General features: G+C 68.9%; 59 protein-coding genes, 1 tRNA gene and 3 pseudogenes (1 of these 63 cut by a window edge). 20 read left to right on the top strand and 43 right to left on the bottom strand.

Features of this window, described 5'->3' with window-relative positions; all coding sequences use genetic code 11:
* Window positions 1–133 precede the first annotated feature (133 nt).
* A complete protein-coding gene (locus RM423_RS14005) occupies window positions 134–1,114 on the top strand; it encodes an alpha-ketoacid dehydrogenase subunit beta (RefSeq protein ID WP_311423656.1) in 981 nt (326 codons plus the stop codon).
* Between the two features lie 48 nt (window positions 1,115–1,162).
* Here RM423_RS14005 and RM423_RS25655 read toward each other — a convergent pair whose 3' ends face one another.
* The 3 genes and pseudogenes from RM423_RS25655 to RM423_RS14015 form a co-directional block, all read right to left on the bottom strand.
* Window positions 1,163–1,825, bottom strand: a complete 663-nt coding sequence (locus tag RM423_RS25655) for a dihydrofolate reductase family protein (RefSeq protein ID WP_396327720.1) — start codon at window positions 1,823–1,825, stop codon at window positions 1,163–1,165.
* Between the two features lie 36 nt (window positions 1,826–1,861).
* A pseudogene (locus RM423_RS25660) lies at window positions 1,862–2,362 on the bottom strand (SRPBCC family protein); the annotation flags it as partial.
* Window positions 2,346–2,708 carry an ArsR/SmtB family transcription factor gene (locus RM423_RS14015; protein WP_311423658.1) on the bottom strand — a complete coding sequence of 121 codons (363 nt, stop codon included), beginning with the start codon at window positions 2,706–2,708 and terminating at the stop codon, window positions 2,346–2,348. The pseudogene RM423_RS25660 and the gene RM423_RS14015, both read right to left, overlap by 17 nt.
* Before the next feature lie 220 nt (window positions 2,709–2,928).
* On the opposite strand from RM423_RS14015, the pseudogene RM423_RS14025 reads away from it, so the two are divergent.
* Together RM423_RS14025 and RM423_RS14030 are read left to right on the top strand one after the other, a co-directional pair.
* Window positions 2,929–3,609 (top strand): annotated as a pseudogene (locus RM423_RS14025) (IS5 family transposase); the annotation flags it as partial.
* A gap of 416 nt (window positions 3,610–4,025) precedes the next feature.
* Window positions 4,026–4,202 carry a hypothetical protein gene (locus RM423_RS14030; protein ID WP_311423661.1) on the top strand — a complete coding sequence of 59 codons (177 nt, stop codon included), beginning with the start codon at window positions 4,026–4,028 and terminating at the stop codon, window positions 4,200–4,202.
* Between the two features lie 478 nt (window positions 4,203–4,680).
* Here RM423_RS14030 and RM423_RS14035 read toward each other — a convergent pair whose 3' ends face one another.
* Window positions 4,681–4,848 carry a hypothetical protein gene (locus RM423_RS14035; protein ID WP_311423662.1) on the bottom strand — a complete coding sequence of 56 codons (168 nt, stop codon included), beginning with the start codon at window positions 4,846–4,848 and terminating at the stop codon, window positions 4,681–4,683.
* 360 nt (window positions 4,849–5,208) lie between these two features.
* Here RM423_RS14035 and RM423_RS14040 point away from each other — a divergent pair, with 360 nt between their 5' ends.
* Both RM423_RS14040 and RM423_RS14045 read left to right on the top strand, forming a co-directional pair.
* Window positions 5,209–5,700, top strand: a complete 492-nt coding sequence (locus tag RM423_RS14040; protein ID WP_311423663.1) for a hypothetical protein — start codon at window positions 5,209–5,211, stop codon at window positions 5,698–5,700.
* Between the two features lie 45 nt (window positions 5,701–5,745).
* Window positions 5,746–5,886, top strand: a complete 141-nt coding sequence (locus RM423_RS14045; protein WP_311423664.1) for a hypothetical protein — start codon at window positions 5,746–5,748, stop codon at window positions 5,884–5,886.
* A 574-nt stretch (window positions 5,887–6,460) separates the two neighbouring features.
* Here the strand turns inward: RM423_RS14045 and RM423_RS14050 are convergent.
* A tRNA-Val gene (locus RM423_RS14050) sits at window positions 6,461–6,535 on the bottom strand.
* A 93-nt stretch (window positions 6,536–6,628) separates the two neighbouring features.
* Complete coding sequence (locus tag RM423_RS14055) at window positions 6,629–7,054, bottom strand: TIGR02611 family protein (protein ID WP_311423665.1); 426 nt, start codon at window positions 7,052–7,054, stop codon at window positions 6,629–6,631.
* A 112-nt stretch (window positions 7,055–7,166) separates the two neighbouring features.
* Here RM423_RS14055 and RM423_RS14060 point away from each other — a divergent pair, with 112 nt between their 5' ends.
* Entirely contained in the window at window positions 7,167–8,273 is a 1,107-nt protein-coding gene (locus tag RM423_RS14060; protein WP_311423666.1) for an NAD(+)/NADH kinase, read from the top strand.
* 86 nt (window positions 8,274–8,359) lie between these two features.
* Entirely contained in the window at window positions 8,360–9,202 is an 843-nt protein-coding gene (locus RM423_RS14065) for an aldo/keto reductase (RefSeq protein WP_311423667.1), read from the top strand.
* 72 nt (window positions 9,203–9,274) lie between these two features.
* Here RM423_RS14065 and RM423_RS14070 read toward each other — a convergent pair whose 3' ends face one another.
* The gene (locus RM423_RS14070) at window positions 9,275–9,694 is read right to left on the bottom strand and encodes a LapA family protein (protein ID WP_311423668.1); all 420 of its coding nucleotides are present in this window, start codon (window positions 9,692–9,694) and stop codon (window positions 9,275–9,277) included.
* A 78-nt stretch (window positions 9,695–9,772) separates the two neighbouring features.
* Here RM423_RS14070 and RM423_RS14075 point away from each other — a divergent pair, with 78 nt between their 5' ends.
* Window positions 9,773–9,937, top strand: a complete 165-nt coding sequence (locus tag RM423_RS14075; protein ID WP_311423669.1) for a hypothetical protein — start codon at window positions 9,773–9,775, stop codon at window positions 9,935–9,937.
* Between the two features lie 47 nt (window positions 9,938–9,984).
* A complete protein-coding gene (locus tag RM423_RS14080) occupies window positions 9,985–10,542 on the top strand; it encodes a GreA/GreB family elongation factor (RefSeq protein ID WP_311423670.1) in 558 nt (185 codons plus the stop codon).
* A gap of 28 nt (window positions 10,543–10,570) precedes the next feature.
* Here the strand turns inward: RM423_RS14080 and RM423_RS14085 are convergent, their stop codons facing one another.
* The 3 genes from RM423_RS14085 to RM423_RS14095 are packed head-to-tail and all read right to left on the bottom strand — an operon-like array spanning window position 10,571 to window position 12,386.
* A complete protein-coding gene (locus RM423_RS14085; RefSeq protein WP_311423671.1) occupies window positions 10,571–11,614 on the bottom strand; it encodes a YihY/virulence factor BrkB family protein in 1,044 nt (347 codons plus the stop codon).
* The gene (locus tag RM423_RS14090; protein WP_311423672.1) at window positions 11,611–11,958 is read right to left on the bottom strand and encodes a DUF3618 domain-containing protein; all 348 of its coding nucleotides are present in this window, start codon (window positions 11,956–11,958) and stop codon (window positions 11,611–11,613) included. Before RM423_RS14090 ends, RM423_RS14085 begins: the two co-directional genes overlap by 4 nt.
* Entirely contained in the window at window positions 11,955–12,386 is a 432-nt protein-coding gene (locus tag RM423_RS14095) for a phage holin family protein (protein WP_311423673.1), read from the bottom strand. The genes RM423_RS14090 and RM423_RS14095 overlap by 4 nt, the downstream gene beginning before the upstream one ends.
* Before the next feature lie 246 nt (window positions 12,387–12,632).
* Between RM423_RS14095 and RM423_RS14100 the strand changes: the two genes are divergently transcribed.
* Entirely contained in the window at window positions 12,633–13,433 is an 801-nt protein-coding gene (locus RM423_RS14100) for an MBL fold metallo-hydrolase (protein ID WP_311423674.1), read from the top strand.
* Between the two features lie 69 nt (window positions 13,434–13,502).
* Here RM423_RS14100 and RM423_RS14105 read toward each other — a convergent pair whose 3' ends face one another.
* The 3 genes from RM423_RS14105 to RM423_RS14115 all read right to left on the bottom strand — a co-directional run bounded on the left by RM423_RS14105 (window position 13,503) and on the right by RM423_RS14115 (window position 15,755).
* A complete protein-coding gene (locus tag RM423_RS14105) occupies window positions 13,503–14,411 on the bottom strand; it encodes an NAD(P)H-hydrate dehydratase (protein ID WP_311423675.1) in 909 nt (302 codons plus the stop codon).
* The gene (locus RM423_RS14110; RefSeq protein ID WP_311423676.1) at window positions 14,395–15,192 is read right to left on the bottom strand and encodes a histidine phosphatase family protein; all 798 of its coding nucleotides are present in this window, start codon (window positions 15,190–15,192) and stop codon (window positions 14,395–14,397) included. The genes RM423_RS14105 and RM423_RS14110 overlap by 17 nt, the downstream gene beginning before the upstream one ends.
* A 164-nt stretch (window positions 15,193–15,356) precedes the next feature.
* Window positions 15,357–15,755 (bottom strand): ankyrin repeat domain-containing protein, encoded by a 399-nt coding sequence (locus RM423_RS14115; RefSeq protein ID WP_311423677.1) that lies wholly within the window; start codon window positions 15,753–15,755, stop codon window positions 15,357–15,359.
* Window positions 15,756–15,888: 133 nt separating this feature from the next.
* On the opposite strand from RM423_RS14115, the gene RM423_RS14120 reads away from it, so the two are divergent.
* Complete coding sequence (locus RM423_RS14120) at window positions 15,889–17,541, top strand: catalase (RefSeq protein ID WP_311423678.1); 1,653 nt, start codon at window positions 15,889–15,891, stop codon at window positions 17,539–17,541.
* Between the two features lie 75 nt (window positions 17,542–17,616).
* On the opposite strand, the gene RM423_RS14125 is transcribed toward RM423_RS14120, so the two are convergent.
* The 10 genes from RM423_RS14125 to RM423_RS14170 form a co-directional block, all read right to left on the bottom strand.
* Window positions 17,617–18,357, bottom strand: coding sequence for an SDR family NAD(P)-dependent oxidoreductase (locus RM423_RS14125; RefSeq protein ID WP_311423679.1), 741 nt, complete (start codon window positions 18,355–18,357; stop codon window positions 17,617–17,619).
* Window positions 18,354–19,337 (bottom strand): glycosyltransferase family 9 protein, encoded by a 984-nt coding sequence (locus tag RM423_RS14130; protein ID WP_311423680.1) that lies wholly within the window; start codon window positions 19,335–19,337, stop codon window positions 18,354–18,356. The genes RM423_RS14125 and RM423_RS14130 overlap by 4 nt, the downstream gene beginning before the upstream one ends.
* A complete protein-coding gene (gene rfaE2, locus RM423_RS14135; protein ID WP_311423738.1) occupies window positions 19,334–20,743 on the bottom strand; it encodes a D-glycero-beta-D-manno-heptose 1-phosphate adenylyltransferase in 1,410 nt (469 codons plus the stop codon). The genes RM423_RS14130 and rfaE2 overlap by 4 nt, the downstream gene beginning before the upstream one ends.
* The gene (locus RM423_RS14140; protein WP_311423681.1) at window positions 20,743–21,375 is read right to left on the bottom strand and encodes a D-sedoheptulose-7-phosphate isomerase; all 633 of its coding nucleotides are present in this window, start codon (window positions 21,373–21,375) and stop codon (window positions 20,743–20,745) included. The genes rfaE2 and RM423_RS14140 overlap by 1 nt, the downstream gene beginning before the upstream one ends.
* Window positions 21,372–22,616, bottom strand: coding sequence for a glycosyltransferase (locus RM423_RS14145; RefSeq protein WP_396327721.1), 1,245 nt, complete (start codon window positions 22,614–22,616; stop codon window positions 21,372–21,374). Before RM423_RS14145 ends, RM423_RS14140 begins: the two co-directional genes overlap by 4 nt.
* A 47-nt stretch (window positions 22,617–22,663) precedes the next feature.
* Window positions 22,664–23,659 carry a glycosyltransferase gene (locus RM423_RS14150; RefSeq protein ID WP_311423683.1) on the bottom strand — a complete coding sequence of 332 codons (996 nt, stop codon included), beginning with the start codon at window positions 23,657–23,659 and terminating at the stop codon, window positions 22,664–22,666.
* The gene (locus RM423_RS14155) at window positions 23,656–24,702 is read right to left on the bottom strand and encodes a glycosyltransferase family 9 protein (protein ID WP_311423684.1); all 1,047 of its coding nucleotides are present in this window, start codon (window positions 24,700–24,702) and stop codon (window positions 23,656–23,658) included. Before RM423_RS14155 ends, RM423_RS14150 begins: the two co-directional genes overlap by 4 nt.
* Window positions 24,699–26,237: an HAD-IIIA family hydrolase gene (locus RM423_RS14160; protein ID WP_311423685.1), complete on the bottom strand. Its 1,539-nt coding sequence runs from the start codon at window positions 26,235–26,237 to the stop codon at window positions 24,699–24,701. The genes RM423_RS14155 and RM423_RS14160 overlap by 4 nt, the downstream gene beginning before the upstream one ends.
* Window positions 26,234–27,883: a carbamoyltransferase family protein gene (locus RM423_RS14165; protein ID WP_396327722.1), complete on the bottom strand. Its 1,650-nt coding sequence runs from the start codon at window positions 27,881–27,883 to the stop codon at window positions 26,234–26,236. The genes RM423_RS14160 and RM423_RS14165 overlap by 4 nt, the downstream gene beginning before the upstream one ends.
* Window positions 27,884–28,084: 201 nt before the next feature.
* Window positions 28,085–29,059 (bottom strand): NAD-dependent epimerase/dehydratase family protein, encoded by a 975-nt coding sequence (locus RM423_RS14170; protein WP_311423687.1) that lies wholly within the window; start codon window positions 29,057–29,059, stop codon window positions 28,085–28,087.
* 188 nt (window positions 29,060–29,247) lie between these two features.
* Here RM423_RS14170 and RM423_RS14175 point away from each other — a divergent pair, with 188 nt between their 5' ends.
* On the top strand, window positions 29,248–29,469 hold the full coding sequence (locus RM423_RS14175; RefSeq protein ID WP_311423688.1) for a DUF6480 family protein: 222 nt from the start codon (window positions 29,248–29,250) through the stop codon (window positions 29,467–29,469).
* 67 nt (window positions 29,470–29,536) lie between these two features.
* On the opposite strand, the gene RM423_RS14180 is transcribed toward RM423_RS14175, so the two are convergent.
* Window positions 29,537–31,237 carry a phytoene desaturase family protein gene (locus tag RM423_RS14180; protein ID WP_311423689.1) on the bottom strand — a complete coding sequence of 567 codons (1,701 nt, stop codon included), beginning with the start codon at window positions 31,235–31,237 and terminating at the stop codon, window positions 29,537–29,539.
* Window positions 31,238–31,388: 151 nt separating this feature from the next.
* Between RM423_RS14180 and RM423_RS14185 the strand changes: the two genes are divergently transcribed.
* Complete coding sequence (locus RM423_RS14185) at window positions 31,389–32,573, top strand: zinc-dependent alcohol dehydrogenase (protein ID WP_311423690.1); 1,185 nt, start codon at window positions 31,389–31,391, stop codon at window positions 32,571–32,573.
* Window positions 32,574–32,623: 50 nt separating this feature from the next.
* Here RM423_RS14185 and RM423_RS14190 read toward each other — a convergent pair whose 3' ends face one another.
* The 3 genes from RM423_RS14190 to RM423_RS14200 are packed head-to-tail and all read right to left on the bottom strand — an operon-like array spanning window position 32,624 to window position 35,256.
* Window positions 32,624–33,673: an NAD(P)/FAD-dependent oxidoreductase gene (locus RM423_RS14190; protein WP_311423691.1), complete on the bottom strand. Its 1,050-nt coding sequence runs from the start codon at window positions 33,671–33,673 to the stop codon at window positions 32,624–32,626.
* Entirely contained in the window at window positions 33,670–34,185 is a 516-nt protein-coding gene (locus RM423_RS14195; RefSeq protein WP_311423692.1) for an isoprenylcysteine carboxyl methyltransferase family protein, read from the bottom strand. Before RM423_RS14195 ends, RM423_RS14190 begins: the two co-directional genes overlap by 4 nt.
* A gap of 6 nt (window positions 34,186–34,191) precedes the next feature.
* On the bottom strand, window positions 34,192–35,256 hold the full coding sequence (locus tag RM423_RS14200) for a type III polyketide synthase (RefSeq protein WP_311423693.1): 1,065 nt from the start codon (window positions 35,254–35,256) through the stop codon (window positions 34,192–34,194).
* A gap of 47 nt (window positions 35,257–35,303) precedes the next feature.
* Here RM423_RS14200 and RM423_RS14205 point away from each other — a divergent pair, with 47 nt between their 5' ends.
* Window positions 35,304–36,131 carry a UbiA family prenyltransferase gene (locus RM423_RS14205; protein WP_311423694.1) on the top strand — a complete coding sequence of 276 codons (828 nt, stop codon included), beginning with the start codon at window positions 35,304–35,306 and terminating at the stop codon, window positions 36,129–36,131.
* Window positions 36,132–36,195: 64 nt separating this feature from the next.
* Here the strand turns inward: RM423_RS14205 and RM423_RS14210 are convergent, their stop codons facing one another.
* The gene (locus tag RM423_RS14210) at window positions 36,196–36,735 is read right to left on the bottom strand and encodes a hypothetical protein (protein WP_311423695.1); all 540 of its coding nucleotides are present in this window, start codon (window positions 36,733–36,735) and stop codon (window positions 36,196–36,198) included.
* On the bottom strand, window positions 36,732–37,766 hold the full coding sequence (locus RM423_RS14215; protein WP_311423696.1) for an NAD-dependent epimerase/dehydratase family protein: 1,035 nt from the start codon (window positions 37,764–37,766) through the stop codon (window positions 36,732–36,734). Before RM423_RS14215 ends, RM423_RS14210 begins: the two co-directional genes overlap by 4 nt.
* Window positions 37,767–37,973: 207 nt before the next feature.
* On the opposite strand from RM423_RS14215, the gene RM423_RS14220 reads away from it, so the two are divergent.
* Together RM423_RS14220 and RM423_RS14225 are read left to right on the top strand one after the other, a co-directional pair.
* Window positions 37,974–38,768, top strand: coding sequence for a hypothetical protein (locus RM423_RS14220; RefSeq protein ID WP_311423697.1), 795 nt, complete (start codon window positions 37,974–37,976; stop codon window positions 38,766–38,768).
* A gap of 157 nt (window positions 38,769–38,925) precedes the next feature.
* Window positions 38,926–40,176 carry an HNH endonuclease signature motif containing protein gene (locus tag RM423_RS14225; protein ID WP_311423698.1) on the top strand — a complete coding sequence of 417 codons (1,251 nt, stop codon included), beginning with the start codon at window positions 38,926–38,928 and terminating at the stop codon, window positions 40,174–40,176.
* 141 nt (window positions 40,177–40,317) lie between these two features.
* Here the strand turns inward: RM423_RS14225 and RM423_RS14230 are convergent, their stop codons facing one another.
* From RM423_RS14230 to RM423_RS14240, 3 genes are all read right to left on the bottom strand, one after another.
* The gene (locus RM423_RS14230; RefSeq protein ID WP_311423699.1) at window positions 40,318–41,652 is read right to left on the bottom strand and encodes an AI-2E family transporter; all 1,335 of its coding nucleotides are present in this window, start codon (window positions 41,650–41,652) and stop codon (window positions 40,318–40,320) included.
* Between the two features lie 189 nt (window positions 41,653–41,841).
* Entirely contained in the window at window positions 41,842–42,819 is a 978-nt protein-coding gene (locus RM423_RS14235) for an LLM class F420-dependent oxidoreductase (RefSeq protein ID WP_311423700.1), read from the bottom strand.
* A 166-nt stretch (window positions 42,820–42,985) separates the two neighbouring features.
* On the bottom strand, window positions 42,986–43,405 hold the full coding sequence (locus RM423_RS14240; protein ID WP_311423701.1) for a ChaB family protein: 420 nt from the start codon (window positions 43,403–43,405) through the stop codon (window positions 42,986–42,988).
* Between the two features lie 253 nt (window positions 43,406–43,658).
* On the opposite strand from RM423_RS14240, the gene RM423_RS14245 reads away from it, so the two are divergent.
* Window positions 43,659–44,624, top strand: a complete 966-nt coding sequence (locus RM423_RS14245) for a glycosyltransferase family 2 protein (RefSeq protein WP_311423702.1) — start codon at window positions 43,659–43,661, stop codon at window positions 44,622–44,624.
* On the opposite strand, the gene RM423_RS14250 is transcribed toward RM423_RS14245, so the two are convergent.
* Window positions 44,621–44,854 carry a DUF3553 domain-containing protein gene (locus RM423_RS14250; protein WP_311423703.1) on the bottom strand — a complete coding sequence of 78 codons (234 nt, stop codon included), beginning with the start codon at window positions 44,852–44,854 and terminating at the stop codon, window positions 44,621–44,623. The two genes, RM423_RS14245 and RM423_RS14250, sit on opposite strands and share 4 nt — an antisense overlap.
* Before the next feature lie 58 nt (window positions 44,855–44,912).
* Window positions 44,913–45,725 (bottom strand): annotated as a pseudogene (locus tag RM423_RS25665) (RecQ family ATP-dependent DNA helicase); the annotation flags it as partial.
* On the opposite strand from RM423_RS25665, the gene RM423_RS14265 reads away from it, so the two are divergent.
* A complete protein-coding gene (locus RM423_RS14265) occupies window positions 45,679–45,822 on the top strand; it encodes a hypothetical protein (protein ID WP_311423706.1) in 144 nt (47 codons plus the stop codon). The pseudogene RM423_RS25665 and the gene RM423_RS14265 overlap by 47 nt on opposite strands.
* An 88-nt stretch (window positions 45,823–45,910) precedes the next feature.
* Here RM423_RS14265 and RM423_RS14270 read toward each other — a convergent pair whose 3' ends face one another.
* Entirely contained in the window at window positions 45,911–46,309 is a 399-nt protein-coding gene (locus RM423_RS14270) for a hypothetical protein (protein WP_311423707.1), read from the bottom strand.
* A 437-nt stretch (window positions 46,310–46,746) separates the two neighbouring features.
* On the opposite strand from RM423_RS14270, the gene RM423_RS14275 reads away from it, so the two are divergent.
* Window positions 46,747–47,517, top strand: coding sequence for a hypothetical protein (locus RM423_RS14275; protein WP_311423708.1), 771 nt, complete (start codon window positions 46,747–46,749; stop codon window positions 47,515–47,517).
* A gap of 83 nt (window positions 47,518–47,600) precedes the next feature.
* Here RM423_RS14275 and RM423_RS14280 read toward each other — a convergent pair whose 3' ends face one another.
* The 7 genes from RM423_RS14280 to RM423_RS14310 form a co-directional block, all read right to left on the bottom strand.
* Entirely contained in the window at window positions 47,601–47,795 is a 195-nt protein-coding gene (locus RM423_RS14280; RefSeq protein WP_311423709.1) for a hypothetical protein, read from the bottom strand.
* A 47-nt stretch (window positions 47,796–47,842) separates the two neighbouring features.
* Window positions 47,843–48,613: a PRC and DUF2382 domain-containing protein gene (locus RM423_RS14285; protein ID WP_311423710.1), complete on the bottom strand. Its 771-nt coding sequence runs from the start codon at window positions 48,611–48,613 to the stop codon at window positions 47,843–47,845.
* Between the two features lie 95 nt (window positions 48,614–48,708).
* On the bottom strand, window positions 48,709–49,314 hold the full coding sequence (locus RM423_RS14290; protein WP_311423711.1) for a DUF3618 domain-containing protein: 606 nt from the start codon (window positions 49,312–49,314) through the stop codon (window positions 48,709–48,711).
* Entirely contained in the window at window positions 49,311–49,670 is a 360-nt protein-coding gene (locus RM423_RS14295) for a phage holin family protein (protein WP_311423712.1), read from the bottom strand. Before RM423_RS14295 ends, RM423_RS14290 begins: the two co-directional genes overlap by 4 nt.
* A 56-nt stretch (window positions 49,671–49,726) precedes the next feature.
* Window positions 49,727–50,443, bottom strand: coding sequence for a hypothetical protein (locus RM423_RS14300; protein ID WP_311423713.1), 717 nt, complete (start codon window positions 50,441–50,443; stop codon window positions 49,727–49,729).
* Between the two features lie 1,029 nt (window positions 50,444–51,472).
* Window positions 51,473–52,435 (bottom strand): hypothetical protein, encoded by a 963-nt coding sequence (locus RM423_RS14305; RefSeq protein ID WP_311423714.1) that lies wholly within the window; start codon window positions 52,433–52,435, stop codon window positions 51,473–51,475.
* Window positions 52,436–52,531: 96 nt separating this feature from the next.
* Complete coding sequence (locus RM423_RS14310; protein ID WP_311423715.1) at window positions 52,532–52,855, bottom strand: hypothetical protein; 324 nt, start codon at window positions 52,853–52,855, stop codon at window positions 52,532–52,534.
* A gap of 302 nt (window positions 52,856–53,157) precedes the next feature.
* On the opposite strand from RM423_RS14310, the gene RM423_RS14315 reads away from it, so the two are divergent.
* Window positions 53,158–53,478 carry an ArsR/SmtB family transcription factor gene (locus tag RM423_RS14315; protein WP_311423716.1) on the top strand — a complete coding sequence of 107 codons (321 nt, stop codon included), beginning with the start codon at window positions 53,158–53,160 and terminating at the stop codon, window positions 53,476–53,478.
* A gap of 28 nt (window positions 53,479–53,506) precedes the next feature.
* Here RM423_RS14315 and RM423_RS14320 read toward each other — a convergent pair whose 3' ends face one another.
* Window positions 53,507–54,184: the 3' portion of a fatty acid desaturase family protein gene (locus RM423_RS14320; protein ID WP_311423717.1), read on the bottom strand. 402 nt of this gene lie beyond the right edge of the window; the window shows 678 of its 1,080 coding nt (coding positions 403–1,080); the start codon falls outside the window, past its right edge; the stop codon is at window positions 53,507–53,509.

The raw sequence follows: 54,184 nt of genomic DNA on the forward strand, positions 1-54,184 counted from the left end.
GAAACACCCGGGTCAACACCCCCACCGACACCAAATCCGACAACCGACGATCCGACTCCGGCTTCACCCACCCAGCACGAGGCATACCACCAAACTACACCGCTGTAAGCTTAACTGAACGGTATTGCGCTTAGTGGAGATCAACTACCGCAAAGTAATCGCACGTGCACTCGCCGACGAACTGGACCACGACCCGAAGGTCGTCTTCCTCGGCGAGGACGTCGGCACTGCAGGGGGCGCGTTCAAAGCCACCGAGGGTCTCAAGGAGCGCTTCGGTGACCGCGTCCGCGACACCCCGATCTCCGAGCAGGCGATCATCGGGGCGGCGGTCGGAGCCGCACTGATGGGGCTTCGCCCCGTCGCCGAGATCATGTTCGCAGACTTCGCCGGCGTCTGCTTCGACCAGATCGTCAACACCCTCGCCAAGTACCGCTACACCACGGGCGGCCAGGCCAGCGTCCCTGTCACCGTCCGGATGTCCAACGGCGCCGGCGCCGGGTTCGGACCGCAGCACTCACAAGCGGCGGAAAACTGGTTCCTCAACGTCCCAGGACTGAAGATCGTCGTTCCGGGCACCGTCGAGGACCTCTACGGCCTGCTCCGTTCGGCGATCCGCGACGACGACCCGGTGCTGGTCTTCGAGCACAAGAATCTCTTCCCGCTGAAGGGTTCGGTTCCCGCAGAGCCCGACGACAACTACCTCGTGCCGATCGGTGTCGCCGACGTCGTCCGCGAGGGCGCCGACGTCACCATTGTCGCGACACAGCAGATGCGCCATCGAGCCCTCGCGGCGGCCGATGCACTGGCCAGCGAGGAGATCTCCGTCGAAGTGATCGACCCGAGGACGCTGGTGCCCTTCGACCTGGACGCGGTCACCCGGTCGCTGACCAAGACGTCGCGGCTGGTCGTCGCTCAAGAAGGGCCGCCCGACGGCGGCTGGGGCGCCACCCTCATCGCCAAGATCAGCTCGGGATTCTTCGATCTGCTGGACGCCCCGCCGACGCTCGTCGCCAGCGACCCCACGCCCGTGCCGTATTCCGCGCCCATGGAAGACGCGTGGCTGCCGGATGCCCATCGGATCGCCGAGGCCGCTCGACACGTCGTCCGGTACTGACCCAGAGGAGATCAACAAAATATGCCGGTCTCCGTGACCATGCCGCGCCTAGGCGTCGCGGCGGCGTCGCGAGAAGGTCAGGTGGAGAACTCCGCTCGGTGAGGTTACCGCTTCGATGTGGAAGCGCTGCTCGAGTCCTTCCAGTCCGTCCCAGAGTCGTTCGCCCCGGCCGAGAAGGATCGGTACAACGACGATGTGCATCTCGTCGATCAGGTCTGCCTGAAGGAACTGGCGGATCGTGGTGGCGCCACCGCCGATGCGAACGTCGAGGTCGCCCGCTAAGCCGCGGGCTTGCTCGAGCGCGTCGGCGGGCTCTGCGTCGACGAAATAGAAGGTGGTGCCGCCGTCCATCTCCAACGGCGGGCGCGAGTGATGAGTGAGGACGACCACCGGGGTGTGGAAGGGCGGGTTGTCACCCCACCAGCCTCGCCACTCCTCGTCGGCCCACGGGCCCCGCTGGGGCGCGAACTTGTTGCGCCCCATGATCTCTACTCCGACGCCGGTGGCCCACCGGCTCGCGAAAGCCTCGTCGACACCCACGGAGCGCGCTCCCTCACCAGTAAGGCCCATCTGCTTGAAAGTGCGCGTCGGCATCGCCCACTGGACCAGGCGGTGTCCGGCATGGCCGAAGGGCGCCTCAAGCCGCTGTTCCTCACCAACACCGAATCCGTCGAGCGAGACAGAGAAGTTGTGAACGCGGACGAGTGACATGCGGCCTCCTGATTGTCGGTCGGCATCCGAGATTCGGTCGGTGTCGTTCCGGGTGAGTTCGGCGACGTAGGCCGCCAGGTTGCGCAGGGTCTGCTCGCCGCCCTCGATCGCGTGGTACTTCTCCACCGCCTCGTCGCGGAGTTCCTTGGTTCCGAACACCGAGCGCATCACGATCCGGGTCTCGTCGCCGGTCGGCTCGAAGGCCAGGACCGACTCGAAGGCGTTGGGGTCGTCGCGGAACTCGCCGTGCAGCAGAGCGATCCGCTCCGGCGCGACGATTTCCCGCCAGGTGACCCACTCCTGGTAGTCGGTTCCGTCCGGCCCGTGCATCACGAAGTCCCACTCCCCGCCGGCACGGAACTCGAAGGACCGCGTGGTGGTGGAGAACCCGTCCGGTCCCCACCACCGCGACAGGTGCCAGACCTGCGTGAACGCTTCGAACACCAGCTCCCGTGGTGCGCTGATGACCCGGGACATCACGATCTCGCGGTCCGCGGTCGCGGGGTGGGGCTCGCCGCCGCTACTGGTCGTTGCCATCCGATGATTCCTTCCGCCTTGCCTGTTTCAAGTCCTGCACGTACTCGTCCAGCCGATCGAAGCTCCCGCTCCAGAACCGCTCGAAGCCGCCCAGCCACTCGTGCACCGGCCGCAGTCCTCGGGCGTCCAGGTCGTACAGCCGCTGCTTGCCCGCCCCGCGGACCTGCACCAGCCCGACCTCCCGGAGCACCCGCAGGTGCTTGGACGCCTGCGGCTGGCTCATCCCCAGATCCCGCGCCAGCTCGGTCACCGGCCGCTCGCCGCCCTGCAGCAGGACCAGGATCTCCCGCCGCTGCGGCTCGGCGATCGCGTTGAACGCGTCCGAAGTCGTCGCCGCTCGTGCCATGGCATCCATTATATTCCCATATCGGAAAATGTAAACACTCCATCGCCCGGTCGCATCACAAAAGGGCTGTGAGACGAATGACGGGCTGGAACAGTCAGGCAGGTGGAAGGCCGCTGCAACGGTCCGTCGCCCATCCTGTGCGAGCAGCCGGACGGAACGGCGCTACCTCAACCCCACCGGCCTGTTCCCAACGTCGTGCCCGGCGACGCCTAGGGCGAAGTTCTCGGATGCCAGGCTGATGGTCGAGGCGATCATCTACCGGTATCGGTGTGGGATCGCGTGGCGTGGCGTGACCTGCCCGAGGCGTTCGGCCCCTGGCAGACGGTGTGGACCTGGCATTACAGGATGGCGACCGACGGCACCTGGGATCAGGTGCACGCGACGCTCACGGCCGCTGCGGACGCGGCGGGCCTTGTTGATTGGTCGCTGTCGGCGGACTCCACGATCGCTCGCGCGCATCAGCACGCGACGAACACCACCCGCCTCACAGGGGGCTGGATCGAACTACCCGAATCCGCGGGTCGAGCCGCCTGATCATGGCATCGGCCGCTCCCGCGGCGGGCTGTCGCCGGAGATCCACCAGCTCGTTGATGGAAACGGGCTGCCGCTGGTCACGCTGATCACGCCCGGGCAGGCCGGGGACTCACCGATGTTCCTGCCGCTCATGCAGCAGTTGCGCGTCGGGCGCGATATGGAGCGGCCGCGCACTCGCCCCGACGCGGTTCGCGGCGACAAGGCCTACTCGTCCCGTGCGATCCGCTCTCACCTCCGCTCCCGTGGGATCAAAGCCGTCATCCCGGAGCCCGACGACCAGAAGGGCCACCGCAAACGGCGAGGATCACGCGGTGGACGTCCGGTCGGACTCGACGCCGTCGACTACAAGAACCGGAACGTGATCGAGCTACCTCTAGACATTTCGATCGATTCATAGCGCCATCTGGCGTCTCTACCTGCGGTGTACCCCGCCATGAGGTTCACCTTCGATCGGCGAGTACTCCGTAACGTCGGAGGCCGTACAAGCCCATCAACACCAACCAGAAGACGGCCGCGGTCTCGGCGACATGGGACCAGGGACGGCCGGTCGTTAGGTGGTCCAGTGTCGCGGCTAGTGCGTCGAAAGCGGCCAGGAAGAGTCCGTACGCAATGGTGTGAGTTGTGAAGTACTCCCTTGTCCGTCGCAGCCTCGACGACGCAACCGTCCACATGCCGAGGACGTTACCCCCGCAGTGATCTCCAGCGGCGCCGTTCAGCCCCGCGAACTGGACTAGGATTTGCCACGTGGTCCTACGTAAGGCATCGACAGTCACTCGGCTCGAATTGACCCTCGCGGTGACGTGCCTGACCGTCGCGGGCATCGGCCTGGCTCTTCAGATCGCGCACGTTGGCCGCCCGCTGAGAAGCGTCATCGGCTTCCTCGGCATAGCCGAGAACGCCTTCGTCGTCGTGCGCAACGCCAGCCGGGTGAAGCGTGAAGAAAGCGGCCCAGACCGCTGACCGGCCGCCGTTGGTGTGCGGTGGCTGAGACCATACTGCGGTTCCGGCTGCCGCATGTAAGATTGGTGTTACTTCATCACTGAGGTTTACGGGCGGACTCAGCGGTGGAGCGCGTCCTGAACATGGTGCCTGACTGGAGCAGGGCCTGGTGAGGGCGACCCCGCGCAGGAGATCTAGCGAAGTGGTGAACGCCCAATGGTCAGCTCATCGGTGCAGAAGATGATTCAGCGACGTGCGCGTCTATACCGGAAGACCGTGCGCGATTGCCGCTTCACGTCTGAAGACCTTGCGGTCATCATCGCCGCTCGTGAAGACGAGTTCCGGTCCGGGGACGGCTGGCGCAGGCGTGCAGAGCCCCGTTGCAAGCAAGAAGCTTGAGTCTTCAACTACTCCGGAGCGGCTGGGCGTGCAGCGGCAGGGTGACCAGCCGACGATGGGAGTGTTCAGCTCGATCAGGCGGTGCCCGTTGGGGGGCGGCTCAGTCCGTCAATGCCTGCCGAACCCTGCGCCGCGCACGCCGCCCGAGCCACCAGGCGGGCACACCGGCCACCAGGAAAATGAGCGGGATCACGAGGCGCACCATCTGGGTGTGCCTCACGAGGCCAAAGATTAAAACGGCCGCCCAGAACAGGACCGCGGCGATCACTAGCGTCTCGTACTTCGCCCCCCACGTGTACGGCGGTCGGCTCCTCAGCAGTTCGGCGTCTTGTCGCGTGAGTGGTCCGCGGCCGTACAAACCACTACGGATGCGCCTGGTTTGTTCGGGGTCTGCTCGCCCGTGGCTCATGGTCATGACGCCAACCCTGACACAAGCGTGGATCTCCTCCAATGGCGGATCTGAGGTGCACTGACACCCCCCGCCCGGCCGGATCGAGTCAGATTTGTCACTTCGGACCGCTCCAGAGGGTGCCAACCTGGCCGACCGAACGTGCCTAGCGGGTCGATCACGATGCCATAGACACTGTGATCGACCGCGGCGACGGAGATACAGCAGGACGCGCACGAGATGGTGCGTCGTGCGGAGTACGCGCTCGGCAAGGCCATCCGCGCCGGGCAAGAGCAAGGCGAGATTCGCCGCCGTGGCGGGACCGCAACCCACTATGACCGGTGGAGTGGAGAAACGGGGCACACCTTGAACTCCACAAAGGCAAGCCCCACTGACTTCGCTAGTTCGGATGAGTTGCACAACAAGACCGGCACGGGCATCTACGACCTGGTGGATGACGTGTCGGAGCAGCAGTTCGAGGAAGCGATCTCCGGCAGCGACCTCCTCTCTCGCGCGAACGTGGTTCGCAAGATCCAGGGCGTCAAGTCCGACAAGCTCGCCCCGGCCGAACGGTTGAACAGGATCGGGGACATGGCCGACGCCGGGCACACGTCGGATCGTGGACGCGCATTTTCTCGTCGGTCGGCCTCAGCCCGTAAGGGCCCCGTCGCATCCCGAGCCGCCCGTCCGGCCACCCGTGCTGGGTGCGATCGGGCGTTCCGCCCGTCCTAGGGCTATCGTTTGCCTATGGCCGCTAAGAGGCGAGAAGCACAAGCTATGAGCATGTTCCCAGCGCGCCGGCTCGACACCCGGCCACCGCGGGTCGGCGAGCTGTTCCAGCGCCCTGATGGGCAGTGGGAGGAAGCTCGACCCCGGCAGTCCCCAACCGGGGACACCTGGCCGACGGACGGCGACTAGCTGGGGCGGACGCGCGTCCTGGGCACCGCCGCCCGCGACACCCGCCACCGGGCGATCGGCAAGGGGCCGCATAGCGTGAACCGCGACCGCCAGGCTCCAGGTCGATGACCCCGCAAGGGTGTCCACGGCCACGGACACCCTTGCGGGGGTACGCAGCAGATGACCGCCGTCACCGAGGCTGGCGTGTACTCGCTCGATGGCGATGACCTAAGCACTACTGAGGTCATCGACTCGATGGTCAGCACCGCGAGCTGGTGTCGGTACTACCGACACCAGCGACTCGACGGGCTACGTACTGCGTACGTTACCGATTCGATGGTGTCAGCCTGATTGACGTCATCGGTTCACTCGGCGGTCGGGGGCAACCGTTGGTCAGACGCCAACGGTTGCCCCGAAGGCCACCCTCTGCTGGCGCGCGAGGACCGGGACGCGTGAACGGCCCGCCCCCATCATCGGGAAGCGGCCGTGCTCATGGGTAGGGCCTTCCTGCTCGGCCCACCATTCATGTCAGGGCACGTAGCGGGCACGCGGTCCGCCTAACGCGCGCTGGAGGTCCCGAATACGGGACCTGCGATGGTGGGCGATACTGGGATCGAACCAGTGACCCCTGCCGTGTGAAGGCAGTGCTCTCCCGCTGAGCTAATCGCCCGCAACCTCTGCGGTAACCTCGGCTAGCTTACATGCCCCCGACCGGCATGACACGCCCCCGCCGCTCTCCGAACCGCGTAACCGGAGGCCAAGATCACCGCAGGAAGTGCCAGCCCAGGTAGCCGATACCGACCAGAACCGCCAGGCCGACCACGCCCAGCAGCACGCGCACGAACACCGGCTGGCGCCTGGCCCACGCCGTCCAGTCCCTGAGCAGCTGTCGGGCCCGCCGGAGCAGCCGCTGCGCCCACCGGAATTCAGTCGCCCAGACCGCCAGGCCCAGGAACACGATGGCCCAGCCGGGCCCCGGCAGCGGGATCAGCAACAGGCCGCCGAGGAACACGACACCGCCGACCACCGCGATCAGGATTTTCCAGATCAGCGCCCCGCCCGGCAACCGGTGCATCCGGTCACGCACCGGGCGCAGCCACTTCGGCGGCCGCGCCTCGATCGACTCCCCCACCCCGTCCGTGCTTGTTGCCTCGGCGGCGACACCGCTGCTTGCCGGGTTCTGGGACACCGTCTCTCCGCTCGTTCTCTTCAAGGCACGATAAAGGCCCCAGCACACCCACGCGCCGCTGGGTCAAGGGCTCAACGGCCGCCCTACCAGCGGAGTTCCACAGGCCACGCACATGCTGTCTACCCTAGGCACCCGCCGCCAGGTGCGCGACGCACCGGCCATCCGGCGCCCGTACGGTGGTGGAATGGCCGCCAACGCTGACCCCTCCGCGAATGCCCCCAGGAAATGCGAGCGCATCGGCCTCGTGGTGCACGGCGGCCGGAACATCGCCGTCCAGACCGCGGCCCGGGTGCGCACCTGGGCCGCCGAGCATGGCATCGAGGTCAGCGAACTGGATGTCTGGCAGCACGACAGCCTGCCCAGCAAGCGCCGCAGCTCCCACGACGAGCTGGTTGCCAGCCGGCACCCGCAGCTGATCGTCACCGTCGGCGGCGACGGCACCTTTCTGCGCGGCGCCCGCATCGCGGCCCATGGCGACGTACCCGTCCTCGGCGTCAACGTCGGCCGCGTCGGGTTCCTCACCGAGGTCGAGCCCGACGAGGTCGAGACGGCCCTGAACGCCTTCGTGTCCGGAACAGCCCAGGTGGACGAGCGGATGATGCTCACCATGGGGGCGTCCCGGCCGCTGGAGATCCCCGAGGGCATGCAGTCGCTGCTCTGCTACGGGCGCGGACCGCTGTTGCCACCACCGACCCCCCGCCGGGAAGAGACCGACGATCTGGACGGTGGCGTCGCTCTGGACGTGATCGCCCTCAACGACATCGTGTTCGAGAAGCTGGCCCGCGACCGGCAGGCAAGCCTCGGCGTCTACGTCGACGGCACACTGCTGGCCAGTTACTCCGCCGACGCGCTGATCGTCTCGAGCGCGACCGGCTCGACGGCGTACAACTTCTCCGCCGGCGGACCGATCCTGTCGCCACGACTGCGCGCCCTGGTCTTCACCCCGGTGGCCGCGCACATGGTGTTCAACCGCAGCCTGGTGCTCGCCGCCGAAGAAGAGATCACCGTTAGAGTGCTTGACCAATCCGGCCAGGTCGCGGTCAGCGTCGACGGTCAGTTGCGCGGTGTCCTCGATCCCGTCGACTGGGTCACGGTGCGGCAGGCCGAGCACAGCGCGCGGCTGCTGCGCGTCCGTCCGTCGGACTTCTACTCCCGGCTGCGGAGCCGGTTCGGGCTGTCCGACGCACCAGCAGCCGTAGCCGACAGCGTGTCGCGTTAGGTCAAGACCCCCGTACCTTGGACGCTCGCAACACGCATGCAAGATGGAACAGCCATGCAGCACAACGCGATCGATGAGGAGAAGACGTGACTGAGGTTCCCAACGTACGGCTCAACAATGGTGTCGAGATCCCGCAACTAGGTTTCGGCGTATACCAGATCGAGCCCGAAGAAACCGTCGAAGCGGTGTCACACGCGCTACGCACCGGCTACCGGCACATCGACACCGCGCAGATGTATCGCAACGAGAAGGAGGTCGGCCAGGCGATCGCCGAGTCCGGCATCGACCGCGCCGACATCTTCGTGACCACCAAGCTGGCCAACGACAAGCACGACTTCGATGCTGCCCTGGCCGCCTTCGACCAGAGCCTGGCCGACCTTCGGCTCGACCGGGTGGATCTCTTCCTCATCCACTGGCCACTGCCGACCGTGGGCGACGGCAACTACGTCGAGACGTGGAAGGCGCTGGAGCGGATCTACACCGACGGACGGGCGCGCTCCATCGGGGTGTCGAACTTCCAGCCGCACCATCTCCGCAAGCTGCACGCGGACGCCGGGATACGCCCCGCGGTGAACCAGATCGAGCTGCACCCCTACCTGACCCAGGACGAGCTGCGGGCCTTCGACGCCGACCACGAGATCGCGACCGAGGCCTGGTCCCCGATCGCCCAGGGCGCCGTGCTCAGCGACCCCACGATCCTCGAACTCGCCCGGACGTATGGCAAGACGCCTGCTCAGGTGGTGCTGCGCTGGCATCTCCAGCTCGGCAACATCGTGTTCCCGAAGTCGGTGACGCCGGGGCGGGTGCGAGAGAACTTCGACATCTTCGACTTCGAGATCTCGACCGGCGACCTGGGGCTGATCTCGGCCCTGAACAAGAGCGAGCGCATCGGCCCGGATCCTGACACGTTCGACTACGTACCTGGCTAGCAACGTACCCAACCAGTTAGCAACGGTGGCGGCGCGGGTGCACACCCGCGCCGCTCCGGTCTCAGCAGCGAGTTACCGCATCCCGCCGGGGACGTTCTTGCGCAGGGCCCGTCGCAGCTGCAGGATCCGCAGCGATCCCGGGATGGCGACCAACAGGATGCCTACCACCGCGGACAGCAGCACAGTGAGCGCCAGCGAGAACAGGCCGTGCCAGCCGAAGAAGTGGATCGACACCCGGCGCGAGTTCTGGGCGATGAAGATGATCAGCAGGATGATGAAGATCGCCGTGGCGATCAGGCCCACCCACACGCCGCTGACGCGCCCGCCACTGACGTGACCCTTCTCGTTGAAGCCCGGCGCGGGATGCGAATGACCGTCCTCGCGTAGCGCAGCCGCATCCGGCATCGGCTGCCCGACGGGGTCGACACCCGGGTAGCCAGGCTCCTGCGCGGGACCGCCCGAGGAATAGGGGCCGTTCGTCGGCTCGCTCACGTCAGCATCTCCTTCGATACCGCAATCGCAAACCCCGTGGCTGAGGCCAGATCGCAGGCTTCGCTCAGGTTACCCGCTATGGCGCCCGCTGGACCGCACCACACCGAGCGCGGCTCACACCTACTCAGCCAGACCAGTGCTGACAGCAACGGCAACGACAACGACAACGTGACCACCACGGACGGCACTTGGCACTCGCTGCCGGCCACCGGTACCGTTCATGCGGGGATTGGGTCGGCCTAGACAATCGGTTTCGTCAGTTCCTGACGAGTACGTGGAGCACGCCGACAATGTCCATCAACAGCACCCCGCTCATCACCGCATCCGACACTGCCGCATTCGACACCGCGATTCCGAGCAGCACGGTCGGCCATCTGCAGGACGGCATCCGTGCCCGCCTGCACGAGTTGTACGAACTCCGCGAGCAGGCCCGCGCCGAAGCCACCCCGCCCGGCATGGGCGGTGATGCGGCCGACCGGTCCACCAACGTCGAGGCGGCGATCCTGCTCGAGAGCCTGGAAGCCCGCATCCTGGAGCTGGAACTGCGCCTGCAGGCGCCCACCTCGAGCCGCGCGCGGAAGTCCAAGAAGGCCCGCAACGCCGTGGGCGTCGGCAGCTCGGTCACCATCCGCTTCGAGGACGAGGACGACACCGAGACGCTGCTGGTCAGCCCGCTCGGCCAGGCCGCGACCGGCTCCACGGTCATCACCCCGGGAAGCCCGCTGGGCAAGGCCCTGCTGTGTGCTGAGGCAGGGGTCAAGGTCAGCTACCGCACCGCCCACGGCTCCACCCACTCGGTCGAGGTCGTGTCGGTCGACAACACGGCGCAGTTGAGCCCAGTGGTCTGATCCCAGCTGACCTAAGGCCCGCAGTTTCTCAGGACGACTGGCTTCGCTTGCGTGACAGCGCCTCGGCGCGCTGGGTGTCATCCTCGTCCAGCTTGCGGGTGTCGCGGGGAACCGCGAAGGGCTCGAGTGATTCCGGAACCCCCTGGGCGATGGCCTTCTGCCGGTCCAGCTCGGCGTTGAACTCCGCGCCGAGCAGGACCGCCAGGTTCGTGATCCACAGCCAGACCAGGAACACGATGACGCCCGCGACCGAGCCATAGGTCTTGTTGTACGAGGCGAAGTTCGCCACGTAGACGGCGAACGCGCCGGACGCGACCAGCCAGATGACCACCGCGAGGGCGGCGCCGGGGCTGAGCCAGCGGAAACCGGGCTGCTTCACGTTCGGGCACGCCCAGTACAGGATCGCCAGCGTCAGAGCCACGATGATCAGCAGCACCGGCCACTTCGCGACGTTCCACACGGTGAGGCCGGTGTCGCCGACGCCGAGCACCTTGCCGACCTGGTCGGCGACATTGCCGGAGACCAGCACGATAACGGCGCTGATCAGCAGCATCACCACGACGCTGAGCGTGACGCCCACCCGCACCGGAATCGTCTTCCACACCGGGCGGCCTTCACCGACGCCGTAGATCGCGTTGATGGCACGCATGAACGCGGCGATGTAGCCCGACGCCGACCAGAGCGCGAGCACCAGGCCGATGATCGCCGTGAAGCTGGCCGTCGTGTGCTGGCCCTGCGCGTTCGAGATGATCTGGTTGAAGAAGGTCTTGACCCCGCCCGGAGCGACCTGACCCACGTTCTCCTGGATGGTGGCGATCGCCTTCGGCCCGAGCAGGCCCAGCACCGACACCACGACCAGGATGCCCGGAAACAGCGCCAGCACCCCGTAATAGGTGAGCGCCGCGGCCCAGTCCGTCAGGTTGTCGGTCTTGAACCCCTTCAGCGAGCGGCGCAGGATGGCGAACCAGCCCGGCCCCGACACGTCTGTAGGGCTGTCAGGGTCCGCGTCCCCGCCCGTGCCGCTCAACCGCTTGCCCGCGGCGGTTGCCGACGCTTTCTTGTCGTCCGTCATCGGGCGCCTCCTGCGCGTCGGCCGATCAGCGTGATGACCACGGCGACAGAAACCGCGACCAGTGCCTGCCGCGGGTTGTCCCGAACGCGTTGGACGGCCTGGCTCAGCACCGGAAGCACCGTGTCACTCAGCTTGTCGAGCGCTTGGACCACCGGCTCCGGAGCCCTGTCCTTGGCCTGCTGGAGCCGCTGGACCGCCGTGGCCTTGGTGTCGTCCATTCGCTGCCGGGCCTGCTGCTTGACGTCCAGCTTCACCGCCAGTTGGTTCACCGTGTCAGCCAACTCGGATCGCGCCTGCGCTATCTCGGCACGCAGCACGTCCGGATCGTTAGTCGAGCCACTCATCGTTTCGCGCTTTCTTTGAGGGTGTCGAAGTCGCGTCGCACGCCGGCGACGGCCTCCCGCGGCAATGGCGATCCGACCGCCGACACCTGCCTCTTGCCCATCAGCGCGCCCATCCCGGCGAGCATCAGCAGGATCACGCCGACGATCACGGCGGCCAGCCAGGCCGGCACCGCGTTTGCCAGGCCCAGTACCGCGGCCGCGACCAGGGTCGCGACGCCCAGCCAGCCGAACAGCAGTGCCTGGCCGAAGAAGCCCGCACCTAGGCCGGCCTTCTTGCCCTTGGTGGTGAGTTCTGCCTGGGCGAGCCGTAGCTCGTCGCGGATCAGCGTAGACATCTGCTCGGCCACCCGCGACACCAGTTCACCGGCAGACGGCGCACTGGCCGGGTCCGCCTGCTTGGTGGTGTTGCCAGCCATGCTGTCGGCCATCGAACTACCTCCGCACAAGAGCACGACTTTTTTTCGCGCACCCCGATCACTCGACCGAGGGCTCGCAGGTCGTCCAGATGGCTTTTTTTAGCCGTGCTTAGACGGTACTTCACCCCCTCGGCGATCATCCAACCGCCACGCCACGCCACGCCAAGGCCGCTCGCCCGGCCCGTGGGGCGCTCTATGATGAGGCTGCAGTCCGGCGAGCAGCCGCCGAGTGGAAGTCATACCCGGAAGAGATTGCCCATGGAGCACGGTCAGATCGGCTCATTCACCTTCATCGGCACCGCCACGGCGCTGATCCGGCTCGGGCAGTTCACCGTCCTCACCGATCCGAACTTCCTGCACCGGGGCCAGCACGCCTACCTGGGGTACGGCCTGACCTCGCGCCGGCTGACCGAGCCGTCCATGACGGTGGACGAGTTGCCCGACCTGGACGCGATCGTGCTCTCGCACTTTCACGGCGACCACTGGGACCGGATCGCCACCCGGCAACTGGAGCGCGCCGTTCCGGTGATCACCACGAGGGACGCGGCCAAGCGGCTGCGGCACCGCGGCTTCGCCGCAGCCACCGGGTTGCGTACCTGGCAGACCCATACGCTCGCCCTGGGAGATGAGACCCTGACAATCTTCTCCCTGCCCGGCCGGCACGCGCCCGGGCTGGCACAGAAGCTGCTACCGCCGGTTATGGGCAGCATGCTCGAGTACGCGCTCGACGGCACCGTGCAGTCCAGGCTCTACATCACCGGCGACACCCTGCTGATTCCGGAGCTGGCCGAGATCCCGCAGCGCTTCTCCGAGATCGACTACGCGATGCTGCACCTGGGCGGCACCCGGTTGCCGGGCGGCCTGATGGTCACCATGGATGGCAGGCAGGGCACCGAGCTGGTGAAGCTGCTTCCTGAGAACACCCTGTCCATTCCGGTGCATTACGACGACTACGACGTGTTCAAGTCGCCGCTCAGCGACTTCGTCGCGGCCACCGAGGCGGCAGGCGTCGAGGCTCGGGTCCGGTACGTGGAGCGCGGCCAGACCGTGACGCTCTGACGCGCTCGGCGCCAGCAGCCGGCGCTGGGAGAGCCCGGCATCGTGACGCCAGGTCGCCCGCCGCCCGGCTCAGGCCTGGAGCTCTGACAGCACCAGCGGGATCTCGGCGACGAGTTCCCTGGCGAGAAAGCCGAGAGCACCGATCCGGGCGGCGAGCCGGTCACCTGACGCCGCGTGCAGGTAGGTGCCCCAGCAGGCAGCCTGGGCCAGGTTGCCACCGCGCGCCACCAGCCCGGTGACCGCTCCGGCGAGCACATCGCCGCTTCCCGACGTGCCCAGTCCGGAGTGCCCGGCCGGTACCGTCCAGACGGCTCCACCCGGCGCCCCGATGATGTTGTCGCTGCTCACGACGGCCCCGTAGCGCTCGGCGACCTCACTGACCAGGGCGATGTGCGCCTCCTCGGAACCGTCCTCCGCCGAACCGTCGTCGGAGCCCGATTCGTCGCGATCCAGCAGCAACAGCGCCTCGGCGCGGTTGGGTGTCACCAGCAGCCGCCCCCGCAACGCCCGCAATGTGGTGGCCGGCAGCTGCGGGATCGCGCCGAGTGCGTAGGCGTCCAGTACGAAGTTCAACTCGTCGCCGGCCGCGTCGACCAGGCCGGTGATCAGCCGCACCGTCTCGTCGATGTCGTCCAGGCCGGGACCCACCAGCAGCGCGCTGGCCCGCTCGATCCGGCGCGCGAGCGCCTCGGCGGCCGTCCCGAGCACTGAACCGGCGGCGTTCTGCGGCAGCCACTCCACACCGGCCTCGGGCACCGCCGCGCCTACCGCGGCCGCCACGGATTCCGCGACGCCCAGCGTGAGGACCCCGGCGCCCACCCGCAGCGCAGCGAGGCCGGCCAGCATCGCCGCGCCGGGAGTCGTCGCCGCGCCGCCGACGACCACCACCCGGCCCCTGCTGCCCTTGCCGCCTGACGGTTTGGGCAACGGCCACGCCCGCAGGCTGGCCGGTGAGACCGTGTCAGCGGTGGATGGCATCGACGTCTCCCGGGTGTGCGGTCGGGACCTCTCCCGGGTGCTCGGTCGGCCGGCTGCCGAACCGTTCGAGGTGGCTGTGGTCGTTGTGGACGGTGGTACGCCACGTCCCCTCCGGGCTGTCGCGGACGATGCGGGTCACCGAGGCATTGGTGATCGAGCCCTCGCGCGCCAGGTCGAACAGCTCCTTCTCGTCCAGGCGCTCGCATACGTAGCGGAACAGCAGAATCACCGCGTCGTGGGCCACGATCAGGTGCCGTCCGGAACCCGATCGGGGCGCCGGCTGAGCGTCCAGGTCGGACAGGAACGACCTGATCCGCAGCGCGACATCGGACCAGGACTCTCCGCCCGGCGGGCGGTAGTACAGCTTGCCCAGCCACTGTCTGCGCCACGCCTCCTCGGGGAACCGGGTGCGCACGCCGGTGCTGGTCAGCAGGTCCAGAATGCCGAGCTCACGGTCACGCAGCCGCTCGTCCAGCACCAGCGGGGGCGGGGTGGCCAGGTCGGCCAGCGCACCCTGTGCGGTTCTGCGGGCACGCAGGTATGGCGAGCACCAGGCGTTGTCGGGCCGCTGGGCGGCAGGCAGGGTTGCGAACCACCGTCCCAGCGCCCGCGCCTGCTCCTCGCCGACCGGCGACAGCGGCACGTCGGGATCGCGCATGGACATGGTGATCATCTCGGCGTTCGCGCTTTCAGCCTCTTCACGCGCGACGTTGCCGACACTCTCACCGTGGCGGACCAGAACCAGCTCAACGGCGGACACGCTGTCGAACATACCGCCCATCAGATGATCTTCGTGCCAACCGGCGAGCCTTTGCGTTGTCCTTTTGCTATCCCGGAGCCACGGTTAAGCTCGGGGCCGGGCTCGAAGAGAAGCCCGAGACGGTTTCACAGCATCGACTCGGAGACGGCGGTGTCTTGCATCTCGCGTTCGCTACGCCCCGCCGCTCAGCCGGTGGCCGGGTACAACAGCGCTGCCATCTCCGGCAGGTCGAAGAACGCGGCGATCTCCAGCGCGGAAGGCGCGCCTTGAGCGGGCTCCGCACCATGGCGCAGCAGGTCGGTGACGATGTCGCCCGACTGCCGGAACACGGCCGCGCCGAGGGCGGTCTGGCCCCGGTCGTTCACCCGCCCCGTGTCCGCGCCGCGGTCCAGCAGCAGCCGCACCACGTCGGCCTGCCGGTGATAGGCCGCCAGGATGAGCAGCGAGTCACCGGTACCGCTGGTGAGGTTGACCGGGACGCCGAGGTCCAGCGCGGCCGTGAGCCGATCGGCGGCTCCGTACCGCGCGAAGTCCAGGACGTCTTGCAGAAATTTCAGCTCTTGCTCGGTGAGCTCCTCGGGCATGGTCGCAGTCTAGGACGGCCACACCGGCGAGCCGCCGGGAGCGGTGGGTACGAGCTGATCGAAGCGCACTGATTTAATCCAGAATGTTCCGCTGAATCAAGATACGTGATCCACCGAATAAATAGGAGAGATGATGACCGACGTTGCGTCGCAACCGTCCGCGCCAGCCGACGACCGCCAGGTGCTCACCAACCGTCAAGGGCACCCCGTGTTCGACAACCAGAATCAGCGCACGGTCGGTGCCCGCGGGCCCGCCACGCTGGAGAACTACCAGTTCCTCGAGAAGATCAGCCACTTCGACCGCGAGCGCATTCCGGAGCGAGTCGTGCATGCCCGAGGAGCCACGGCGTTCGGGTACTTCGAGGCCTACGGCAGCTGGGGCGACGAGCCCATCGCCGAGTACACCCGGGCGAAGCTGTTCCAGGAGCAGGGCAAGCAGACCGAGCTGGCAATCCGGTTCTCGACCGTCGCAGGCGGCCGGGACTCCTCCGAGCTGGCTCGCGACCCCCGCGGCTTCGCGGTGAAGATGTACACCGAGGACGGCAACTGGGACCTGGTCGGCAACAACATGGCGGTGTTCTTCATCCGCGACGCCGTCAAGTTCCCCGACTTCATCCACTCCCAGAAGCCGGACCCGGTGAACTTCGATCGCCAGGTCGCCAACCGGGTGTTCGACTTCATCAGCCAGACGCCCGAGGCGCTGCACATGGTGACCATGGTCTTCGGCCCGCGTGGGCTGCCGGCCTCGTACCGCACGATGCAGGGCTTCGGCGTCAACACCTACAAGTGGGTCAACGCGGCCGGCGACACCAAGCTGGTCAAGTACCACTGGATTCCCAAGCAGGGCGTCAAGTCGCTGACCGCCGAGAAGGCCGCGGAACTGCAGGGCCAGGATCTGGGATACCACACCAAGGACCTGTACGAGGCCATCGAGCGCGGCGAGTACCCGGAGTGGGAACTCCAGGTACAGCTGATGGACGATCACGACCACCCCGAGCTGGACTGGGACCCGCTGGATGACACCAAGGTGTGGCCGGAGAACGACTTCCCGCTCAAGCCGGTCGGCCGGATGGTGCTGAACCGAATTCCGGAGAACTTCTTCGCCGAGAGCGAGCAGATCGCCTTCGGTACCGGCGTCCTCGTCGACGGCCTGGATTTCAGCGACGACAAGATGCTCGTCGGCCGGACGTTCAGCTACAGCGACACCCAGCGCTACCGGGTCGGCCCGAACTACCTACAGCTGCCGGTCAACTCGGCTAAGCACGCCAAGGTCGCCACCAACCAGCGGGACGGCCAGATGACCTATGTCGTCGACACCGGCGGTGAGAACCCGCATGTCAACTACGAACCGTCCATCACCGGCGGCCTTCGCGAGGCGACGTACCCGACGCACGACGATCAGGGACCCGAGATCACCGGGCGCCTCACCCGCAAGCGCATCCCCCGCACGGATGACTACCGCCAGGCCGGCGAGCGGTTCCTGCTGTCCGAGCAGTGGGAACAGGACGACCTGGTGCTCAACCTGGTCGGTGCGCTCAGCCAGTGCGACCGTCCCATCCAGGAGCGGATGGTCTGGCACTTCTTTCTGTGCGAGGACACCCTCGGTCGGCGCATCGGCGAGGGCCTGGGCATCTCGGCCGACGACGTCCGGCACCTGCCGCCGCTGGCGAGCCAGACGCTCACCGAGCAGGAACAGGACCGGCTGGCGAACCTGGGCAAGAACGGGCCGCGCGACGTCACCGGCCTGAAGATGACGCACTGCGTTCCGAACGAGCAGGTCAGCTAGGTTCTTCGGCTTGCGGCGATCGTGCGGGCTTCCGGACGGAGGCCCGCACGATCGAGACTTAGGTAGGAGCGTCGGTCAGCGGGGCCAGCCGGGCTCGCGCCGGGAGTTGATGACCAGGTTCTGGACGAAGGTATCCGGCGGCAGCGTAAGCATGAACTCCACCGAGCTGGCCACCGTGTCCGGATCCATCATGACCTCGTCGGAGAGATTCCACTGCTCCATCATCGGCGTGTTCATGGCGCTGGGCATCAGGCCGTGGATGCGCACCGGCCACCGGTACTCGTGCGCCTCACGCTGCATCACCTTGGTAAGCATGGCCAAAGCTGCCTTGGACGAGTTGTACGCCGCCGCGTCCGCGCCCACCGTGATCGCCGAGATCGAGATCACGTTCACCACGTCGGCGGGGTACTCGCGGTCCTCGGTGCCGATCACCCTGAGAAATTCTCGAGTGGTGTAGAGCGGACCGGACTGGTTGACGCTGAGCACCTGCAGCCACTGCTCGTCGGAGATGTCACGCACCCCGGCCCCGCGGTCCGTCCCGGCGTTGTTGACCAGGCCGTCGAACTTCTCGCCGAAACGTTCCGCGGCCGAGGCGATGACGTCCGCCACGTTGGCGGGGTCCGTCACGTCCAGGGCCATCGCCGTTGCCGATCCGCCCGCGTCGGACACCAGCTTCACGGTCGCCTCGGCACCGTTGCTGTCGCGGTCCCCCACGATCGGGTGCGCTCCGCCGGCCGCCAGCCGCAGGGCGATGGCGCGGCCCAGTCCGCTGCCGCCACCGGTCACTAGCACCGCGCGGTCGTGTAGTTGTCTCATCTGGATTCCCTGCCTCTTCCTGATATCGCCTCTTCGGGCGTCGCTGTGCTGGCCGACAGCGAATCCACCGCCCGTACAACCTCGTCGACGCCGATCGCCAGCAGCGCCGGGTCCGGGTCGGTGCCGTGCGGATCGCCGGTGCCGTCGCCGTGCCACAGCACCAGGTGCGGTCCGTCGGTCGGTGGTCCCCAGCTCGCCGGCGACACCGGGCCGAACAGCAGCACGGACGGCGTCCGGTAGTTCGACGCGATGTGCGCGACACCGGTGTCACCGCACACCACCAGCCGCGCCCGCGCGATGAGAACCAGCAGTTCCAGCAAGCCCAAACCGAGCAGCGACGGCACGCCCGCGCGGACTGCGACGGCGGTCGCCAGCTCACGTTCGGACTGGCCGCCGGTGATCACCACCCGGTGTCCCGCGCGATCCAGCGCGGCGGCCACCTCCGCGAACCGCTCGGCGAGCCAGCGCCGCGATCCGGCCGCGGCGCCGGGGTGCACCACGGTGAGCCCCCGCGGCACGCTGACCGGCACCGTGCTCGCCGGCACCGCCAGGCACCCGGCCACACCCGGCCCGGTATCGGCAATGCCCAGTGATTCGCTGACCAAACGGCGCCAGCGCGGCACCTCGTGTTCCTCCTGCAACCAGATGGGCCCGGGCAGCCCGGCGGCCGGGTCCGCGAAGCCGTACAGGGCCGCCGGGTTCAGCGCGGCGAGCAGCCGGCGGCTTTCCGGTCCCTTGCCGTGCAGGTCGACCGCCACCGACACCGGACCGTCCAGGCCGGTGACGGGCGCCAACTCGGCCGTCGGGAGCAGCGCGTCGACCGCGGGCGTCAGTGCGATCAGCGGCCGGAACACCGCTGGGGCGGCCAGCACCACGCGGTGGTCGGGCAACGCCTGCTTGAGCAGTGCCAGCGCCGGCAGCCCGGTGAGAAAATCACCGAGCCCGAGCGCGCGCAGTGCCAGCGCGACGGGCCGGCTCACTGCCGCGCGGCCGGCCGCGAAGCCAGCTCGACCAAGGCGGTGGTGGAACGTCCGCGCAGGTAGGGAACCGTGACGGCCTCGCCGCCCCACTCGGCAAGGACGCTCGCCTCGGGCAACTCGACGCCCGAGTAGTCACCGCCCTTGGCCCAGATGTCGGGCCGGATGCGCCGCAGCACCTCGGCCGGCAGATCTTCCTCGAACACCACCACGGCGTCGACGCATTCGAGCGCGGCGAGCACCTGCGCGCGGTCCACGGCCGGTTGCAGCGGCCGGGACGGGCCCTTGAGCCGGCGGACGGAGTCATCGGAGTTCAGGCACACAACCAGGCAGTCCCCCAGCGCGCGCGCGGCCTGCAGGGCGGCGACATGGCCGGCATGCACCAGGTCGAAGCACCCGCCGGTGGCGACCACCGTGCCGCCGCGGCGGCGCACCGCCGCCAGCAACTCGTGCACGTCGGCGTGCGTCTGCACCACCGCGCCGTCGACTGCGCCGGCCGGTACTTCGGTTCCGGCGCCCAGCCGCACCCCCGCCGCGCCACCGGCCGCGACGAACGCGGCCGCCGCGGCGACGGCTGCCGCGACCGCCTCACTCGGGAGAGCGCCGTTCGCCAGCGCCGCCGTGGCAGCGGCCGCGAAGCAGTCCCCGGCCCCACAGGTGTCCTCGGCGGCGACGGTCTCGGGCACCACCATGAACGGTGAGTTGTCGCCGAGGCACAGCATGGCGCCGCGGGCGCCGAGCGTCACGCACACCGCCTGGACGCCCCAGTTTCCGGCCAGCGACTGGGCACCGCTGCGCAGACTCCCGAGCGAGCCGCCGGTGCCTGCCGGCGCGAAGAGCCGCAACTCCGACTCGTTGGGCGTGACCAGCATGGTTCCCTCGACCGGAGCGGCGCCATGTGGATGCGGGTCCCAGACCACCGGAACGCGGTGGGCGGCGGTCGCCAGCGCGGCGCGGATCTCCGGCGCCGCGGTGGCGCCCCGCCCGTAGTCCGATACCAGCACCGCCCTGGCGGCGGCGAGCGCGGCAGTGGCCTCGGCGGGCAGCGCGCCGACCTCCCCCGGTGCGTCACCGCTGTCCAGTCGCGCCACCGGATGGTTCCCTGCGCGGATCCGGGTCTTCACCGGAGTGCTGCCGGTCCACGGCAGTCCGATGAGCCGGACGCGGCCCGCCAGCAGTTGCCGCACCTGCTCGGCGGCGGCGTCGTCCGCCAGCGGGGCGATCAGCACCACCGGCTCCTCGGCGTGCTCGGCGAGGAGTAGGGCGGCCAGCGCGGCACCACCCGGGCGCCGCCGCTTCTCGAGGTCGTGCAGCACGGGTACCGGCGCCTCCGGCGAGAGCCGCTCCGCCAGCCCGACGACGTCGACGTCGAGCATCAGGTCACCGAGCACCACCACCGGTGAGCCCATCACAGGCCGCTGCCGGACCAGCGCGGCTGCGGCGGCACTCGTGTCAGCTCGTCATCCATCGCCTCGCACATGATGTGCAGCGCGGCCAGGTGTAACTCCTGCACCGACGCCGATACCGGGCACCGCACCGTCACCGCCTCGTCGGCGGCGTCGGCGAGCGGGTTCGGACCCGGTCCGGTCAGCGCCCAGGTCCGCAGCCCGCGGGTCCGGGCCCGGCGGGCGGCTGCCACCATGTTCGGGCTCCGTCCGGACGTCGACATCAGGACGCACACGTCACCCGGACGGCCATGCGCCTCGACCTGGCGGGCGAACATCTCTTCGATGCCGAAGTCGTTCACGATCGCGGTCAGCGCCGAGGGCTCTGTGTGCAGCGCCACCGCGGAGAAGGCCTGCCGGTCGCGCTGGTAGCGGCCGACGATCTCGGCGGTCAGGTGCTGGGCCTGAGCAGCGCTGCCGCCGTTGCCGACGGCCAGCAGCCGGGCGCCCGAGGTCAGTGCCGTGGCGAGGGCGACGCCCCACCTGGCGGCCGTCTCGGCAGCCGGGCCGAAGTCGCGCAATGCCTCGCTGAGGACGTCCAGGTGCTCCTGCGCGATGGACGTTCCCACCGTCGCGGCGGTGTTCGGTGCGCTCATCGCAGCGACCCCGCCGAGCTCGCGCTGCCGTTGCTTTCGGCGAGTCGCTCCCGTTCCGAGAGCACCGTCCGGTAGGACCGCTCGGTCCGTGCCGCGATCGAGTTCCACCCGTAATTAGAACGCACTCGCTCACTTCCGGCGTTACCCATGTCGATCCGCTTCCTGTCGTCGGCCAGCAGCGCCCGTACAGCCGCGGCCAGTTCCTGCGGACGCCCCGGCGGCACCAGGCTGCCGGTCACGCCCTCGATCACGGTGTCCTTCATTCCGCCGACCGCCGTCGCGACGACCGGCACGCCGCAGGCCATCGCCTCGAGCGGCACGATGCCGAACGGCTCGTACCAGGGTGCGGCCAGCACCACGTCGCAGGAGCGGATGAGCTCCGGCAGCTCGCTGTGCGGCACCCGGCCGAGCAGGAGCGTCCGGTCCGACACCCCGTTCTCGGCAGCCACCTGCCGCAGCCGGGACGCCGCCGCGTCGGTTGCCAGATCTGCCGGGTCCGGACCGCCCACCACGACCAGCTCGGCGTCCGGAATCGCGGCCAGCGCGGCGAGAACGTCCTCGACGCCCTTGCGCGGCACCAGCCTGCCGAGTGCCAGCAGCCGACGCCGGTTGCCGTTGCGCACCGGCGCGTCCGGCCTGCCCGGCGTGAACAGGTCGAGGTCCACGCCGCAGGGCACCACGTCGATCGATGCGGGTGAGACGCCCATGGCGCTCAGCTCCACGACCTCGTCGGTGCAGGTGGCGATGATCCGGTCGACGGTACGGGCGACCCGTCGCTCGACGCCGATCCGCTCGGCCGGGCTGGTGTCCGCCGCGCCCTGCCACCGCCGCTTGACGGTGCCCAGGGCGTGGAAGGTCTGCACCACCGGTATGCCGCAGACACCCGCGGCCGTGGTCGCCGCCAGCCCGCTCATCCAGAAGTGCGCATGCACCAGGTCGGGCGGCGCGGAACGCCAGCGGCGCGCGAGTTGCACGGCAAAGGCGTCCATGTGGGGCAGCAGCTCGTCCTTGGGGAGGTCCGCGGCGGGACCAGCGGTCACCTGCTCGACCAGGACGTTGGGTGCCAGCACCACCCGTTTGGGCATGGTCGGGTCGGTTCTGCGCGTGTAGACGACGACCTGGTGTCCCAACCGGGCAAGGGCGACGGACAGGGCGGCGACATGCACGTTCTGGCCACCGGCGTCCGCACCGCCCAGGCATGCGAGCGGACTCGCGTGCTCGGACACCATCGCGATGTTCAAGCCGTCCCCGACCTTGCTGATCTGACCACTGCTCGTCCGATCACTGCTCATCCGATCACTCCGTTCAACACCTTGTCCCAGTCGGACAAGAACCGGGGCAGCCCGTATCGCTCCAGCGCCGCGGCTCGCGCCACCGCACCGGCCGCACGTGCCGCATCGGGGTCGTTGAGAAACAACTGGAATCCGGCGATCAGCCGGTCCAGGTCGGTGGTGAGAATCCCCACTCCGGCCGGTACGGCCTCGACCGCCTCGGTCGAGGCGACAGCCACCACCGGCATCGCCAGCTGCATCGCCTCGATCAGGCTCAAGCCCAGGGACGTCCACCGCATCGGATGCAGGTAGACCCGCCGCCTGGCCAGCTCCGTGTGCATCTGGTCCTGGGTTGTCAGATCCTCATACCCGACCAGGGAATCCGCCGTCAGGGCATGCGCTCGCCCGACGCCCCGTCCGGCCTGCTCTTCGACAAAGGCCTTGGCCCTCATGCCGAACACGTCGACCGGACCGGCCGCGGCGAATCGCGGCACCAGGTCCGCGCCGACGATCCGGCCGCGGCGCCCCGCCTCGTTCACGACGACGGCACCGCGGGCCAGCTCGCCGGTGTAGCGGTTGCCGGGATCGACGACTCCGTGCTCGATGACGTGGGTGGGCGCGATCCCGTTGTCCCAGAACAGCTCGTTGAAATGCGTGACGTGCACGAGCGGAACATCGCGGCGGTCAGCCAGCAGGTGGCGCTGGGTGCAGGGCCTCTCGTCCGGAGCGTTGTGTTCCAGATACACCGCGGGAAGATCGCGCCCCGGGGTCCGCCGCAACCAGCGTTCCACCAGCTGAAGCTCGTGCGGGCGCTGCAGCACCACCACGTCGAAGTCCTGGTCAGCGAGCTGCTCGGGCGGCAGCTCGGTGACCGATCCCGGCCACGTCCAGGTCCGGGCCCGGCCGACACCGTCCGGACCGCGATCGGGCAGCACCGGCACCACGTACTCGTGGGACCCCTGGACGAACGCAGTCATCCAGCTGCCGTGCACATGCCACAGCAGGATCCTCATGCGCTCATCTCCTCAGCAGGTAGCGGACTGCCGGCAAGTGCCTGCACCGTACGGACGATCTCCTGCGACGACACGGAATTCAGGCACGAATGACCGGCTACCGGGCACACGACGCTGCGGGTCTCCCGGCAGGCTGCCTGCTGATCGCCCAGCACGGACACCGCGACGCCGTACGGTGCCCACCTGGACGCCGGCACCACGGGCGAGAACAACGAGACCACCGGCGTGCCCACTGCCGCGGCCAGGTGGGCGGGACCGGTGTTGGCGACGACCACGGCGGCGGCGCAGCGCAGCACTGCGGCCAGCGCGGGCAGGTCCAGCGCTCCGGCGAGGTCCAGCGCGGTCGCACCGGAGGCAGCCGCCGCCAGCCGCGCGGTGAGTTCCCGCTCGGACGTGCTTCCGGTGATCGCGACAGGCCATCCGGCGCGGGTCAGCGCCGTCACGGTCTCGGCCCAGCGCTCGTCGGGATAGGCCCTGGCGGGCGCGGTGACCCCGGGATGCACCACGAGGAAGCGTGCGGGCAGGCCCAGCTCGACGGTCGGCAGCGGACCGGCGACCGCGAGCCTGCCGTCGTCGAAGGGCGCGAGCTCGAAGCCGGCCGCGCGGGCGATTTCGAGCATCCGTACCGGTTCCGGGCCGTCACCCGGATCGGGAATCCGCTGGTCCAGCAGTGAACCGGGATAGTCCGAACTGCAGGCGAAGATGGCCGGCACGCCGGCGAGACGCAGCAGCAACGCGGTCGGCAGCGCGGACTGGTGGAACGACGTGAGGATCAGCGCCCGATCGAGGCCCAGGCCCGCGATCAGGGCGGTCAACCCGGCAATGTCGGCGGGCGTCACGGGCGGGGCCGGATTGAGAATCCAGGGGCACGCCCATACCAGCACCTCGTCGACGCCGGGCAGCAACCGGGCGGCCGCCGCGCCGAGCGGGCCGGTCAGCAGCGTGACCCGGCTCGAGCCTGCCGCGACGGCCCGCACCGCCGGGCCGGAGATCAGCACATCGCCCATGCTGTCCAGGCGCACCACCAGTGTGTGACCCGTCATGTTCGGGTCACCGCGAGCAGCAGGTCGACCGCCTCGTTCAACGTGCCCGCGTACACCGTCGCGGCAGCGACCTCAGCCGGCACCGTCGCGGCAGCGACCTCAGCCGGCAAAGTCGTCGCGGTGGGAACCAGGATTCCGCGGGCGCCCGCCGCGGCGGCAGCGCCGGTATCCGAGCCGATGTCGCCGATGACGACGCAGTTCCGAACGTCCACGCCGAGCCGCGCGGCGGCCTGGTTCACCAGCCCCGGAGCCGGCTTGCGGCACCAGCAGCCGGCGTCCTTGCTGTGCGGGCACACGAACCAACCGTCGAATGGCCCGAGGAGTTCCTCGATGCGGGCGTTCACCGCGTCGACCTGCTCGGCGGTGATGAGCCCGCGAGCGATCCCCGACTGGTTGCTGACGACGGCGATCGGAATCCCCGCATTGCGCAGCCGGTCCAGCGCCAGTCGAGCGCCCGGCATCGGCGATACCCTTTCCGGGTCGCCGTTGTACGGCACGTCGATAACGATTGTCCCGTCCCGGTCGAGCAACACCGCGGCCGGCCGGCGTGGGCCGCGGCGGACGCGGCGGTGCCGATGGATGCCGGCGACCCAGTGCGAGGACGCCAGGGGTGGAATCACCAGGCTGGTGCTGGCCATTCTCGCTACCTCGGCCAGGTCACGCGGACCGGGCTTGATGCGCAGCCAGGCGAACTCCGCGCTGCTGGCGGCCCAGGCGACGCCGGTAATTGCCGCCAGCCTGCGACGGCGCTCGAGCGAGGCGAGCACCGTGACGAGCAGTGCCGAGGTCGCGAACAGGTGCTGTGGGCGCCGGCCCAGCGACGCGTCGGCCCGACGGCGCCAGCCCCGGCCGTGCAGCCGCCGCATCAACACGTCGTCGGCGTTGCCGCGCTGCTGCGCCGCGCTGGCCCACCAGCCGGCCGGCCGCACCGGATGGGTGGTGCGGCGCTCTCCCTGGCTGAGCAGGTAACCGAGGTCCAGCACCCGCAGGGCAAGGTCGGCGTCCTCGCGGAAGGCGCGGGGAAACTGCTCGTCGAAGCCGCCGAGCCGGCGCAGCACCGAAAGCCGGTACGCCATGTCGGCGGTGATCCAGCGCGCGGACGACAAACCCGCGGTGCCACGCTCCCAGTCGTTGGGACGCCGATCCGCCGGCAGCGGCACGTCGATCCGTCCCTGCACACCGCCCATCACGTCCGGCGCGTCGGACAGGTCATCAGCCACGTCAGACATCCAGGTGCGGCTGACGACCACGTCGTCGTCGAGGAACACCACCCACTCGGTGTCACACTCGCGCCAGCCGGCGTTGCGAGCCGCGGCCGGCCCACGACCTCCGGTGCGGAGCAGCTTCACCGGCACGTCGGCGATGTCGGCGAGGTTCAGACCAGCGGCGGCGTCCCGGCGGTCATCCACGAGATAGATCGTGGGCAGCTCGACCGATGCGGTTTGTGCTGATTCCACAAGGCTGTTGAGCAACACGGCCAGGGACGGGCGACCGACAGTGGGAACGACGATGCTGTAGCGAGCCCCCGGGCTCATCGACCACTGCCGAGAGCGGGCCTGCGCACCGCGAACGGCCCGATGGCCAGCAGATCGACGGGGGTCGACCCGAAGCACTCCAGAGCGTCCATCGGTGAGTCCACCATCGGCCGTCCCGCCGTGTTCAGGCTGGTGTTGACGACCACCGGCAGGCCGGTCTGCTGCTCGAAGGACTGCAGCATCCGGGCCACCAGCGGCTCGTCGGCCGGGTCGACGGTCTGGATTCGGGCGGTGCCGTCGACGTGCACCACGGCCGGAATCCGCTGCTGCCACTCAGGTGCGACGTCGTGCACGAACAGCATGTACGGCGAGGGCATCGGTCCGCCGGAGAACAGCTCGGACGCCCGCGAGGCCAGCACCATCGGCGCCACCGGGCGGAACTGCTCCCGACCCTTGACGTCGTTGAGCCGCTGCAGGTTCGCCTCTCGGCCAGGGTGGGCCATCAGGGAGCGGTGGCCGAGTGCGCGCGGGCCGTACTCGCTGCGGCCCTGGACCCAGGCGACGATGCTGTCGTCGGCAAGCGCCGTGGCAACGTCCTGAGCGATGTCGGCGGGCCGGTCAAACGGCAGCCTGGCGGTGCGCAGCACCTGCTCGATCTCGTCGTCGGACCAGCCCCGTCCGAGGTCCGCGCCGGTGAACGGGGCCATCGGGTCACCGAGGTCCTGCGCCGCGCTCAGGGCGCCGCCCAGCGCGGTCCCGGCGTCACCGGCGGCCGGCTGCACCCACACCTGCTCGAACGGGCTGTCCCGCCAGAGCTTGGTGTTCGCGACGCAATTCAGCGCGACGCCGCCGGCGAGCGCGAGGTTGCGGCTGCCGGACTGCTCGTACAGCCAGGTGGCGAGGTCGTGCAGCACCTCTTCGAGCACCGCCTGCAGGCTCGCGGCGAGGTCGGCGTGCTCGGGCCCCCAGGGCTGGGCGGGCTCGCGCTTCTTGGTGAGCACGTCCCATTCGACACCCACGGTACGAAAACCCCCGTCACCGGTGGCGTGCACATGCTGACGCAGGTAGTCCAGGTGTCGCGGTTTGCCATACGAGGCAAGGGCCATCACCTTGTACTCGTCCGAGCTGCGCAGAAAGCCCAGGTGCTGCGTGCCGTCCTCGTAGAGCAATCCGAGGGAGTGCGGCAGTTGCTGGCTGTACAGGGTCTGCAGGTTGCCGCCCGAGTACACCCCGGCCAGGTGGCTGTGCTGCTCGCCGCGGCCGTCGAGCACCAGCACCGCGCAGTCGCCGCCGAAGGGAGCGGCCAACCCGGCGGATGCGGCGTGTGCAACGTGATGCGGCACGAACCGGACCTTCGACGGGTCGAGCCCGGGCAGCGCCGTCGCGAGGAAGTCCGGCGCGGTGACCGCGTACCGGTGCCGCAGCTCGTCCCACGGGTCGAACACACCGAGCTCGGCCGGCGCCAGGTGCAGGCTGGGATCGAAGGAGTACGTGATCGCGTCGAGGTCTTCGGGCCGCAACCCGGCACTGTCGAGGCACCAGGCCGCCGCCAGCTCAGGAAGTTCCCAGGCCGCGAACGGAACCGGCCTTTTCCCGTGCTTGCGCCTGCTGAAACGCTCTTCTTCCGCGGCGGCCGAGATCCGGCCGTCGACCAGGAGGGCGGCGGCCGGGTCATGGTAAAGAGCGTTGATGCCGAGGATGCGCATGCTGGTCGCCATAACTTCCGATGTCCATTACGGCAGCGGCAGACGGCGATGACCCGGCGGGACTGCACACCCGCGAAGGCCGATCGGTCGCTGCCTGTCGGTCGACGCGACCGAGTAATACTGCCGTAGCTGCCTGTCCAGCTTCGAAGCGACTCTATGCGGAGAAGTGCTTTTACGCCAGCATCCGAAGAGAAGCGCTTCTCACACCGACCTTGCGGCCGCGAGTGCTTCTATGGTGCGGTTTAACCCGTCTTGCCAGGTCACCAGCGGGCGCCAGCCGAGTTCACGCTCGATCAGGGCAGTGTCCGGACGACGCACCATCGGATCGTCGACAGGCCGTGGAACGAAGTCGATTCGCGATCCGGAACCGGTTGCCGCGACCACATGCTGAGCCAGTTCCAGCACCGTCATCTCGTCCGGGCTGCCCACGTTGACCGGTCCCGGTAGTTGGCTGGCGGCGACCGCGATAATGCCGCGCACGGTGTCGTCGACGAAGCATACCGAGCGGGTCTGGCTGCCGTCCCCGGCGACCGTGACCGGCGCCCCGTCCAGCGCCTGCTGCACGAACGTCGGTATGGCACGGCCGTCGTCCAGGCGCATTCGCGGACCGTAGGTGTTGAAGATGCGTACGATCGCGGTGTCGACCTCATGGGTCGTGCGGTAGGCCATGGTGAGTGCCTCGGCGAACCGTTTCGCCTCGTCATAGACACCGCGCGGTCCGACCGGGTTCACGTGACCCCAGTAGGTTTCCGGCTGCGGGTGCACCTGCGGGTCGCCATAGGTTTCAGAGGTGGATGCCAGCAGAAAACGAGCACCCTTCTCTTTCGCCAGGCCCAGCGCGTGCAGCGTGCCGATGCTGCCGACCTTCATCGTTTCGATCGGCAGCCGCAGGTAGTCAGCGGGTGACGCGGGAGAGGCGAAGTGCAGTACGAGGTCGACCGGGCCGGGGACGTGCACGTAATCGGTGACATCGCACTTGATCAGGCGAAAGCCCGGCCGGGACCGCAGGTGGGCCACATTGTCCGGCGAGCTGGTCAAGAAGTTGTCCAGGCACGTCACGTCGGTGCCGGCCGCGAGCAGTTCGTCACACAGGTGGGAACCGAGAAAGCCCGCGCCCCCGGTCACCACGGCGTGGTGGAAGACCGGTGATCCGGAACGAACGGAATTCTCGCGCATGGCCTGCCTATCGCTGAGAACGCTGGGGTTCAGCGGACTCAGCAGACACGATGACCTCGCACCGTGTCAACCGACGGTGATTTCGACTGCGAGGCAAGCCGGGCGGGCGGGTAGATTCGCCCGTGGGCGCGCCATGCCACGCCTGAGCCGTCTGAACAATCAGCGGTTGTCCTGAAGGCAGGTTCTCGATGACGTCACCCGATCCCGATCCGGCCGACACCCCCGGCCTCGAACCCGGTGGCGGCGTTCCGCCCGGGGAGACCCCGCCCGGAGAGTCAGCCATCTCAGGGCTGTCCCACCAGGAGGCTCCGCCCGGACGCGTGATCACGCCTGTTGCCCTTGCGATCATTGGGACAATCGTGCTGCTGGTTGTCCTCTACGTGCTGGCGCGCGCGATCTCGCTCTTCTAGAAGCGTTCTCTTCCGGCCGGCTCTGTTCCAGCCAGCTCTGTTCCAGCCAGCTCTGTTCCGGACGCCGCTAGCGCCGGGTGGCATCGACCTCGGCGGTGTCGGGCACAGCCGGCACGGCGGGCATCGCCGTCGAGCGGTCCGGCCCGTAGATCCGGCTCAGCGCCGTCCGCGTCAGGTAACGCCGGGCGCCACCGAGCGCTCCGGCGCGGGCCAGCGCGGCGTGCGCGGCATTGGACCCGGGAGCGCCGTGCACGCCACCACCCGGGTGAGCCGACGATCCGGCCAGGAACAGCCTGTCGATCGGCGTGGACGCCCCCCCCAGCCCGGGCACCGGACGGAAGATGAGCTGCTGGTGCAGTTGCGCCGTGCCGCCGTTGACGGTGCCGCCCACCAGTGACGGGTCCTCTTCCTCGATCTTTCCCGGTGACTGGACGTACCGGCCGACCACCCGATCTCCGAACCCCGGGGCGTGCCGCTCCAGCGTCCGCTCCACCAGGGCGACATGGTCGGCGACCATCTCGTCGGTGTGCTCGACGCCGGGCGGCAGGTGGGTGTAGGCCCACGCCGACTCGGTGCCCTCGGGGGAACGGCTCGGGTCCGACGTCGTCATCTGGCCGAAAAGCAGGAAGGGCCGGTCCGGAACCCGCCGGGTCGCCAGGTCCGCGGCGTAGTCGGTCAGGCCGTCCAGGTCGACGCCCAGGTGCACGGTGCCGGCGCCGGCCGCCTCGGCGGCGGTCCACGGAACGGGTGTGCGCAGCGCCCAGTCGATTTTCAGGGTGGGCAGGTCCCACTGGAAATTGCGCAGATCGGCGACGAACCGCGCCGGCAACCGGGACTCCCCCACCAGCTCGCGGAACAGGATCGGTGCCGTCACATCGGCGAGCACCGCCTGCCGCGCCCGGATCACCTCACCGCCCCGGAGCCGGACACCGGACGCGCGGCCACCCTCGATCAGGATCGATTCCACCGGGCTCTCGAAGCGGACCGAGCCGCCGATGCTGCGCAGCCGATTGCCGAGGGACTCGGTCAGCCTGCCAGCACCGCCCACCGGCACCGGAAAGCCGTAGCTCTGCCCCAGCATGGCGAGCAGCCAGCCGTACACCGCACTGCCGGCACCGTCCGGTGGCAGGTCCGCGTGCAGGGCGTTGCCGGCCAGCAGCATCGGGCCACCCACCCCGTTGAAGCGCTCCTCACCGAACCGGCGCACCGGCAGGGCCGCCAGCCGCGCCATCCGCAGGGCCCCCGCCACGCCGAGCGTCCGGGCGAGACGCTGGACGGGCATCAGAGCGGGCAGCGGATGCAGCAGGGCATCCAGCACGGGCTGCCGGATCTGCTCCCACTCCTCGTGCATCCGGATCCAGGCGTCGCCGTCGCCGGCCGCGAACTTGTCCACCGACGCCGCCGTCGCCTGGACATCGCGGGACAGCCGGGCCGAGGAGTCGTCCGGGAACACATGGGTGACCACGGCCGGGGCGTGCGTCCAGCTCAGCCCGTGCTTGTCCAGGTCCAGGGCATTGATGACCGGGGACGCCGCGGCCAGCGGGTAGAACGCGCTGAACAGGTCCGACAGGTAGCCCGGCGTGGTGACCTCCGCCGAGCGCACGGCACCGCCCAGGTGCGGCGTCGCCTCGCAGACGACGACATCCCAGCCGGCGTCGGCAAGCAGGTTGGCGGCCACCAGGCCGTTGTGGCCGGCGCCGATGACGACAGCGTCCGGTACATCGTCTCCGCGGGTCGGCGTGCCGGCGCGGTTGGGTCCAGTCTTCATCGCTCGACCGTACCGCCGCTCATGCTTTACTGGGCGAGCGTCCGGCTGAGCGACAGTGAGTGACGCGAGATCTCGTTCCGCCCGCAGCGGCGTGACGTTCCGCCATCGGCCGGCTGTGGCGGGCCGATGGATCGCCACTGGAGGGCACCCAATGAAAGCACTGACCTGGCAGGGAAACCAGAACGTCAGCGTCGAGGACGTTGCCGACCCGGTGATCCAGCAGCCGACGGACGCGATCATCCGGGTGACGTCGACCGCGATCTGCGGCTCCGACCTGCACCTGTACGGCGTGCTCGGCCCGTACCTCAAGCCCGGTGACGTCCTCGGTCACGAGGCGATGGGCATCGTCGAAGAGGTCGGGCCGGAGGTGTCGCACATAGCGGCCGGTGACCGGGTGGTCATTCCCTTCAACATCTCGTGCGGGCACTGCTGGATGTGCGAGCGCGGCCTGTTCGCCCAGTGCGAGACGACGCAGATGCGCTCGCAGGGCAAGGGCGCGCAGCTGTTCGGCTACACGTCGCTGTACGGCTCGGTTCCCGGCGGCCAGGCCGAGTACCTGCGCGTGCCGCAGGCCCAGTTCGGCCCCATCAAGGTGCCGGTCGGCCCGCCGGACGAGCAGTTCCTGTACCTGTCCGACATCCTGCCCACCGCGTGGCAGGCGGTCGCCTATGCCGACGTGCCGAAGGGCGGCACCCTTGCCGTGCTCGGGCTGGGTCCGGTGGGGCAGTTCTGCGTCCGGGTGGCCAGACACCTCGGCGTTGAAAGGGTGATCGGCATCGACCGGGTGCCCGGCCGGATGGCCCTGGCCCGGGAGTTCGGCGCGGAGACGATCGATCTGGACAGTGTCGACGACCTGGCCACCGAGTTGATCGACCGGGTGAACGGCCGCGGGCCGGACTCGGTCATCGATGCGGTAGGCATGGAGGCGCACGGCAACGCGGGCGTCGGCCTCGCACAGAAGATGACCGGGCTACTGCCCGACGCGATCGCGCAGAAGGTCACTGACCGGGCCGCGCTGGACCGGCTCGACGCGCTGCACGCCGCCCTCAAGGCGGTCCGCCGGGGCGGCACGGTGTCGGTCAGTGGCGTCTATGGCGGCGAGATCGACCCGATGCCGATGATGGAGATGTTCGACCGCGGCGTCCAGCTACGGATGGGGCAGGCACACGTCCGGCGGTGGACCGACGAGATCCTGCCGCTGGTACTGGACGAATCCGACCCGCTCGGCACCAAGCGGCTGGCCACCCACCGGCTACCGCTGGCCCAGGCGGCGAGCGCGTACGAGATGTTCCAGAAGAAAGAGGACGGCTGCGTCAAGGTGGTGCTCAAACCGTAAAGCCGCCCGATCACGGGAAAGCCACTCGTTCACCGGGAAAGCCACGATCATCATCCGGAAAGCTGCCGTACCACGCCTTGGAACAGGGCCGGCACCCGTTCGGCCAGCGGAACGATCGCGCCGCGCACCCGCGGAATGGCGGTGGCCCGCAGCAGCGAGCCGGTGATCGCCCGGTACCGCCGGGAGGACCGCCGCCATTCGGATTCGTACCGGTCGGGGCGGTCCTCGGCCAGGCACTGGGCCAGCCGCCGGCCGCTGTCCAGGCCGACCGCGATGCCGTCGCCGGTCAGGGCGTCGACGTAGCCCGCGGCGTCGCCGACCAGCAGCACCCGGCCGGCCACCCGGCGGGACGCGGTCTGACGCAGCGGTCCGGCTCCCATCACCCGCGAGCCGGTCGCGTCCGAGATTCGCTCGACGAGGTCAGGGAAATCCCGTAGCTGCTCATCGAACGGGGTGCGGTGCGAGGACAGGATCGCCACGCCGACCAGCCCGTCGCCGACCGGCGTCACATATGCCTCGGACGCGGCGCCCCAGTGCACCTCGATGTAGTTCGTCCAGGGCGCCATCTCGAAATGCCGCCGCTGGCCCCACCGGCGAGCGCTCGGATCGGTGTTCCGCACCAGGTTCATCGACCGGCGGACGCCGGAGTGCAAGCCGTCGGCCGCGACGAGATACCGGGCGCTCAATCCGCAGGCGCGGACGCCGTGCCGATCCTGGACGATGTCGGTGACCGTGCCGCACACCACCGGTATCGCGTGCTCGTCGACGGTCGCGCGCAGCGCCCGTTGCAGCTCGGTGCGCCGCACTCCCCTGCCGAAACCGTTGCGAAAGGGCGCCTCGGCGGTCCGGTCGCCGTCGCGGTAACGGATGCCGTGCACGTCCTGGCCGAGCGGGTTCACACCGAGTTCGGCCAGCACCCGCACCGCCCCAGGCATCAACCCCTCGCCGCAAGCCTTGTCCATCGGTCCCTGCCGCGGCTCGACGACGGTCACCGTCAGCCCGGCGGCGTGTACGTGCAGCGCCGTCGCCAGGCCGATAGGACCGCCGCCGGCCACCAGCACGTCGCTCACCAGCACGTCGCTCACGGGCACGTCGCTCACGGGGTTGCCAGCTGCGACAGCGCCCGGTTCTCGATTCCGATCCGGACTCTCATCAGCACCGCGTTGAGCACCGTGAAGACCACGGCCGTCAGCCACGCCGAGTGCGTCAGCGGCAGCGCGATGCCCTCGGCGGCAACGGCGACATAGTTGGGGTGGCTGAGGAACCGGTACGGGCCGCCGGTGATCCGGGGCGCGCCCGGCACGATCACCACCTTGGTGTTCCACTGGTGGCCCAGGGTCGAGATGCACCACCAGCGCAGCCCCTGCGCGGCCAGCACCACCACGAACATGGTCCAGCCGAGCGCCGGCACGAACGGCCGGTGGGCCAGCCAGGTCTCGAGCAGGCACGCCGCCAGCAGGCCGACGTGCAGCACCACCATGAACGGGTAGTGCCCGGCACCGAACTCCGTTCCGGAACGGGCTTTGCTCCACGCCAGATTGCGGCGCGCGACCACCAGCTCGGCCAGCCGTTCCAGGCCGACCGCCAGTACCAGCAGGACGTAGGGCAGCATGGCCGCCTACCAGCTCAGCAGTACGAGTTCACTGCAGAAGCCCGGCCCCATCGCCATCAGCACGCCGGGGCTGCCGTCTGCGAAGGACCGCTTGTTCAGGGTGTCGGCGAGGACGTGCAGCACCGAGGAAGACGAGAGGTTGCCGATCTCGGCGAGCGAGCGCCAGGTCAGTTCCAGCGCCTGCGGGTCCAGGTCCAGCACCGACTCGATCGCCTCGATGACCTTGGGGCCGCCGGGATGGCACACCCAGCCCGCGACGTCGGACAGTTCCAGCTGGTGCGAGGCCAGAAACGATCCGACGTCCTCGCCCAGATACCGCTCAACGAGGTCGGGCACCCCAGCCCCCAGCACGATCTTGAGCCCCGTCTCGCGGACGTCCCAGCCCATCGTGTCCGAGGTGTCGGGATACAGGTGCGAGCGCGAGTCCACCACCCGCGGCCCCTGGGAGCCGAGCCGGCGGGCCCGGTCCGCGCCGAGGGCCACCACTGCGGCCGCGCCGTCGCCGAAGAGGCCGCTGGCGACCATGTTGGCGATCGACAGGTCCCCGCGCTGCAGGGTCAGCGAGCACAGCTCGGCCGACACCAGTACGGCCACCTCGTCCGGATGGCCGAGCAGGTAGTCGTGCAGCCGCGCGATGCCGGCCGCCCCGGCCACGCAGCCGAGCCCGAACAGCGGGAGCCGCTTGACGTCCGGGCGCAGCCCCACCATCGCGGCGATCCGAGCGTCGATGGAGGGCGCCGCCACGCCGGTCACCGTCGTGAAGAGAATGAGGTCGACGTCCGAGGCAGCCAGCCCCGCCTCTTCCAGCGCCGCGCTCAACGCCTCGGCACCGAGAACGGTGGCATGCGAGATGAAGGCGTCGTTGCGCGCACCGAACTGCTCCAGCGCCAGGCAGTCCTCGATGGGCAGGGCGGTGTACCTGGTGTTCACCTTGGCGTTCTGGTGGAATCTGCGCACCATGGCGCGCTCGCGGTCTGTCGTCGCGCACTGCGTGGCGAATGCTTCGGTGATGGTCTGCTGGTCGTAGCGGTGCCGGCCGAGGACTCCGCGGGCCGCCGCGATCGTGGTCATGGCACTCAGCTTAGGTCGGGCTGCCGGTCCCCGCCTATGCTCGGGCGATGGGGTCGAGGGCGCTCGGGCTGGCGCGCGCGTGCCATCCCGGCCCGGCGGTCGCTGTCACGATTCTCGGCGGCGTGCTGTTCGCCTCGGCCGGCAACACGGCGGTCCGGACCCTGCTGGGAGTGCTCGCGGTGCTCACCGGGCAGCTGTCCATCGGCTGGTCCAACGACCTGGTCGACGGCGCCCGGGACACCGCGGTGGGACGGGTCGACAAGCCGCTGGCGGCCGGTGAGATCGATCGGACGCTGCTCGGCCGGGCCGTCCTGCTCGCGCTCGTCGTCACGGTTCCCGCGTCGCTGGCGCTCGGCTGGCGGGCCGGCCTGGTGCACCTGGTCGCGGTGGCCAGCGGCTGGCTCTACAACCTGTGGCTGAAGTCCACGCCGGCGTCGCCACTGCCCTATCTGGTCGCCTTCGGCGCCCTGCCAGCCATCGCGACCCTGGCGCTGCCCGAGCCACGCTGGCCGTCGGCGCTGCTGCTGCTCGCCGCGGGGCTGATCGGCGCGGGCGCCCATTTCGGTAACGTGCTGCCCGACCTTCCCGACGACGTGGCGACCGGAGTGCTGGGCCTGCCGCACCGGATCGGCGGCCCGGCCTCGGCGGTCAGCGCGGCGGTGCTGGTGCTGGCGGCCACCGCGCTGGTGCTGCTCGGCCCCGGGCATCGTTCCGTCCTCAGCGACCTGATCGCGCCGGCTGCGGTCCTCGCCCTGGTTGCCTACGGCCTTCGACCGTCCCTTGCCGTGCGGCGCTCGGCGACCGCCTTTCGCGCGACCATGCTGTGCGCCGCGATCGATGTCGCGCTGATCGCTGTCCGGGGTGGCCTGGGCTAGCCGGGTCGGTTTGTATACCGGCGATTGAGCGGCGCGATTCAAGCGAGAGCGACCAAGATGATGGTCAGCTCTCGGCGTCGCCGGACTCGGACAGGAAGGCCAGCGTCCGGCGCTCGATCGCGGCGCTCAGGCTGTCGGAACGGTCGGGATGCTGTTCCCTGCTCTTGAGCTCAGCCTCGAAGAGGTGCCGTGGGACGTCGCCGGTCAGTCGCCGCGCGCGCTCCTCGAGCTGCCGGAAGACCGACCAGTACTGCTGCTCGTAGGCCTCGATGATCTCGAAGCTCCACATCCCCGGCAGCACGTTCCGGCCGACCAGCACGTCCTCCAGTTCGGAAGCCACTCCCGGATGACCGGCGCCGCGCAGCAACTCGGTGGCCTCCTGGAGCTGGCGGTCGGCCGTGCCGCACCGCCGATGGAACTCGTACAGCAGGCCGCGGGCGTACTCGACGACCTCGAGCGCCTCGGACAGCTTTCCCAGCGCGGCCACCGTGGCGTCCCTGACCCCGTCGGGCCGGCGCCGCGCCGGACCGGCGACATCGGCAACCGGCGGCTCCGCGGTGCCGAACACGTCCCGGGGATCCTCGTCGGGAGCGAGCTGTGTCATACCGACGCCTTTCGGAACGGGTTACGCGGCCGCATAGCCGGTGACGCGGTGCCGCGCCCGCGACCCAGTGCCTCGACGAAGTCTTTCAGCACCACGTCAGCCGGCACCCGCGGCTGCCACCCGAGTTCGTTGCGCGCCCGGTCGGTCTTGAGCAGCGGCACTCCCCTGGCGAGAGCGATCCAGCCGACGTCGGTGGGTTGCAGGTGCAGCGCCCAGGTGGCGTACGTGCCGGCCCGAACCAGCCCCACCGGTGCCGCGGGCATCGACATCCCGGTCGTCTCGGCCAGCGTCGCACGGTCGACGGGTGGCTCGCTGGCCAGGTTGAACGCCCCGCCGGCGCCCTGTTGGATGACCCGCACGATCGCGTCGGCGACATCGTCGGCGTGCACGAACTGGACGGCGAACTCCTTCGGCCACGGGGCCAGCCGCAGCATCCACGGCCGGACCAGGCTCAGCGGCAACAGCCGGCCCAGAAAGTACCGGCCGATCTCGGACGCGGCGTCGGGCTGCAGGATCAGGCCGGGACGCAGCCGCGTGATCGTCATCGAGCCGCCCTCGATGGCGTCCAGCTCACGCTCGACGGCGGCCTTGTCGACGCTGTAGGACGACTCCGGGTTGCCCGTGGTGGGCCACAACTCGTCCACCCAGGTGCCGGTGACGGCAGGGGCGTACGTCCCGACCGAGGACAGGTACACCAACTGCCCGACGCCGGCGCGCGCCGCGGCCTGAAAGACCCGGAGCGAGCCACCCTGGTTGCCCCGGCGCAGCAACTCCCGATCGTGCGAGGGCTGGATCATCCATCCCAGGTGCACCACCACGTCCGCACCCTGGAACGCCGACACCAACTCCTCTTCCGAGGACGCCGAGGCGATGTCCACCGAAATCCACCGGACACCCGAATACGGCTCGGCATCGTCGGGATAACGACGGGCCAGCCCGACCAGTTCGAGGTCAGGCAGGGACGCGGCCTTCAGCGCGCGGAGCAGAGCGGTCCCGACGTTGCCGGTGCCACCGACGACAGCAATCTTCACAGTTCCTCCGAGACAGCGCCGAAGGCTGCTGATCCAACCCGGTTCCGACCCTAGTGAGGCCCGCGAAAGTGGGCAACCGGTCTATCGTGGTTCTACGGTTGCCCTCCCGCAAGAAGGCCGGGACGGCGCCGCGTTCGACCCTGGACTGCCCGTCCCCCGTGCTGCGACCATCCAGCGCGCCCGATGACGTCAGATAGGTTGGCGACCATGAGCACCCACGAGCTTCAACACACGCGCACCATGCGGATTCCGCGGAGCCGCGGCGCCGTCAGCGGCCTCCTCATCATCATCCTGGGCGCGTGGGGCGCCCTCATCCCGTTCATCGGGCCGTGGTTCGACTACAGCTACCAGAGCGGCAGATCCTGGGACTGGACGGCTGCCCGCGGCTGGCTGGAAGTCCTTCCGGGCGTGGTGGCGATCGTCGGCGGCCTGCTGCTGCTCGTCAGCGCCAACCGGGTGACCGCGAGCCTCGGCGGCTGGCTCGCCGCGCTCGCCGGAGCGTGGTTCATCATCGGGCAGTCACTGGCCGCACTGTTCCACCTGGGCAGCGTGGGCGCCCCCCTCAGCACCCACACGTCCGGGATCGCCATTGCCCAGCTCGGGTACTTCTACGGCCTCGGCGCGCTGATCCTGTTCCTGGCCGCCTTCGCGCTGGGCCGGCTGGCAGTGGTGGGCGTCCGCGACGTCCGGGCGGCCGAGCGCCGCTCCGAGCGCAAGCGCGCGACCGACCTGGACACCGACCAGCCGCTGAGTGGCGCCGCTGGACGCCCGGGCCAGGGCCTTCCCCCCGGCTCCGACACGGTGCCGACCGGTTCCACTGAGCGACTGCACGACGAAACGTCTATCCGCGGTGATGCCGGCCTGAATCGGGATGCCAGCCTGAACCGCGATGCCGGCCTGAACCGGGCTGACCTGCCGAACCGCGGCGACTTCCCGGATGGCGGAACCGGCCGCGGCGCCACCCGGGCCACTGGCAATCAGCCGCCCGAGGGCGGCCGCTGACCTGGACCTGGTGGATGCCATAGCCAGGCATTTTTGTCAGACCCCTTCCCTAGTGTCTGGTGTATGACGTTAACGGGGGTGGGTGCGGCAGCGGTTGTTGCTGCGGCGGGCGCTGCCTGCCGCGGTTACGGCACTTACCGGTGCTCCGTTGTCTCTGGTGACCGATGATGAGTTGCTGAATGTGGTGCGCCTCGCGGAGCGGGCTCGTCGTCAGCTTGAGGCCTTTGATGCGGTGCTGATCACTGAGCTTGAGGCTCGTAGTGTCGCCGGTCGGTTGGTGGTCCGCGGGTCTAAGCAGTTGTTGTCGGGGTTGCTGAACCTGTCCCCGGCTGAAAGCTCGTCCCGGGTTCGTCAGGCCCACGAACTCGGCAGGCGGATCAGCATGACGGGTGAGCCGTTGCCGCCGCTGTTGCCTTTGACCGCGGCCGCCCGCGGGGAAGGTTCGATCACCGCACAGCATGTCGATGTCATCGTCCGGGCCATGACCACGCTGCGCGCGGCGTCGCTGCCGGTTGAGGAGCAGGCCGAGGCGGAGGCGTTCCTGGTCGAGCAGGCGCACTGCTTCAACCCGATCGTGCTCGCCGGGATCGCGAAGCAGTTGGTGGAGACCCTCGACCCCGATGGCCGCCTCGCCGATGAGCAGTCCCAGCGGCGGCGGAGGTTTCTGAGCTGCCTGCCCCGCGGCGACGGGATGTACCGGCTGACCGCCGACCTGGACACCGAAACCGCAGCACTAGCGATGACCGTGCTGCACTCCCTCGCCGCACCCCAACCCACCAAGCCAGCCGCACCCGGCGACGTTGGTGAGACCGGTCAGCACGGTGAGTGCGGTGCGAACGGTGAGCGGGATGAGCGCACTCCGGGTCAACGCCTGCATGATGCGTTCCGAGCGGTGTTGAAACTCGCCCTGCGCTCGGGGGAGCTTCCCACCTCGGGTGGGGTGCCCGCGACCGTGCTGATCACCATGACCGCCCAGCAGTTCGAGACCGGCACCGGACTGGCCTCCACCAGCTACGGCCAAAAACTGTCCGTCGCCCAGGCGCTACGACTGGCCGACCAAGCCAGCATCGCGTGGATCGTGCACAACAGCAAGGGCGGGATCCTCAACTACGGCACCACCCGACGCACCGCCAGCACCACCCAAACCCTGGCGTTGATCGCCCGCGACCAGGGCTGCGCCTTCCCCGGCTGTACCGACCCACCCGAATGGACAGAAAAACACCACATCAAACCCTGGGCAGAAGGCGGACCCACCAACCTCGACAACCTCTGCCTACTCTGCGACCACCACCACGACCGCATCAACACCGGCGGCTGGACCATCACCATGCGACACGGACTGCCCTGGTTCACCCCACCACCCTGGATCAACCCCACCCAACAACCACAACGCAACACCCGACCATGACGTGGTGCGCGGCCCGAACGTCTAGGCGGCGACTCAGACAGCTGCGCTCCCATCGGCCGGCACCACGAACAGACACCGGCGGATCCTGCTGATCTCAACACGACACGCCAGCAAGGACACGAACGTCCGTGGTCAGGGAAACTAGCGGGTGGTACGCGGCGGCCATGCTGGCCGCCGCTCCGTCCGGGCAGGCGGTGAGGTGGTGTCCCCGGGTTTCTCACCCTCGGCCACCGGATCGGCCGGCTCGTCACGCAGTCCACGTACGAACGAGTTCAGGAATGCCACCAGCGGCACTGCCACCAGCGCTCCGACCACGCCGTAGAGCGTTGTTCCTGAGGCCACCGCCAGCGCCACGGCGAGCGGATGCAGGTGCACCGCGCGGCTCATGATGACCGGCTGCAGCACGTGGCCTTCCAGCTGCACCAGCACGATGATCACGATCGCGATGACGACGGCCGCGGTCACCCCGTGTTCCAGGAAGGTCACCGCGACGCAGATGGTGCCCGCGACGGTCAGGCCCAGAATCGGAATGAACGAGCCGAGAAAGATGACGACGGCCAGTGGCGCGGCGAGCGGCACCCGCAGGATCAGCAGCGCGATGAAGATGCTCAGCGAGTGGATGACCGCGATGGTGACCTCGCCCCGGATGTAACCGCCCAGGGTGTGCCAGCCGCGGTTACCCGCGATGTCGGTGCGCGGCCGGGCACCGGTCGGAATCAGGCGCAGCATCCAGCGCCAGATGATGTCGCCGTCGCGGAGCATGAAGAACGCGCTCAGGATGGCCAGGAACAGTCCACCGACGAATTCGGCCAGCACCTGTGCCGTCGACAGCACACGCGAGGCCAGCTGCGCCTGGTGGCTGCGCACGGCGTCCGTGACGTTTGTGATCCACTTCGCCGTGTCAGCGCTGCGAACGTGGAACGGCCCGGTCTCGAGCCAGCGCTGGATCCGCTGCCCGGCCTGGCTCACCTGACCGGCCAGCGCACCGGAGTGCGAGCTGATCTGCGCGACGACGAACCAGCCGATCAGGCCGAACAGGGCGACCCCGCTCAACAGCACGATCGCCGTGGACAGGCTCTTGCGTCCGCCGAGCCGCTCCCGCAGCTTCGCCTCGAGGGGATGCAGGATGGCGGTGAAGAACAGTCCGATCACCAAGGTGAAAGCTACGAAGCTGACCTTTTCGAGTACCCGCAGGAACAGGTAGGACGCGATCGCGATCAGGATCAGCCGGGCCGCCCACTCGGAGGCGACCCGCACCGGCCAGATGACCGCCTCGGCGGTGAGGCTGGTCATCGGCATGGCGGGCTGGTCGGCCACCGTCGGAGGTGGCAGCAACGGCGCCGACGGCTCGTCAGCGACCTCCGCGGTGGCGTCACCGACGTCGGATGAGTTGAGTTCCGGCAGCAGCGGACCACCGACCTTCGGCCCGGAAGGGCTCTTTCCGGCGGTGGCTGAGTTCGTATCCGGCACGCTCACGGTCTGACCCTTCGATGGCGAGGACTTGCTGAGCCCTGTCACCGTACCCAAAGTCCGGCACTCCGAAGCTCAACCGTGTCCGCTGTGCCGGTACGAGGCGATACCGCGGGGTGTAGTTGCGGCGGTTCGCGCCCGTTCCACGCCCCTGACCACCCCTCGACCGCGCCCGGCCGGGTCGGCGGAATCGACTCAGGTCGCCAGGGCGCGCAGCTCCGGCAACACCTTGCGGGCATAGAACTCGAAGAACCCCTCGGCCTCGGTACCCGGTTGCGAGCCACCGATCTGCGAGATGTGGATATCGTCGAATCCCGCCTCGGCATAAGGGCGAAACGCCTCGACATGGGCGGAGAGGTCGTCGCCGCAGGGCATGCTCTCGGCGATCATGTCCGGTGTGACCAGCTGGCTCGCCTGTTCGAAGTGCCGGGGGCTGGGAAGCAACTGGGCGAGCTCGCCGGGCAGCTGCTCGTTGGCCCAGATCCGGTGCGCGGTCTCGACCGCCGTGCTCTTGTCCGGTGACCAGCACACCTTGTAACCGGCCTGCATCGGCTTGCCTTCGCCACCGTTGTCACGGAAGGCCTGGATCAGCTCCGCCTCGGGGCCGGTGGTGACGAAGCCGTCACCGATCCGTCCCGCGAGCGCGGCGGCCTTCGGCCCGAACCCTGACATGTACACCGGCACCGGCTCGTCCGGCAGCGTGTAGAGGCGAGCGTTCTCGACGGTGTAGTACGGGCCGGTCCGGGTCACGAACTCACCTCGCCACAGCTCCCGCATCACTTCGATGGACTCCTCGAGCATGGCCAGCCGCTCGTCGGCCGACGGCCAGCGCTCACCGGTGATGTGCTCGTTCAGCGCCTCGCCCGAACCCACCCCGAGGATGAAGCGGCCACCGTGCAGCACCGACGAGGTGGCTGCGGCCTGGGCGACGACGGCCGGGTGTATCCGGAAGCTCGGGCAGGTGACGGCGGTGGTGACCGGCAGCGAGCACACCTGCGACAGCGCGCCGATCATCGACCACACGAACGGGCTCTGACCCTGCTCGTCGTTCCACGGGTGGTAGTGGTCAGAGATCCAGAGCGACTCGAAACCTGCCTGCTCCGCCATCCTGGCCTGGTCCAGCAGTTGCGCCGGGGTGTACTCCTCGCACGACAGGAAGTATCCGATCCGCATGTCTTGTGCTCCTCGAAGCGGTGCTGCCCGCACGTCGCGACCGGCTGACGCGGCGCGGTGCGGACGCCTCGGCGCATTGCCGGGCCGGGCGATCTGCAGTTCGCTCGACCTTAGCGCCAGCGCCCAGACAGCGCCCAGGCAGCCAGCGTCTCGGTACCGCGCGGGGTCAGCCGTCCTGGCGTGCCTTCGCGGTCTCCCGGTCGTTGGCGCGCTGCAGGGCTTTCACCAGCTCGGGCTTGGTCATTGTCGAACGCCCCGGGACGTCCAGCCGACGAGCCAGTTCCATCAGGTGCGCCTTGCTGGCGTTGGCGTCCACTCCCCCGGCGGTTTCCCGGGAACCGGACCGCGCATCGGCCCCACCCTGGGCGGCCTGGCTGTCCGAAGGACCCTTCGCGCCGCCGGCCTTCTCTTCCCAGTGGTCACCGACCTTCTCGAACGAGTGCTTCAGCGAGGCGAACGCCGTGCGGTGCGCCCGCTCACCGTCGCCGTACTCCTCGACCGCCGCGTCGTGGGTCTTGATCCAGGTCTCCTGGGCTTTCTTCGGCGACCTGTGCAGGGTCGAGGGCAGTTCCTCGTCACCGGGCATCGGATGCTCCTTCGATCGGATGGGCTGGACCGGCGGCAGGTCTGGGGGATTGCCGCCGCGCCGCCTCAGCTTGCCGTCGGCCGAGCGCGGTTGGCAACAACCGCGATACCGTTACCGCCCCGCACACGAGGCGGTGGCCGCTTCCAGCCGCGGCCCCGGTAGGTTTTGGGAGCGCGGTTCGATCAGCAGCCTGGTGACACCGGGCCGACCCAGCTCTGCGCCGGGCGGCCTCGTCGGCGAAAGGACCTCAGGCGTGCCGCACCGCCCCCTGAATGAACGGCTCACCGTGGTGCTGCTGACCTACAACTGCGCGCGGTGGATCGAGCCGGTCCTCGCACACCTGCGCAAGCTCGACGTGCCGATCGTCGCGGTCGACAACGCCTCTACCGACGGCACGGCTGAGGTCGTGGCGGCGGCCGGGGTGCGGCTGATCCGGATGCCGCACAACGTCGGCGCCGCCGCTCGCAACGCCGGCGTGCGCGCCGTCCAGACCCCGTACGTCGCGTTCTGCGATGACGACGACTGGTACGAGCCGGACGGCCTGCCGATGGCCTGCGACCTGCTGGACCGGCATCCGCGGCTGGCCCTCGTCAACGCTCGGATTGTGGTGGGCCCCGAACGCCACCTTGATCCGATCTCCGCCGAGATGGCGGACAGCCCGATCGTCGAGACCGCCGGCATACCCGGCACGGTGCTGATGAGTTTCATGGCGGGTGCGTGCGTCGTCCGGGTCAGCGCCTATCGCGAGGCCGGCGGGTACGACAGGCGGTTCTTTCTCGGCGGCGAGGAGGAGACGCTGTCCTACACGCTGCTCAAGCGCGGCTGGCAGCTGCGCTACCTGCCCGAACTGGTCGTGGCGCACTATCCGAGCCTGGCGAACTTCACCACGCTCCGGGCCTACGGCATGCGCAACACCCTGTGGACTGCCTGGCTGCATCGGCGGTTTCTCAATGCACTGCGCTACACCGGCTTCATCCTCGCCGATGCCCCGAAGAACGGGGCGTACGCCCGCGCGATCGCCATGACGCTGCGCGGGCTGCCGTGGGTGCTGCGCGAGCGGCAGCCGATGAACCGCGAACTCGACCGGGACCTGCGCCTCCTCGACGCCCGGCGGTTCACCACCCGGCGCAGTCTTTTCACCTTCCGGGATCGGGGCGCGACGCGGCCGGCGAGCTGGCAGCAGGGTGGCGGCGGCGCTGCCGTGGACGGACCCGGCTAACTGGCCGGTCGCAGCAGGTTGTTCTCCTCGACCAGGTCCAGCGACAGCGTCCGATAGCCGGCGTGGTCGAACGGCACCACGACCCGCCCCGGCTCGAACTGCTGCACCGTTCCGCGTCCCCATTCGGAATGGTCGACACCCTGGCCGATCGCGAAGGGCCCCTCCTCCAGCGGGGCCACCCGGCCCGCGGCGCAGTTGTCGCAGTTCTCGCAGGTGCAGGCCGTAGCCATCGGGCCTGGCGAACAGCACCGCCCGCGCGCGCTCGCCATCGCGCCCGGCACGACCCACCTGCTGGTAGTAGGCATCCAGGCTCTCCGGCGCGTCCGCATGCACTATCAGTCGCACGTCGGCCTTGTCCACGCCGAGCCCGAACGCGCTGGTCGCCACGACGACCGGCGTGCGCCCGGCCAGGAACTCCTCGTGCGTACTCTGGCGCGCCTTGCGGGCCATCGAGCCGTGGTACGGCTTCGCCGGCACTCCCAGCTCGGTCAACGCCGCCGCCAGCTCTTCCGAGCGTCGCCGGGTCGATACGTAGACGATGACGCACCCGCCACCTTCGGCACGGTGGCGCACCACCTCGTCGGTGGCCGCGGCGTCCACACCCGAGCCGTCCGTCAGCAGCTGCGCGGTCAACGAGATGTTCGGACGGTCGAACTCCCCGACGATCACAACCGGATCACGCATGGCCAGCTCGTCGATGATCTCCGCGCGGATCTGGGCCGAAGCCGTCGCGGTGAGCGCGAGCACCCGCGGGCTGCCGAGTGCCCGGGCCGCCGAGGCGAGCGCGAGATAGTCCCGCCGGAAGTCGTGACCCCACGAACAGAGGCAATGGGCCTCGTCCACGACGAACAGCGACACCGTGGCCTGCTGCAGGGCCGCGATCACCTCTGGACGACCGAGCTGTTCCGGGGCCAGGAACAGGAACCCGACTTCGCCGGCGGCGATCCGCGCCAGCGCCCGCCGCTGCTGCGCGGACGTCAACTGGCTGTTGATCGCCACGGCCAGGGGGCCGTTGCCGGCGAGGCTGAGCAGCTGGTCGGCCTGCAGGGCGAGGGTGGGAGAGACGACCACGGTCAGTCCCGGCGACAGCCGGCCGGCCACCCCGGTACACCAGCGACTTGCCGGTTCCCGTCGCGAGCACCGCCAGGGTGTCACGGTGAAGTACGGCCTCGATCGCCTGCCGCTGGCCGGGCCGTAGCTCGACGTCGCCGACAGCCTCCCGTACGGCCTAGTCGATCGTGGTCGGCTCGCTGATGTCATCCCTCGCCGCGGCACCGGCCGGATGCTCAGTCGTCGCTGTCACGCCGCACGAATCGGGTGAAGGTGCTGACCTCGCCGTCTGAGGTCTTCTCTTGGTACACAAAGGCCAAACCGCGATCGTCGAACGTCGAGAAGAACGGCTCCCAGTCCACCTCGTCGAGGGAATCGGGATCGCCGCCGGGCGAGTCCGGGAACTCGATGCGCAGGATTCCGGCATCGCCCGAGTCATCGCCGGTCCGTGCCACCGACGCGGGACGACCACCGCGGGCCTCGGCCCAGGCCCGGATCACGTCATGGTCGGTGGTGGTGTAGCTCGCGGCGGTCGTCTGGGATTTCGTGTTCCGCTGAACCTGGTCTTCGGCACCGGCCTCTTGTGCGGCCTGTGACGCGTGGCCGTCTGCTTTGTCTGCTGCTTTGTCTGCCATATCCATCGCTTCCTTATCGGTTGCGATTCACCCTTGCCAGCACTTGCGATGGCAACTAGCGGTAGTCGACCGCGTGAGCACGGGCGCTATCTCGATGCCGAGCCGCCGCGATGACAAGCCGCCCGGACCGGCTGGGGCGAACCGGAGAGGGCTAGCTGGCTCTGCCCACCGAAAACGCTACTGCGCCGAGGCTCAGCCGGCCACCTCTGGATGCGACGCCGACGTTGCTTGCCGTGCCGATAGCGATGCCGATGACCGTGCGGATGCCGATGACGAACGGACCCGAGGTGGCGATAGAGGTCGCTGATACCGGAGAATTGATACTGCCGTCGCAGGTCAACCCTCACCGCCGCCGGCGTTCCGCCTTGTGACGGGGCCACCACCAGCCGCCGGCTACGCCGTGCTGGCTGAGGCCCCCATACCGAAAGCGACGACCTATGTTCAGAGCACTCCTGCGCGGCGCTGCAGCCGGCGCCGCCGGAACGACCGCCCTCAACGCCGTCACCTACCTCGATATGGCGGTGCGCGCGCGGCCCGCAAGTAGCACTCCGCAGCAGAGCGTCGAGGTGCTGGCCCAGAAGCTCGGTCACCCGGTGCCCGGCGAGGGTGAGCGGCACGAGAATCGCCTCGCCGGCCTCGGCCCGCTGAACGGCATTGCCGTCGGCGTCGGAATCGGGGCAGTCGCCGGGCTGCTGCGTCCGGTGCTGGCCCGGTTGTCTTTGCCGGTCGGGGCGACCGTCATCGGCGCGGCGGCATTGGCGGCTGCCAACATTCCGATGAAGCGGCTCGGCGTGAGCGACCCCGCGACCTGGTCGGCGGCCGACTGGGTCAGTGACGTGGTTCCGCACGCCGCCTTCGGCCTCGTCACCCACGCGACCCTGCGAGCAGGTAGTCCGAGCAGTGCGGTTGCGGCCGCAGCGGCCGGCAAGGCGGCCACAGCGGCTCCCGCCAGGACGGTGACCGCGGCTTCCCGCAAGGCTTTGACCGCAGCTTCCCGCAAGGCCTTCACCGCCGTACCACGTGGAGCCTTCACCGCTGTGCCGCGCAGGACGTTCGCCGCCGTACCGGCTAAGGCGGCCGTGATCGAGGCTCGCGGCAAGGCTCTCGCCGCGGCGGCTGCAGCACGCAAGGCGGCCGGCTCCCGCACGGCTGGCTCAGCCAGCTTCCGCGCGGATAGCTCACCTACGGACGATTCAACGCAACGGTAGCGACAAATGCCGGCGCCGCCGGGGACGAGAATCCCCCGGCGGCGCCGGCCTCTGTGTATCAGGGCTTCAGCCCGTGCGTGCTTCTAAAGCAGCTTGCCGAGGCCACCGAGCTCGCCACCGAGGCTGCTGGTGTCCAGGCCGAACTTGGAGAGCAGTCCGGCATGATCGCCGTTCTCGGTGTCGACCGAATCAGGAAGCTCATTGCCGGCCTGGTCTGCCTCATCGTGCTTACCTTGGCTGCGAAGAAGCTGCAAGATCTGATCTTTGTCGATATTCATGTAGATCTCCTCGCGTCGGGAGCTGCGCCTGAACCAAATACGGTCGGTCAGCGGGTGTCGGTCGTCGGGTCCTCGATCTGCTCCTTGCGAACCTGCTCCGACACCGTCTGGTTCTCGGTGACTGTCTCGGTGGCGAGTCGCACGCGCTCGACCGGCACGGTCTCCTTGGTCACTACCGGCTGCTCGGCGTGCAGGGTGACCTCGTGCTCCTCTTCGCTGAGGTCCGGACCCGACAGGGCCTGGTCACGGTTCGCGTCGGTGATCGGCTCACGCTCGACGCGGACCTCTTCGCGGCTAACCGGCACCGTGGTGCTGACGTTCTCGGTGACGATGTACTTGCGCAACCGTGCCCGCCCGGTCTCCACCCGCTGGGTGCCGACATTCAGCCGCTCCTCGGAGCGAGTCATCGCGTCGTCGGTGACCGGACCCGAAGTGTCACGGCCTACCACGCCCGTTTGCGATCCGATGATCTCGGTGTTGCCCTGCGTACCGCCGGCGACCGTGCCGAGATAGCCCTGGTAGTGCGCGAAGAGAGCGTCGTTCTCGCTGTCGTCGAGGTGCCCGTCCGCGTCCATGTTCGGAGCGTCCTTCACCAGATTCTTGGGAACTGCCAACCGGAGGTTGTCACCGTCCCAACTCGATCCGTACAGCGGGGCGAAGCTCTCCTTGGTGCCGAGCAACCCGGTGCTCACGGTGACCCATTCGGGCTCACCGGTGGTGTCGTCAAGATAGATCTGGCCGACCTTGCCGAGCTTGTTTCCCTCGACGTCGACTGCGGTGCGGCCGATCATGTTCTGAAGATCCTGAGGATTCGTCATGCTGCGTCCTTACCGTTGATGCTGTGGATGTGGAGATTCGCGTGCACCCGAGGCGCGTTCCGGCGCTCACGCCCCGGGCGGCGTGTCCTATTTTACTAGGAGTTTCGGCTTTCCTGAACAGTGTCCTTGGCGTCCGCGGCGCGGCCCTTGACGTCCTGAGCCGCTGAGGCGCCCTCTTCCTTCACGGTGCTGGCGGCGTCCGTTGCGGTTTCGTTGACCGCCTGGACCGCTTCCTTCGCCGGCTCGCGGAGGTTGTCGGCCACCGACTTGGCGGCGTCGGTCACCATCGGCGTCGCGGTCTCCTTGACCTGCGACGCGGCGTGCTGCTCTGCCTGGCTGGCCGGAAGAAGCGAACCGACCAGCCAGCCGACGCCCATAGCGATGAGGCCGGCGGCCAGCGGGTTACCCGAGGCCTGTGACTTCACGGTGCTCGGAGCACTCGTGATGGTGTCGCTCATGCTGGAACCCGCGGAGCTGATGCTGTCAGTCATGGAAGAACCTGCCGAACTGGTGTTGGCGCCGATGTGTGAGGCGGTACCCATTACCTTGTCCTTGACGCCGAATACGGCGCCCTTGGCCTTGTCCGCCTGCCGCTTCGCGACGTTGGACGGCTTAACGGTCTCGGTCAGGGTGTTGACGTTCTCGGACAGGTTGCTGCGGGTCTGCTCGATCTCTGCGCGGATCTCTTCGGGGCTGCTCATCGGGTCTCCTCGTGTCCTGCGACGGCGCTGGGGATCTTCTTGACGGTTTCCGCCGTCTTCGGAGTTCCTTGCACCTGCTTGATTTCTTTCTTTCCCATCACGGCGAGCACCGCGCCGATGACGGCCCAGATGAGCGCGACGATCAACGCGGACCAGCCGTGGCCGGTCTTGTCGCCAAGGCCCCACCAGAGAGCGATGGACAGGAACAGCAGCACCATGTGGCCACTGACGCCGGCGCCGGCGAACATGCCCGCACCCTTGCCTGCATTGCTGGCCGACTGGCGAAGTTCCGCCTTCGCCAGCTCGATCTCCTGACGTACCAGGGTGGACAGATCAGAGCTGATGTCGGTCAGCATTTCGCCGAGGGATGGTCGTTCGCCGGAAGTGGTCGGCGGTTGGTCCAAAGGATGGCTCACAGCACGCGGCCCTCGTTCGGGAAGCCTGCGCCCAGGTCCTCGCTGGAGGCGTACGGGCGGACCACGTCGACATCCGGCACAACGGTCGTCATCGGACGGCCGGCGTACTGCTGGCTGCTCTGGCTCTGGTCCTGGGCGTTCGCCTTGATGCCACGGGTAAGCCGTCCGGCGACGAGGCCCGCGCTTGCGGCGACGAGCAGGAAGGCGCCGGGACGTCGCCGCGCGAAGTCCTTGACCTCTTCGACGAGCCGGCCGGGCTCGCGCTCGTCCAGCCACGACGCGATCTCGTGTGACTTCTGCGCCGCCTGGCCCGCCAGGTCGGTGGCCACGCCGGACTGCTGGCCGTTGTCGACCATCGACTGCAGTTCGTCGCCCAGTGCGCGCAACCCGCCGGCGAGGCGCTGCTGCTGCTGGCCGGCCTGCTGGGTCAGTTCGCTTCGGGCTTGGTTCACAAGGTCCTTGGCTTGTTTGCCGGCCTCCGCAGTTACATTCGCGACCTGGTCCTTGGCCACGCCCGCGACGTGCTGACCGGCGCCCACGGCGCTCTGTCCCACATCACTGGCCTCGCTCTTGGCCACGTCGGTGACTGCCGGGCTGCTCTGCCCGCTCTGCGCTGAGCTGGCACCGGATTGGCCTGCAGGGGTCATCGGCGGCACACCGGGATCACCAGCCAGCGGCGTAGAAGTGAACGGCGGTGTGTAGTTCTCAGTCATGCGGGAACTCCTTAATTAGGCCGGGACACGTCTTCTGTCTCATCGGCTCGGACGGCGGCGTGCGCTCTGGCATTCGCGATGGGCGCAGCAGGCCATGTGCGCTAGCCGGGCCGCACGAGCCACGGAAGCACCGGGCACGTGACGACAGTGTTCAGCGCCTCATCGGCACCAACTGACAGGCTAAAAGGTCGTGTCCTGCATACGCGCGTCCTTCGACTCCTTGCCCGGCCCCGGTGCGTGTTCACCGTGTTCGCCGAGCGAGCGCATTCCTCGCGTGCGGCTGACGGTTTCAACCACGTGGTGACTCAAGCGTCCCCACACAGAACGTAGGGCGAAGGCCTACCCATACGCAACTGCGCCTCGATATCCAACCGTAATTTAACAAGTGGACTTATCGGATAACGCGTAGCCGCCTCCTGCCCGGCTGCGGGCCTAGCCGCCGTGGCCGGCGCGTGGGTCCGAGGAGTCCCTTCCGGCTTCATCTGTATCCGGCGGAGTAGCGGCTGTATCACCCGGAGCAGTGGCGGAGTCGTCATCAGGACCCGCACCGTTGCCGAGAAAGGCCTCAGGCCGCGGACCGTCGGGACTGTCGACGCCGGGCCGGCCCTCGTCGGGCGACTCCTGTCCGGTGATGGTTTCGCTTACCTTCTGGATGAATTCGGACATCCGCCTTCTCCATTCGCGTCGGTCTTCTCAGGGTCTTGTCGCTGTGCTCAGGCTCTTGTCGGTCCGCTCACGGCGCCGCCACCTGCATACATAACTCGTCGTTCTCGGCGATGTCAGCCTCAGGCGACTGGACGACGAAGCGGGGATCGTACGAACCGAGAAGTGCGAGTCGGGAGCGTCCGGTTCGGGTGCCGGAGGCCTGGAGTAACTGCCTTACTCGGCGGACTGGCGGTCGACCCGGCCTAACTCGAAGTTACCCCAGCGGCCGGCCGCCTGCTATGAGTGCCGAACTGAATCGGACGGCCTTCGCCGCCGTGCTGAGTCGCCCCTGGGGAGTCACACCAGGGCTCAGTCGGCCCGTGCTCAGTCGCGCCGTGCCAGTGCGGAGAGCGCCTCCTCGGCGGCGCGCTGCACCTCGGCGGCGTCTTCGGCCGTTCGTTCAGCCTCATCCGACTGCCTCTGCGCGGCACGCTCGGCGGTCGAGGCCTCGTCCGCGGCGACCCGCGCCTGGTGGAGCAGTTCCTCGAGTTCGTGCGCGCGGTCAGCGATCGTTGCCGCCCGCTCACGCGCCTCCTTCAGCACTGCCCGCGCATCGTTCGCCGTTTGATCGGCGCTCGTCCGGGCGGCATGCGCAGCGGCCACTTCGTCCACCGCCTCCCGCAACGCGGCGCGACGCTGCTCGGCCCGCTGAGCTTCCGCCCGGCGCTCTTCAACCGCCTGTGCTTCGGTCCGCGCAGCGCTGCCCCGATGGGCCTCGGTGTGCTCGTCCTGCTGCTCGGACCAGGGGTCAGACGCCGGCTCGCGCACCACCGAGAGGTGCCGGTGCTTCGTCCGCGGAACGGCAACGGCATCGGTGACATCGACCTCGCCGAACCCGGAGTAGGACAGCGCGGCGGTCAGCCTGCCGGACAGCACCGCCGCTTCGGCGGCTTCGTCAGCAATCGCTGCGTCGAAGGTGGCGCGCACCTGGGCGAGCACCGCCTCCGTCACCGATCGGCTCGCCGCGGCACCCGCCAGCCGGACCAGCCGCGCCAGTAGCTGCTGCCGCTGCCCGGAGAGCTCCCGCAGATCGGCTCCGCGCAATTCACGCTGGGCGCTGCGCATCCGCGTCCCCAGCTCGGTCAGCTCTGCCACTTCAGGCGGCTCGGACCGGGTCACGGCGTTGACCAGGGCGGCCGCAAGCACCGGCTTCTTCAGCTTGCCGATCTGCCTCGCGAGGGTCCGGTCACCCGCCGAACGGGCTTCGGTCACCAGGGTGTCCCGGCGGGTCGCGAAGTCCTCGGGCGGCACCGCGTAAAGCTCGTCAGCCGCCTCGTCGAGGTCCATGACGGCCCGTCAGGCCAGCCGCGGCGGAAGGGTCACGTCTCGGGACAGTACAACGGCGGCTAACCCATCCCGGCTGCAGCGGTCCAACAGCCACGGTCAGATTCCGCCGGGCGGCCCGGCGGCCAGGTCCTCGCCGGGTTCGGCGGGAGAGATGTCATCGGAGTCCGGGCTCGCGGTCTCGAGATCGTCGTCCGGGTCGGCCTCATCGTCGCCGAGGTCGGCGTCGAAACGGCTGGGACTCAGCTCGTCCGAGCCCGCGCTCGCGGTATCGGGATTCTCGGTCAGCTCATCCCGCAGGCCAAGACTGGCTGGACCTGACGGCACGGGATCGGTCAGCTCGGCATCGGTGAACTCGGGGTCGGACACCTCGGGATCGCTCAGCTCGGGGCCGCTCAGCTCGTGGTCGGTAGGCTCGCTCATCTGGTCGCATACTCCGCTCCGTCGTCGGAACCGGCTGTCTGCTCAACCGACAATTGCTCGCGGCCACCACGGTATCCGCAATCACGCAGCGGTGTTCCCCGAGCAGGAGCGGGTCGAGGCCGGCATCGAAGATTACGACCCCGATTCGGTTCCGCCCGCAGCCGAAGAGCGCGCTGGTCATTGTCGGTCACGCCGCAGAGGCGACGCTCTCTGCGCCGGAGTGTGCCATCGACGACGAGCGCCAAGACCCGGCGATCCGCGAGTGTGTTGCAGGTGACCATCCGGTCACGTATCTTCCTAGGGTGACAGACGATGACCTGGTCTTCAAGGCGCTCGCCGACCCCAGCCGGCGGCTGCTCCTGGACCGGCTATTCGAGCGGGACGGACGCAGTCTCACCGATCTCGAGTCGGAACTGACCATGACCCGGTTCGGGGTGATGAAGCATCTGCGGCTGCTGGAAGAGGCCGGCCTCGTCCTGACCCGCAAGTCCGGACGGGAGAAGCTGCACTTCCTGAACCCGGTGCCGATCCGCCTCGTCCACGACCGCTGGATCGACAAGTACACCGAACCGCACGTCTGCGCACTCGTCGAGCTCAAGCGGGAGCTGGAGAACGACACCTGAGCCAGGCGGCTCGGCCTCCGATGGCAGCTCAGCCGCGGTACAGCTGAACGAGCGGGCAGGTGAAAGGGTCCCGCTCGCCCAGGCCGACGCGGTTCAGGTACCGCACCACGATGCTGTACGAGCCGGCCAGCGACGTTTCGGTGTACAGCACGCCGTGCTTGGCGCAGTGCTCTCGAACCATCGGCTGCACCAGCTTGAGGTTGGGCCGGGGCATGCTCGGGAACAGGTGATGCTCGATCTGGTAGTTGAGGCCGCCCATCATGAAGTCGGTCAGTCGGCCGCCGCGAATATTGCGAGACATCAGGACCTGCCGGCGGAGGAAGTCGACCTTCATGCTGGCGGGGACGATCGGCATGCCCTTGTGGTTCGGCGCGAAGGAGCCGCCGAGCAGCACCCCGAACAGGCCGAGCTCGACGCCCGCGAACGCCGCCGCCTTGCCGACCGGCAGCAACAGCAGCAGCACCGCGAAGAAGCCGCCGACCCGGAGCGCGATGACGGTGAGTTCCAGCCAGCGGTAGCGGATGTCGCGCTTGACGAGCAGCGCCTGAATGCTGTTGACGTGCAGCGCCACCCCCTCGAGCGTGAGCAGCGGAAAGAACGCCCAGCCCTGGTGGCGCGCGAACCACCCGGCGGCACCGGTGCGTCGACGGGCCTGGTCCGGAGTGAACGCGAGAACGCCGGACTGGATGTCGGGGTCGCGGCCCTC

The organism is Jatrophihabitans lederbergiae (genome assembly GCF_031845305.1).
Lineage (GTDB): Bacteria > Actinomycetota > Actinomycetes > Mycobacteriales > Jatrophihabitantaceae > Jatrophihabitans_A > Jatrophihabitans_A lederbergiae.

Bases quoted from the DNA above. Each gene is read 5' to 3' on its own strand.
- RM423_RS25655 (WP_396327720.1), bottom strand. From the start codon at position 1,825: ATGTCACTCGTCCGCGTTCACAACTTCTCTGTCTCGCTCGACGGATTC.
- RM423_RS14015 (WP_311423658.1), bottom strand. From the start codon at position 2,708: ATGGCACGAGCGGCGACGACTTCGGACGCGTTCAACGCGATCGCCGAG.
- RM423_RS14040 (WP_311423663.1), top strand. From the start codon at position 5,209: ATGGTGCGTCGTGCGGAGTACGCGCTCGGCAAGGCCATCCGCGCCGGG.
- RM423_RS14045 (WP_311423664.1), top strand. From the start codon at position 5,746: ATGAGCATGTTCCCAGCGCGCCGGCTCGACACCCGGCCACCGCGGGTC.
- RM423_RS14060 (WP_311423666.1), top strand. From the start codon at position 7,167: ATGCTGTCTACCCTAGGCACCCGCCGCCAGGTGCGCGACGCACCGGCC.
- RM423_RS14075 (WP_311423669.1), top strand. From the start codon at position 9,773: ATGGCGCCCGCTGGACCGCACCACACCGAGCGCGGCTCACACCTACTC.
- RM423_RS14080 (WP_311423670.1), top strand. From the start codon at position 9,985: ATGTCCATCAACAGCACCCCGCTCATCACCGCATCCGACACTGCCGCA.
- RM423_RS14085 (WP_311423671.1), bottom strand. From the start codon at position 11,614: ATGACGGACGACAAGAAAGCGTCGGCAACCGCCGCGGGCAAGCGGTTG.
- RM423_RS14090 (WP_311423672.1), bottom strand. From the start codon at position 11,958: ATGAGTGGCTCGACTAACGATCCGGACGTGCTGCGTGCCGAGATAGCG.
- RM423_RS14095 (WP_311423673.1), bottom strand. From the start codon at position 12,386: ATGGCCGACAGCATGGCTGGCAACACCACCAAGCAGGCGGACCCGGCC.
- RM423_RS14100 (WP_311423674.1), top strand. From the start codon at position 12,633: ATGGAGCACGGTCAGATCGGCTCATTCACCTTCATCGGCACCGCCACG.
- RM423_RS14105 (WP_311423675.1), bottom strand. From the start codon at position 14,411: ATGCCATCCACCGCTGACACGGTCTCACCGGCCAGCCTGCGGGCGTGG.
- RM423_RS14110 (WP_311423676.1), bottom strand. From the start codon at position 15,192: ATGGGCGGTATGTTCGACAGCGTGTCCGCCGTTGAGCTGGTTCTGGTC.
- RM423_RS14115 (WP_311423677.1), bottom strand. From the start codon at position 15,755: ATGCCCGAGGAGCTCACCGAGCAAGAGCTGAAATTTCTGCAAGACGTC.
- RM423_RS14120 (WP_311423678.1), top strand. From the start codon at position 15,889: ATGACCGACGTTGCGTCGCAACCGTCCGCGCCAGCCGACGACCGCCAG.
- RM423_RS14125 (WP_311423679.1), bottom strand. From the start codon at position 18,357: ATGAGACAACTACACGACCGCGCGGTGCTAGTGACCGGTGGCGGCAGC.
- rfaE2 (WP_311423738.1), bottom strand. From the start codon at position 20,743: ATGGGCTCACCGGTGGTGGTGCTCGGTGACCTGATGCTCGACGTCGAC.
- RM423_RS14140 (WP_311423681.1), bottom strand. From the start codon at position 21,375: ATGAGCGCACCGAACACCGCCGCGACGGTGGGAACGTCCATCGCGCAG.
- RM423_RS14150 (WP_311423683.1), bottom strand. From the start codon at position 23,659: ATGAGGATCCTGCTGTGGCATGTGCACGGCAGCTGGATGACTGCGTTC.
- RM423_RS14155 (WP_311423684.1), bottom strand. From the start codon at position 24,702: ATGACGGGTCACACACTGGTGGTGCGCCTGGACAGCATGGGCGATGTG.
- RM423_RS14160 (WP_311423685.1), bottom strand. From the start codon at position 26,237: ATGAGCCCGGGGGCTCGCTACAGCATCGTCGTTCCCACTGTCGGTCGC.
- RM423_RS14165 (WP_396327722.1), bottom strand. From the start codon at position 27,883: ATGCGCATCCTCGGCATCAACGCTCTTTACCATGACCCGGCCGCCGCC.
- RM423_RS14170 (WP_311423687.1), bottom strand. From the start codon at position 29,059: ATGCGCGAGAATTCCGTTCGTTCCGGATCACCGGTCTTCCACCACGCC.
- RM423_RS14175 (WP_311423688.1), top strand. From the start codon at position 29,248: ATGACGTCACCCGATCCCGATCCGGCCGACACCCCCGGCCTCGAACCC.
- RM423_RS14180 (WP_311423689.1), bottom strand. From the start codon at position 31,237: ATGAAGACTGGACCCAACCGCGCCGGCACGCCGACCCGCGGAGACGAT.
- RM423_RS14185 (WP_311423690.1), top strand. From the start codon at position 31,389: ATGAAAGCACTGACCTGGCAGGGAAACCAGAACGTCAGCGTCGAGGAC.
- RM423_RS14195 (WP_311423692.1), bottom strand. From the start codon at position 34,185: ATGCTGCCCTACGTCCTGCTGGTACTGGCGGTCGGCCTGGAACGGCTG.
- RM423_RS14200 (WP_311423693.1), bottom strand. From the start codon at position 35,256: ATGACCACGATCGCGGCGGCCCGCGGAGTCCTCGGCCGGCACCGCTAC.
- RM423_RS14205 (WP_311423694.1), top strand. From the start codon at position 35,304: ATGGGGTCGAGGGCGCTCGGGCTGGCGCGCGCGTGCCATCCCGGCCCG.
- RM423_RS14210 (WP_311423695.1), bottom strand. From the start codon at position 36,735: ATGACACAGCTCGCTCCCGACGAGGATCCCCGGGACGTGTTCGGCACC.
- RM423_RS14220 (WP_311423697.1), top strand. From the start codon at position 37,974: ATGAGCACCCACGAGCTTCAACACACGCGCACCATGCGGATTCCGCGG.
- RM423_RS14235 (WP_311423700.1), bottom strand. From the start codon at position 42,819: ATGCGGATCGGATACTTCCTGTCGTGCGAGGAGTACACCCCGGCGCAA.
- RM423_RS14240 (WP_311423701.1), bottom strand. From the start codon at position 43,405: ATGCCCGGTGACGAGGAACTGCCCTCGACCCTGCACAGGTCGCCGAAG.
- RM423_RS14250 (WP_311423703.1), bottom strand. From the start codon at position 44,854: ATGGCTACGGCCTGCACCTGCGAGAACTGCGACAACTGCGCCGCGGGC.
- RM423_RS14270 (WP_311423707.1), bottom strand. From the start codon at position 46,309: ATGGCAGACAAAGCAGCAGACAAAGCAGACGGCCACGCGTCACAGGCC.
- RM423_RS14275 (WP_311423708.1), top strand. From the start codon at position 46,747: ATGTTCAGAGCACTCCTGCGCGGCGCTGCAGCCGGCGCCGCCGGAACG.
- RM423_RS14280 (WP_311423709.1), bottom strand. From the start codon at position 47,795: ATGAATATCGACAAAGATCAGATCTTGCAGCTTCTTCGCAGCCAAGGT.
- RM423_RS14285 (WP_311423710.1), bottom strand. From the start codon at position 48,613: ATGACGAATCCTCAGGATCTTCAGAACATGATCGGCCGCACCGCAGTC.
- RM423_RS14290 (WP_311423711.1), bottom strand. From the start codon at position 49,314: ATGAGCAGCCCCGAAGAGATCCGCGCAGAGATCGAGCAGACCCGCAGC.
- RM423_RS14295 (WP_311423712.1), bottom strand. From the start codon at position 49,670: ATGCTGACCGACATCAGCTCTGATCTGTCCACCCTGGTACGTCAGGAG.
- RM423_RS14300 (WP_311423713.1), bottom strand. From the start codon at position 50,443: ATGACTGAGAACTACACACCGCCGTTCACTTCTACGCCGCTGGCTGGT.
- RM423_RS14305 (WP_311423714.1), bottom strand. From the start codon at position 52,435: ATGGACCTCGACGAGGCGGCTGACGAGCTTTACGCGGTGCCGCCCGAG.
- RM423_RS14310 (WP_311423715.1), bottom strand. From the start codon at position 52,855: ATGAGCGAGCCTACCGACCACGAGCTGAGCGGCCCCGAGCTGAGCGAT.